This is a genomic window from Niveibacterium sp. (genome assembly GCF_041909475.1).
Taxonomy (GTDB): Bacteria; Pseudomonadota; Gammaproteobacteria; order Burkholderiales; family Rhodocyclaceae; genus Niveibacterium.
In genome coordinates, this window is sequence record NZ_JAYRDJ010000001.1 from 341,311 (window position 1) to 397,925 (window position 56,615).

General features: G+C 60.7%; 50 protein-coding genes and 1 tRNA gene. 32 read left to right on the forward strand and 19 right to left on the reverse strand.

Features of this window, described 5'->3' with window-relative positions:
- The first annotated feature begins 81 nt into the window (after positions 1 to 81).
- Positions 82 to 1,632, forward strand: a complete 1,551-nt coding sequence (gene purF / locus ACE3P0_RS01570) for an amidophosphoribosyltransferase (protein ID WP_374399127.1) — start codon at positions 82 to 84, stop codon at positions 1,630 to 1,632.
- 90 nt (positions 1,633 to 1,722) lie between these two features.
- On the opposite strand, the gene ACE3P0_RS01575 is transcribed toward purF, so the two are convergent.
- From ACE3P0_RS01575 to ACE3P0_RS01600, 6 genes are read right to left on the reverse strand one after another with little or no spacing between them, the layout of a single operon-like run.
- Positions 1,723 to 2,085: a response regulator gene (locus ACE3P0_RS01575; RefSeq protein ID WP_374399129.1), complete on the reverse strand. Its 363-nt coding sequence runs from the start codon at positions 2,083 to 2,085 to the stop codon at positions 1,723 to 1,725.
- Positions 2,085 to 2,804, reverse strand: coding sequence for a UDP-2,3-diacylglucosamine diphosphatase (locus tag ACE3P0_RS01580; protein ID WP_374399131.1), 720 nt, complete (start codon positions 2,802 to 2,804; stop codon positions 2,085 to 2,087). The genes ACE3P0_RS01575 and ACE3P0_RS01580 overlap by 1 nt, the downstream gene beginning before the upstream one ends.
- A gap of 18 nt (positions 2,805 to 2,822) precedes the next feature.
- Complete coding sequence (locus ACE3P0_RS01585; protein ID WP_374399133.1) at positions 2,823 to 3,314, reverse strand: peptidylprolyl isomerase; 492 nt, start codon at positions 3,312 to 3,314, stop codon at positions 2,823 to 2,825.
- 35 nt (positions 3,315 to 3,349) lie between these two features.
- Positions 3,350 to 3,952 carry a peptidylprolyl isomerase gene (locus tag ACE3P0_RS01590; RefSeq protein WP_374399134.1) on the reverse strand — a complete coding sequence of 201 codons (603 nt, stop codon included), beginning with the start codon at positions 3,950 to 3,952 and terminating at the stop codon, positions 3,350 to 3,352.
- Positions 3,949 to 5,148: a murein L,D-transpeptidase family protein gene (locus ACE3P0_RS01595; RefSeq protein WP_374399135.1), complete on the reverse strand. Its 1,200-nt coding sequence runs from the start codon at positions 5,146 to 5,148 to the stop codon at positions 3,949 to 3,951. The genes ACE3P0_RS01590 and ACE3P0_RS01595 overlap by 4 nt, the downstream gene beginning before the upstream one ends.
- Positions 5,148 to 6,269: a tetratricopeptide repeat protein gene (locus ACE3P0_RS01600; RefSeq protein ID WP_374399136.1), complete on the reverse strand. Its 1,122-nt coding sequence runs from the start codon at positions 6,267 to 6,269 to the stop codon at positions 5,148 to 5,150. The genes ACE3P0_RS01595 and ACE3P0_RS01600 overlap by 1 nt, the downstream gene beginning before the upstream one ends.
- Positions 6,270 to 6,394: 125 nt before the next feature.
- Here ACE3P0_RS01600 and cysS point away from each other — a divergent pair, with 125 nt between their 5' ends.
- Complete coding sequence (gene cysS, locus ACE3P0_RS01605) at positions 6,395 to 7,774, forward strand: cysteine--tRNA ligase (protein WP_374399138.1); 1,380 nt, start codon at positions 6,395 to 6,397, stop codon at positions 7,772 to 7,774.
- Between the two features lie 57 nt (positions 7,775 to 7,831).
- Here cysS and ACE3P0_RS01610 read toward each other — a convergent pair whose 3' ends face one another.
- From ACE3P0_RS01610 to grpE, 7 genes are all read right to left on the reverse strand, one after another.
- Positions 7,832 to 8,947 (reverse strand): beta-ketoacyl-ACP synthase III, encoded by a 1,116-nt coding sequence (locus ACE3P0_RS01610; RefSeq protein ID WP_374399140.1) that lies wholly within the window; start codon positions 8,945 to 8,947, stop codon positions 7,832 to 7,834.
- 106 nt (positions 8,948 to 9,053) lie between these two features.
- On the reverse strand, positions 9,054 to 11,552 hold the full coding sequence (locus ACE3P0_RS01615; protein ID WP_374399142.1) for an alkaline phosphatase: 2,499 nt from the start codon (positions 11,550 to 11,552) through the stop codon (positions 9,054 to 9,056).
- Between the two features lie 175 nt (positions 11,553 to 11,727).
- Positions 11,728 to 12,852, reverse strand: a complete 1,125-nt coding sequence (locus tag ACE3P0_RS01620; protein ID WP_374399144.1) for an ABC transporter substrate-binding protein — start codon at positions 12,850 to 12,852, stop codon at positions 11,728 to 11,730.
- Positions 12,853 to 12,877: 25 nt separating this feature from the next.
- Positions 12,878 to 14,143 carry an ABC transporter substrate-binding protein gene (locus ACE3P0_RS01625; RefSeq protein WP_374399146.1) on the reverse strand — a complete coding sequence of 422 codons (1,266 nt, stop codon included), beginning with the start codon at positions 14,141 to 14,143 and terminating at the stop codon, positions 12,878 to 12,880.
- A 491-nt stretch (positions 14,144 to 14,634) separates the two neighbouring features.
- Complete coding sequence (dnaJ, locus tag ACE3P0_RS01630) at positions 14,635 to 15,780, reverse strand: molecular chaperone DnaJ (RefSeq protein ID WP_374399148.1); 1,146 nt, start codon at positions 15,778 to 15,780, stop codon at positions 14,635 to 14,637.
- A gap of 80 nt (positions 15,781 to 15,860) precedes the next feature.
- Positions 15,861 to 17,786 (reverse strand): molecular chaperone DnaK, encoded by a 1,926-nt coding sequence (dnaK, locus tag ACE3P0_RS01635; protein WP_374399150.1) that lies wholly within the window; start codon positions 17,784 to 17,786, stop codon positions 15,861 to 15,863.
- A 118-nt stretch (positions 17,787 to 17,904) separates the two neighbouring features.
- Entirely contained in the window at positions 17,905 to 18,477 is a 573-nt protein-coding gene (gene grpE, locus ACE3P0_RS01640; protein ID WP_374399152.1) for a nucleotide exchange factor GrpE, read from the reverse strand.
- A 119-nt stretch (positions 18,478 to 18,596) separates the two neighbouring features.
- Here grpE and ACE3P0_RS01645 point away from each other — a divergent pair, with 119 nt between their 5' ends.
- Positions 18,597 to 19,964 carry a protein kinase gene (locus ACE3P0_RS01645; RefSeq protein ID WP_172198962.1) on the forward strand — a complete coding sequence of 456 codons (1,368 nt, stop codon included), beginning with the start codon at positions 18,597 to 18,599 and terminating at the stop codon, positions 19,962 to 19,964.
- A gap of 23 nt (positions 19,965 to 19,987) precedes the next feature.
- On the opposite strand, the gene ACE3P0_RS01650 is transcribed toward ACE3P0_RS01645, so the two are convergent.
- Positions 19,988 to 21,124 carry a hypothetical protein gene (locus ACE3P0_RS01650; RefSeq protein WP_374399154.1) on the reverse strand — a complete coding sequence of 379 codons (1,137 nt, stop codon included), beginning with the start codon at positions 21,122 to 21,124 and terminating at the stop codon, positions 19,988 to 19,990.
- A gap of 246 nt (positions 21,125 to 21,370) precedes the next feature.
- Here ACE3P0_RS01650 and ACE3P0_RS01655 point away from each other — a divergent pair, with 246 nt between their 5' ends.
- Complete coding sequence (locus tag ACE3P0_RS01655; protein ID WP_374399156.1) at positions 21,371 to 21,865, forward strand: AP2 domain-containing protein; 495 nt, start codon at positions 21,371 to 21,373, stop codon at positions 21,863 to 21,865.
- Positions 21,866 to 21,934: 69 nt separating this feature from the next.
- Here ACE3P0_RS01655 and ACE3P0_RS01660 read toward each other — a convergent pair whose 3' ends face one another.
- From ACE3P0_RS01660 to hrcA, 3 genes are read right to left on the reverse strand one after another with little or no spacing between them, the layout of a single operon-like run.
- The gene (locus ACE3P0_RS01660; protein ID WP_374399158.1) at positions 21,935 to 22,285 is read right to left on the reverse strand and encodes a phage holin family protein; all 351 of its coding nucleotides are present in this window, start codon (positions 22,283 to 22,285) and stop codon (positions 21,935 to 21,937) included.
- A complete protein-coding gene (gene hemH, locus ACE3P0_RS01665) occupies positions 22,285 to 23,382 on the reverse strand; it encodes a ferrochelatase (RefSeq protein WP_374399160.1) in 1,098 nt (365 codons plus the stop codon). Before hemH ends, ACE3P0_RS01660 begins: the two co-directional genes overlap by 1 nt.
- A gap of 8 nt (positions 23,383 to 23,390) precedes the next feature.
- Positions 23,391 to 24,440: a heat-inducible transcriptional repressor HrcA gene (gene hrcA, locus ACE3P0_RS01670; protein WP_374399162.1), complete on the reverse strand. Its 1,050-nt coding sequence runs from the start codon at positions 24,438 to 24,440 to the stop codon at positions 23,391 to 23,393.
- 110 nt (positions 24,441 to 24,550) lie between these two features.
- Here hrcA and ACE3P0_RS01675 point away from each other — a divergent pair, with 110 nt between their 5' ends.
- Both ACE3P0_RS01675 and recN read left to right on the forward strand, forming a co-directional pair.
- A complete protein-coding gene (locus ACE3P0_RS01675; RefSeq protein WP_374399370.1) occupies positions 24,551 to 25,435 on the forward strand; it encodes an NAD kinase in 885 nt (294 codons plus the stop codon).
- Between the two features lie 10 nt (positions 25,436 to 25,445).
- On the forward strand, positions 25,446 to 27,113 hold the full coding sequence (gene recN, locus ACE3P0_RS01680) for a DNA repair protein RecN (RefSeq protein ID WP_374399164.1): 1,668 nt from the start codon (positions 25,446 to 25,448) through the stop codon (positions 27,111 to 27,113).
- A 53-nt stretch (positions 27,114 to 27,166) separates the two neighbouring features.
- Here the strand turns inward: recN and fur are convergent, their stop codons facing one another.
- Entirely contained in the window at positions 27,167 to 27,628 is a 462-nt protein-coding gene (gene fur / locus ACE3P0_RS01685; protein WP_374399166.1) for a ferric iron uptake transcriptional regulator, read from the reverse strand.
- 195 nt (positions 27,629 to 27,823) lie between these two features.
- Between fur and ACE3P0_RS01690 the strand changes: the two genes are divergently transcribed.
- The 7 genes from ACE3P0_RS01690 to ACE3P0_RS01720 all read left to right on the forward strand — a co-directional run bounded on the left by ACE3P0_RS01690 (position 27,824) and on the right by ACE3P0_RS01720 (position 37,491).
- Positions 27,824 to 28,108 carry an outer membrane protein assembly factor BamE gene (locus tag ACE3P0_RS01690; RefSeq protein ID WP_374399168.1) on the forward strand — a complete coding sequence of 95 codons (285 nt, stop codon included), beginning with the start codon at positions 27,824 to 27,826 and terminating at the stop codon, positions 28,106 to 28,108.
- A 51-nt stretch (positions 28,109 to 28,159) separates the two neighbouring features.
- Positions 28,160 to 28,963 (forward strand): 4-hydroxy-tetrahydrodipicolinate reductase, encoded by an 804-nt coding sequence (gene dapB / locus ACE3P0_RS01695; protein ID WP_374399170.1) that lies wholly within the window; start codon positions 28,160 to 28,162, stop codon positions 28,961 to 28,963.
- A 268-nt stretch (positions 28,964 to 29,231) separates the two neighbouring features.
- Positions 29,232 to 31,940 carry a response regulator gene (locus ACE3P0_RS01700; protein ID WP_374399172.1) on the forward strand — a complete coding sequence of 903 codons (2,709 nt, stop codon included), beginning with the start codon at positions 29,232 to 29,234 and terminating at the stop codon, positions 31,938 to 31,940.
- A gap of 176 nt (positions 31,941 to 32,116) precedes the next feature.
- A complete protein-coding gene (gene carA / locus ACE3P0_RS01705) occupies positions 32,117 to 33,262 on the forward strand; it encodes a glutamine-hydrolyzing carbamoyl-phosphate synthase small subunit (RefSeq protein WP_374399174.1) in 1,146 nt (381 codons plus the stop codon).
- Positions 33,263 to 33,315: 53 nt separating this feature from the next.
- Positions 33,316 to 36,534, forward strand: coding sequence for a carbamoyl-phosphate synthase large subunit (carB, locus tag ACE3P0_RS01710; protein WP_374399176.1), 3,219 nt, complete (start codon positions 33,316 to 33,318; stop codon positions 36,532 to 36,534).
- Between the two features lie 12 nt (positions 36,535 to 36,546).
- The gene (greA, locus tag ACE3P0_RS01715) at positions 36,547 to 37,023 is read left to right on the forward strand and encodes a transcription elongation factor GreA (RefSeq protein ID WP_374399178.1); all 477 of its coding nucleotides are present in this window, start codon (positions 36,547 to 36,549) and stop codon (positions 37,021 to 37,023) included.
- A gap of 3 nt (positions 37,024 to 37,026) precedes the next feature.
- Positions 37,027 to 37,491, forward strand: coding sequence for a DUF4149 domain-containing protein (locus ACE3P0_RS01720; protein WP_374399180.1), 465 nt, complete (start codon positions 37,027 to 37,029; stop codon positions 37,489 to 37,491).
- Between the two features lie 29 nt (positions 37,492 to 37,520).
- Here ACE3P0_RS01720 and ACE3P0_RS01725 read toward each other — a convergent pair whose 3' ends face one another.
- Positions 37,521 to 37,997, reverse strand: coding sequence for a YhbY family RNA-binding protein (locus ACE3P0_RS01725; protein WP_374399182.1), 477 nt, complete (start codon positions 37,995 to 37,997; stop codon positions 37,521 to 37,523).
- 35 nt (positions 37,998 to 38,032) lie between these two features.
- Here ACE3P0_RS01725 and ACE3P0_RS01730 point away from each other — a divergent pair, with 35 nt between their 5' ends.
- The 19 genes from ACE3P0_RS01730 to ACE3P0_RS01820 all read left to right on the forward strand — a co-directional run bounded on the left by ACE3P0_RS01730 (position 38,033) and on the right by ACE3P0_RS01820 (position 56,588).
- A complete protein-coding gene (locus ACE3P0_RS01730; RefSeq protein ID WP_374399184.1) occupies positions 38,033 to 38,653 on the forward strand; it encodes an RlmE family RNA methyltransferase in 621 nt (206 codons plus the stop codon).
- 106 nt (positions 38,654 to 38,759) lie between these two features.
- Entirely contained in the window at positions 38,760 to 40,646 is a 1,887-nt protein-coding gene (gene ftsH / locus ACE3P0_RS01735) for an ATP-dependent zinc metalloprotease FtsH (RefSeq protein WP_374399186.1), read from the forward strand.
- 102 nt (positions 40,647 to 40,748) lie between these two features.
- The gene (gene folP / locus ACE3P0_RS01740) at positions 40,749 to 41,528 is read left to right on the forward strand and encodes a dihydropteroate synthase (RefSeq protein WP_374399188.1); all 780 of its coding nucleotides are present in this window, start codon (positions 40,749 to 40,751) and stop codon (positions 41,526 to 41,528) included.
- A 42-nt stretch (positions 41,529 to 41,570) separates the two neighbouring features.
- On the forward strand, positions 41,571 to 42,926 hold the full coding sequence (glmM, locus tag ACE3P0_RS01745; RefSeq protein WP_374399190.1) for a phosphoglucosamine mutase: 1,356 nt from the start codon (positions 41,571 to 41,573) through the stop codon (positions 42,924 to 42,926).
- A 113-nt stretch (positions 42,927 to 43,039) separates the two neighbouring features.
- Positions 43,040 to 43,393: a preprotein translocase subunit SecG gene (gene secG, locus ACE3P0_RS01750; protein WP_374399192.1), complete on the forward strand. Its 354-nt coding sequence runs from the start codon at positions 43,040 to 43,042 to the stop codon at positions 43,391 to 43,393.
- Between the two features lie 56 nt (positions 43,394 to 43,449).
- Positions 43,450 to 43,534, forward strand: a tRNA-Leu gene (locus ACE3P0_RS01755).
- A 64-nt stretch (positions 43,535 to 43,598) separates the two neighbouring features.
- The gene (gene ndhC / locus ACE3P0_RS01760; protein ID WP_374399194.1) at positions 43,599 to 43,973 is read left to right on the forward strand and encodes an NADH-quinone oxidoreductase subunit A; all 375 of its coding nucleotides are present in this window, start codon (positions 43,599 to 43,601) and stop codon (positions 43,971 to 43,973) included.
- 39 nt (positions 43,974 to 44,012) lie between these two features.
- Positions 44,013 to 44,489 carry an NADH-quinone oxidoreductase subunit B family protein gene (locus ACE3P0_RS01765; protein WP_172199023.1) on the forward strand — a complete coding sequence of 159 codons (477 nt, stop codon included), beginning with the start codon at positions 44,013 to 44,015 and terminating at the stop codon, positions 44,487 to 44,489.
- A 14-nt stretch (positions 44,490 to 44,503) separates the two neighbouring features.
- Entirely contained in the window at positions 44,504 to 45,109 is a 606-nt protein-coding gene (locus ACE3P0_RS01770; protein WP_374399196.1) for an NADH-quinone oxidoreductase subunit C, read from the forward strand.
- Positions 45,102 to 46,355 carry an NADH-quinone oxidoreductase subunit D gene (locus ACE3P0_RS01775; RefSeq protein WP_374399198.1) on the forward strand — a complete coding sequence of 418 codons (1,254 nt, stop codon included), beginning with the start codon at positions 45,102 to 45,104 and terminating at the stop codon, positions 46,353 to 46,355. The genes ACE3P0_RS01770 and ACE3P0_RS01775 overlap by 8 nt, the downstream gene beginning before the upstream one ends.
- A gap of 36 nt (positions 46,356 to 46,391) precedes the next feature.
- On the forward strand, positions 46,392 to 46,868 hold the full coding sequence (gene nuoE / locus ACE3P0_RS01780) for an NADH-quinone oxidoreductase subunit NuoE (RefSeq protein ID WP_374399200.1): 477 nt from the start codon (positions 46,392 to 46,394) through the stop codon (positions 46,866 to 46,868).
- Positions 46,865 to 48,175, forward strand: a complete 1,311-nt coding sequence (gene nuoF, locus ACE3P0_RS01785) for an NADH-quinone oxidoreductase subunit NuoF (protein WP_374399202.1) — start codon at positions 46,865 to 46,867, stop codon at positions 48,173 to 48,175. The genes nuoE and nuoF overlap by 4 nt, the downstream gene beginning before the upstream one ends.
- A 2-nt stretch (positions 48,176 to 48,177) precedes the next feature.
- Complete coding sequence (gene nuoG, locus ACE3P0_RS01790; protein WP_374399204.1) at positions 48,178 to 50,499, forward strand: NADH-quinone oxidoreductase subunit NuoG; 2,322 nt, start codon at positions 48,178 to 48,180, stop codon at positions 50,497 to 50,499.
- On the forward strand, positions 50,499 to 51,548 hold the full coding sequence (gene nuoH, locus ACE3P0_RS01795) for an NADH-quinone oxidoreductase subunit NuoH (RefSeq protein WP_374399205.1): 1,050 nt from the start codon (positions 50,499 to 50,501) through the stop codon (positions 51,546 to 51,548). Before nuoG ends, nuoH begins: the two co-directional genes overlap by 1 nt.
- Before the next feature lie 6 nt (positions 51,549 to 51,554).
- Positions 51,555 to 52,043, forward strand: coding sequence for an NADH-quinone oxidoreductase subunit NuoI (nuoI, locus tag ACE3P0_RS01800; RefSeq protein ID WP_374399207.1), 489 nt, complete (start codon positions 51,555 to 51,557; stop codon positions 52,041 to 52,043).
- Between the two features lie 29 nt (positions 52,044 to 52,072).
- Positions 52,073 to 52,678, forward strand: coding sequence for an NADH-quinone oxidoreductase subunit J (locus tag ACE3P0_RS01805; protein WP_374399209.1), 606 nt, complete (start codon positions 52,073 to 52,075; stop codon positions 52,676 to 52,678).
- A 32-nt stretch (positions 52,679 to 52,710) separates the two neighbouring features.
- Complete coding sequence (gene nuoK / locus ACE3P0_RS01810; RefSeq protein ID WP_172199050.1) at positions 52,711 to 53,016, forward strand: NADH-quinone oxidoreductase subunit NuoK; 306 nt, start codon at positions 52,711 to 52,713, stop codon at positions 53,014 to 53,016.
- An 11-nt stretch (positions 53,017 to 53,027) separates the two neighbouring features.
- Complete coding sequence (nuoL, locus tag ACE3P0_RS01815; protein ID WP_374399211.1) at positions 53,028 to 55,040, forward strand: NADH-quinone oxidoreductase subunit L; 2,013 nt, start codon at positions 53,028 to 53,030, stop codon at positions 55,038 to 55,040.
- 66 nt (positions 55,041 to 55,106) lie between these two features.
- Positions 55,107 to 56,588: an NADH-quinone oxidoreductase subunit M gene (locus ACE3P0_RS01820; RefSeq protein WP_374399213.1), complete on the forward strand. Its 1,482-nt coding sequence runs from the start codon at positions 55,107 to 55,109 to the stop codon at positions 56,586 to 56,588.
- The last annotated feature ends 27 nt before the right edge of the window (positions 56,589 to 56,615 follow it).

The window sequence follows — 56,615 nt, forward strand, 5'->3', positions numbered from 1 at the left end:
TTGAGGCGGCGGTGCTGGCGGTGGCGCCGTGGATGTCGGCGCCACTCGCAAAACGGATTCAATTCAGATAGGTGATCGACGATGTGCGGGATTCTAGGTGTAGTAGCGACTACGCCGGTCAACCAGCTGTTGTATGACGGGCTTCAGGTGTTGCAACACCGCGGGCAGGACGCAGCGGGCATTGCGACGGCGCAAGCGGGCAAGTTTCACATGCACAAGGGCTCGGGGCTGGTGCGCGATGTCTTCCGCACGCGCAACATGCGTAACCTCACCGGTAACTGGGGGATTGGCCATTGCCGCTATCCCACAGCCGGTTCGGCCTATAACCCGGCCGAAGCGCAGCCGTTTTATGTGAATTCGCCGTTCGGTCTGATGCTTGCGCACAACGGCAACCTGACCAACGCCGATGAGCTCAAGCGCGAGATGTTCCTCGCCGACCTCCGACACATCAACACCAACTCGGACTCCGAGGTGCTGCTGAACGTGCTGGCGCATGAGTTGCAGGAGCACGCCAAGGGGCCACGGCTGGAGTCCGAACAGATTTTCAAGGCTGTTTCGGGCGTCATGCGGCGCGTCAAGGGGGCTTACGCTGCGGTCGTGATGATCGCGGGCTATGGCCTGCTTGCCTTTCGTGATCCGCACGGCATTCGCCCGCTCGTGATCGGCAGCAATGAAGCGCTGGGCGGCACCGAGTACATGGTCGCTTCGGAAAGCGTCGCGGTCGACGTGCTTGGCTTCAAGCTTTTGCGGGACATCGCTCCGGGCGAGGCAGTGCTCATCAACACCCAGGGCCACCTGGAAAGCCGCCAGTGCGTGTCCGGGCTACCGCACGCGCCTTGCATGTTCGAGTTCGTTTACCTTGCGCGCCCGGATTCGCTGATTGACGGCATTTCGGTGTACGACAGCCGCGTCAAGATGGGTGAGTACCTCGCTGAACGCATCCTCAAAAAGTATCCGGATCTGAAGATCGACGTTGTCGTGCCGATTCCCGATTCCAGCCGCCCGGCGGCGATGGAGCTGTCGAATCGTCTCGGCGTTCCGTATCGCGAAGGCTTCGTGAAGAACCGCTACATTGGCCGGACCTTTATCATGCCGGGGCAGGCGGTACGCCGTAAGTCGGTGCGTCAGAAGCTCAACGCGATTCATCAGGAATTTGCGGGCAAGAACGTGTTGCTGGTCGATGACTCGATCGTTCGTGGTACGACGAGCCGCGAGATCATCAATATGGCGCGCGAAGCGGGCGCTACGCAGGTATTTATGGCCTCTGCGGCGCCGCCGGTGCGTTTTGCCAACGTCTACGGCATCGATATGCCGAGCCGTAACGAGCTGATCGGCGCTTTCCGTTCTGAGGACGAGATTGCCAATGAGATCGGGGCTGACGCGCTGATCTATCAGGGTCTCGACGATCTCAAGAAGGCGGTCAAGGAGCTCAATCCGACGATCGAGGTGTTCGAGACGTCTTGCTTCGACGGTTTCTATGTGACTGGCGACATCACGGCCGCTTATCTGAATGAGATTGAAGACGCCCGCAATACGGATGTGCCGGCCTCAAATAGCCGTGACGATGAAGGTGATGACGACGGCGATGGTGGGCAGATGGATCTGAATCTCGTCTCGCACGAGGATCGCTGACCGGTAGACCGGGGGCGTCGCCGCCCCCCATCAAGCAAAAAAAGAAACGCCGCGAAGTAGTTCGCGGCGTTTTTTGTTTGTGCGCTTTGTCTAGCGCTCGGATGGCGGTAGGGCTTGGAGGAGACTCTTGCGCGTGATGGGCTTGGTCAGCACAGCGTCGAACGGGCTGCCCTGTGTGATTTGCGCGATGTGGTCTGGGCTCTCGCCGGTGTAGGCGACGATCCAGGTGTCGGGCTGAGCGCCGCTCTCACGCAGCCGGCGACAGACTTCATCGCCGCGCAGATCCGGCAGGTGGAGATCGAGCAGGATGCAGTCAAAGTGGTCGAGGCGCGCGACGTCAAGCGCCGAACCACCGTCGGCGACTTCTGTCGTCGCCCAGCCGAGCTGGCCCAGAATCAGCGCAGGGAGCCGACGGTTCGGCTCGCTGTCGTCAACGATGAGCGCTTTGTTCATCAGCAGGAGCGGAACGCGAACCCGCCTTCCGGCGACCACTCCAGCCATTCGGCCTTGTCGCGCCAGTCGTGCAGCACCCAGCGTTTGCACGCCTTACCGTCCACGATGTGCGTGTGGCAAGCAGGGCGGTGGGTGTGGCCGTGAATCAGGTCCGCGTGTTCCGCGTCGCGAATTGCCGCTTCTACCGCACCGATGTTCACGTCCATGATCTCGGTGTCTTTGTCCTGCTTCGCGTGCTCGCTCTTCATGCGGATCTCTGCTGCCAGCGCGAGCCGTTCCTGCAGGGTCTTTGCCAGCACGGCGGCTCGCCACTGCGGGTTTCGCACCATCGTGCGGAAGTGCTGGTAGGCGACGTCGTCGGTGCACAAGGCGTCACCGTGCATCAGCACGTGGCGCGCTTCGCCAAGCGACAGGGCGTAGGGTTCTTCTATCAAACTCGCGCCAGCTGCCGCAGCGAAGCCGCGATCGAGCATGAAGTCGCGGTTGCCTTGCATGATGAAGATCTTCGTTCCGTTTGCCGACAGGGCGGCAAGCGCATCGGCGATGCCGCGCGCGGCCGGGTCGACCAGTGCGTCGTCGCCCGGCCAGGCATCAAACAGATCGCCAAGGATGTAGAGCGCTTCAATGCCACGCGCCGGGCCGCCGATATAGCGCAAAAAGGCGGCTGCCACCTGAGGGTGCTTCGGACTCAGGTGGAGGTCGGAGATGAAATGGATCATGCAGGCAACCGCTCGCGCTCAGACGACTTCAGCGCGTTCGATGATGACGTCTTCGTTCGGCACATCCTGGAAGAAGCCACGGCGACCAGTCTTGACCGTACGGATCTTGTCGACGACATCCATGCCTTCGACAACCTTTCCGAAGACGCAGTAGCCCCAGCCTTGCAGGTCGGGCGAGCGATAGTTGAGGAACTCGTTATCCGCGACGTTGATGAAGAACTGTGCGGACGCCGAATGGGGTGCCTGAGTGCGCGCCATCGCGATGGTGCCGCGTTCGTTCTTCAGGCCATTGTTCGCTTCGTTTTCGATCGTGTCGCGCGTCGGCTTCTGCTGCATATCGGGTGTCATGCCGCCGCCTTGCACCATGAAGCCATCGATCACGCGATGGAAGATCGTGCCGTTGTAGTGACCGGACTCGACGTACTCGATGAAGTTCTTGACGGTCTTCGGTGCCTTCTCGGCGTCGAGTTCAAGCGTGATGACGCCGAGCGAGGTGTGCAGTTTGATCATGTTGGATTTCCTGTTGAGCCGGTCTTCGGACCGGGTTACTGCTTGGCCGCAGCGGGCGTGACGCGGCGAGCCGATTTGAGGACAACGGGTTTGAGCGGTACGTCGCGTTGTCCTGCAACGATGCCTGTCTCAACCGCCTCCATTTTTCTGACGGTGTCCATGCCTTCAACGACCTTGCCGAACACCGCATAGCCCCAGCTGTCGAACGACGGATAGTCGAGCGACGCGTTGTGTTTGAGGTTGATGTAGAACTGCGAGGTCGCGGAGTTGGGGTCTTGCGTGCGGGCCATCGCCAGCGTCGCGGTCTCGTTTTTCAGGCCGTTCTTTGCTTCGTTCTCGATCGGCGCTCGCGTCGGTTTCTCTCGCATGTCCGCAGTGACGCCGCCGCCTTGCACGACAAAGCCGCGGATGATGCGGTGGAAGATCGTGTTGTCGTAGTGGCCGGAATCCACGTAACTGAGGAAGTTCGCCACCGACTTCGGGGCTTTGGCGGGGTAAAGCTCAACGACGAAGGCGCCGACGCTGGTCTCGATCCGTACTTTCGGATCACCGCTATCGGCGCTTGCCGGTTGAACAACCACGCCAAGCGATAGCCCGGCGAGCAGGGTCGCCGTCAGCGCGCGTCGGACGATGTTCATGCCTGCCCCTCGTACACGATTTTCCATTTTCCGTTCTCTTTGAGCCAGTACTGGCGCTTGCTCGCCTGCTGTTTGAGGTTGTTGCTGCGGTAGTCCTGATCGAAGGTCACAACGACCATGTCTTCCTTGCCCGGGCTGCGGAACATGCTGATGTTCTTAAGTCGCACCTGAACCCAGGTTTTGTCCTTGGCGATTGCGCGCTTGCGTGCAGACCACTGCGTGCGGGTCGCGTCATCACTCGCAAATTTCTCTGCGTAGTGCTGCAGGTAGCGTTCGGTGTCGCCGCTTTCCCAGTCGCGCCGCCAGGTCTCGATCTGCTTTTGCAGGGCCGTGCGCTCCTGTTGCCAGTCGTCGAGGCTCAGCCATTCCACGTCGTTGCTGATGATCACTGGCGTCAGGCCCAGCTGCAGGCGCGACGCAACGGCCTGCAGGTCGGCGTTGGCGAGCACCACACAACCGTCGGATGCTTTGGGCGGGCGCGACAAGGTATCGCTTGGCACGCCGTGTAGCCAGATACCGTGGCCCGCGCGGCCTTGCAGGCGGTCGTACTCGTTCGGGTAATTGATCGGGAAGGCTGCCGAGCCATAGAAATCGGTCAGGCGCTTCTTCGGCACTTCCGACACGACGTGATAGACGCCCAGAGGCGTGCGCTTGTCACCTTCGCGCGCTTTTTGCGCACCTTCCTTGCCATGCGTGATGTAGTAATCCGCCACGAAACGCGGCCGGCCACCCTCGTTGGCATAGAGATAAAGACGCGATTTCTGGGTGTCGACGACGATCGCGTACTTCTGATCCGGCCGCATCTGCAACAGGTAACGCGGCACGTAATTGCTGGGCGGCCGGTTGCGATACGCCTTCAGCCGTGCGATGGCCTCTTCGCGCAATTCGCTGACCTTCTCCGGCGGTGCGGATGGTGCGTTGCCAAAACCCGCGATCGGGCGACTGCGGGCGAGCAACAGATCGCCGCGGATCAGGTGTGCGAGGCGGAAATTCGGATACACCCGAAGCAGGGACTCGGTGCGCTCCAGCGCGCTGTCGAGCTTGCGGTGCTCGATGTCGTCAAATACCTTCGCCAGCGATGCTTCGGGGCCGCTATCCGAGATCGGGCCCTTCATCGGCTGGGCAGCCGACAGGCCCGCACAGCAGGCGCCAACGACCAGCGCAATCCGCGCCGCGTGGCGGAATACCTTAAGCATCAGCCGCCGACCCGTTCCTGCTGGATTTGCCAGCGGCCATCGCGGTGCACCAGCACCAGCGTCTTGGTGGCGGCGGACTTCAGATTCGCCGAGTCGTACGACTGGCGGAATCTGACGGTGGCTTCGTCGTCGGACAGGCGGATCACAAGGTTGTCGGCGCTGACGCTGATCGGGCCCGGTTTGGTCAGGCGCGATTCGCGTTCGCTTTCCCAAGCCTTGCGCGGCACACCACCGGGCGTCTTGAAGTCGCGCGCGTAGTGGCTGAGATAGGCTTTCACGTCCTTACGCGACCACGCGCTCGCCCAGCCGTTCACCATCTTCTTGATGTCTGCTTCAGCCTTGTCGTTGGCCGCGGGTTTCTTCGCTGCAGCGGGCTCCGCCTTGGCGACCGCAACCGGCGCTGGTGTGGCGGCCGGTTTTGTCGGCTCAGCCTTCGCAACCGGCGCCGGCTTCGCAGGGGCCTCTGCCGGCTTGGCTGCGGGCTCGGGTGCTTTCGTGACAGGGGGCACCGGTTTCGCCGGAGCGGGAGCCGGCGCCGGGGTGGCCGCAGCAATCTGCACCGGCTTGGTCGTTGAGGGTGCAGTACGCGCGTTACGTGTGGTGCCGCCCATCAGGTCCCGAATCATTGCGAGCTTCGTCTGCGCCTGCGTGTTGGCGGAATCGAGCTGCAGCGCCTTGTCATAGGCCTGGCTTGCGAGCTTGGCATACACATCGCCGAGGTTCTCGTGCGCAGTGGCGTAGGCTGGGTGAGTGCGGATCGCAAGCTCCAGCGCGGCCTTGGCCTTCTCGTACTGGCGCTGCGACGCATAGATGACGGCGAGGTTGTTGTACGGCTCCGGCAGCTCGGGGTAGTCCTCCGAGAGCTTTTGGTACACGACCGCGGCGTCGTTGAGACGGTTCATCTCCGTCAGGATGACGCCTTTGGTGAAGCGCGCCTGAGCGTCCTTGGGGCGCACAGCGAGGATCTGGTCGACCTTTTCCAGCGCGGCCGGCAATTGGCCTTGTTTCATGTGCGCCTGGACCTCCGTGAGCGTCGGCTCCGCGGCGGCGGGCATGGCGCACGCCAGCAGCATCGCAGCTGCCAGGGCGTTCAAGGTGGTGCGAAAAGGGCGAAAAGTCATTGTGCTAACATCCTGCGAGCAAGGCGCGACGCGCCTGTTCTAGCCCACCATTCTATCAACAAGCCCCGCAACGCGGGGGCCGCGGCGACCGCCCCACTCGGGCGGTGCATGCACGGACATCATTCATGCTCACGATCTACAACTCGCTCACCCGCCAGAAGCAGCAATTTACCCCGATCGAACCCGGCAAGGTCCGCATGTATGTCTGCGGCATGACCGTGTACGACCTGTGTCACTTGGGGCACGCCCGCTGCTTCCTCGGGTTTGACGTGGTGCAGCGCTGGCTGCGGGCGTCGGGCTACGAGCTGACGTACGTTCGCAACATTACGGATATCGACGACAAAATCATCCGCCGCGCACAGGAAAACGGCGAGCCGATCGCGGCGCTGACCGCGCGCATGGTTGCGGAGATGAACGCCGACTTCGGTGCGCTGGGCATCGAGCGTCCGGATATCGAGCCGCGCGCAACGGATTACGTGCCGCAGATGCTGGAGATCATCGATACGCTGGAATCGAAGGGCCTGGCGTATCAGGCCGAGGATGGCGACGTGAACTTCGCGGTGCGCAAGTTCCCAGGCTACGGCAAGCTCTCCGGCAAGTCGATTGACGATCTGCGCGCTGGTGAGCGTGTGGCCGTGGATTCGTCGAAGCGTGATCCGCTGGACTTTGTCCTCTGGAAGGCCGCCAAAGAGACCGAACCCGCCGACACCAAGTGGACCTCCCGCTGGGGCAAGGGGCGGCCCGGTTGGCACATCGAATGCTCGGCGATGAGCAGTGCCATTCTCGGCAAGACGCTGGACATCCATGGCGGCGGGCCCGACCTGCCGTTCCCGCACCACGAAAACGAAATCGCGCAGAGCGAAGGCGCCCACAGCTGCACGCTGGCCAACGTCTGGATGCATGCAGGTGCCTTGCGCGTCGATAACGAGAAAATGTCCAAATCGCTGGGCAACTTCTTCACGATCCGCGAAGCGCTGAAGCAGTACGACGGCGAAGTGATCCGCTTCCTTGTGGTGCGTTCGCACTACCGCAGCCAGATCAACTACTCGCCGGATCTGCTGGCGGACGCGAAGCATGCGCTCACAAGGCTCTATACCGCCTTGCGCGACGTGCCGGCGGCCGAGGTCGCGATTGACTGGGCGGAAGCCTTGCCGGCCCGCTTCAAAGCGGCAATGGACGACGACTTCAACACATCCGAAGCGGTGGCGGTGCTGTTTGAGCTTGCCGGTGAGGTGCAGCGCGGGCGCGATCCGAAAGTAGCCGGGTTGCTGAAGGCGCTGGCTGGCGTGCTGGGCCTGTTGCAGCGTGACCCGGTGGCGTTCCTGCAGGGCGGCGCGTCGAGTGATGGACTCGGCGCTGAAGCGATCGAGCAGTTGATTGCGGACCGCGCTGCGGCCAAGAAGGCCCGGAATTTCGCTGAGTCGGACCGGATTCGCGACGAGCTGAAGGCTGCTGGCGTGGTGCTCGAGGATTCTGCTCAGGGTACGACCTGGCGGCGCGCCTGATCCGGGCGATCGATAAAAAAAGGGCGGCCATGGCCGCCCTTTTTGTTTTCGCTGCGTTCAGCGGCGCAGGATCACCACGCTGCCGATCGAATAGCCGGCGCCGAACGAGCAGATCACGCCGAGGTCGCCCTGCGTCAGATCTTCGTGATGCAGGTGGAAGGCGATGATCGAACCGGCCGAAGCGGTATTCGCATATTGGTCGAGGATCACCGGCGCTTCGTCGAAGGTGGCGTCGCGTTCGAGCAGGCGACGCGCGATGAGCTGGTTCATCGACAGATTGGCTTGATGCAGCCAGAAGCGACGCACGCCGGCCGGTGCGTGCCCCAGGGCCGACAGATGGCTGTCGATATGCTCGGCCGCCATCGGGCAGACTTCCTTGAACACCTTGCGGCCCTCCTGGCGGAAGAGCTTGTCCCGTGCATCGGGATCGGTGTCTTCGCAGCGGTTCAGGAAGCCGGCGTTGTTGCGGATATTGTTCGAGAAACTGGTTGCAAGCTTGGTGCCGAGGATCGCCCAGCCGCCGTCGCCCATGTCGGCACGCTCGACCAGGATAGCGGTGGCAACGTCACCGAAGATGAAGTGACAGTCGCGATCGCGCCATTCCAGGTGCGCCGAGCAGATCTCGGGATTGACCACCAGTACTGAGCGGGCGCTGCCGGAGCGCACCGCATTGGCGGCTTGCTCGATGCCAAAGGTGGCGGACGAGCAGGCAACGTTCATGTCGAACGCAAAGCCCTTGATACCCAGCGCGTGCTGGATCTCGACCGCCATGGCGGGGTAGGGGCGTTGCATGTTCGAAGCTGCGCAGATCACCGCGTCGACGTCGGCCGCATCGCGGCCGGCGCGTGCAAGCGCGTCCCGCGCGGCGGCAACGCCAATCTCGGCTTCCAGCGACAAGGCGTCGTCCGGCCGCGGTGCGAAGCGCGGATACATGCGCGCGGGGTCGAGCACGCCGGCTTTGTCGAGCACGAAGCGCTGCTTGATGCCGGAGGCCTTCTCGATGAACTCGGCGCTCGACTCGGTGAGTGGGGCGACTTCACCGGCGGCGATACCCGCTGCGTGCTGGGCGTTGTAGTTCGCGACGTAGGTGTTGAAGGCAGCAACGAGTTCCTCGTTGCTGATGGATTGCGACGGCGTGAACAGCCCGGTCGCGCGGATGACGACGTCGGTCATGAAGCTACCTTTACCGAAAAGTTGCGGGAAGGTAGCACATTCGCAGGCGTATGGTCCTGTCGCCGGGCAAGGCAACGCCCTTGCCCGGCGAGGTGCTGAGTGCCGGTCAGCTCACGCGCGTTACGGCGGCAACATCACGTGCCACGGCAAACTGCAGCGTGTTGGCAATCGGCGCGCTCGGCGCAGTGCTGCCAACGAGCGGGTTGAGTTGCCGGAAGCTGCAGCGCAAACCTTCCGGTTTGAGCGACACCACGGCATAGCCCTGCGCATCGCTGACCATGTGCCGGATCCACGGATTGCTGTTGAGGCTCGCGAGCTGCGTTGCGAGACCGAGCAGCGTGCCGGCGAATGCAGGCGTCGCTTTCAACGCGGACAGCACGGCGGCGGTGGTGGCATCCAGCGCCGCTTCGCTGACGCCCTTTGCGCCAAGCGCGCGGCGCACTGGCAGGCGGACCTGCTCGGCGAGCTCATCGAGCGTCGGCGCAGCGCGCTGCAGCGTGAAGTCGAACAGGTTGAAGCGCAGGTCAAGCGTGCCAACGCCGTCGACCGGCACCGAGATCGGCGAGAACACGAGGTTCGACAGCAGCGAACCGGTGGTGGCATCGGCGAAGTAGGTGAACCACGAATCGGAGCTGATGCCGGCGGTGACGAAATCGACCATCACCGGTGTGCCGGCGCCTGTCGCGTCGTAGTTGTCATTGACGGTGCCAGCGTGGAAGGAGTGCAGATCGCCGGTCAGCGCGACGACGTTGCGGATCGCGTTGTCCTTCAGGTGTGCCATCAGGTGTTTGCGTTCGGCGTTGTAGCCGTCCCACTGGTCGCAGTTAAGCAGGAAACGGGTGAAGTAGGGCGCCAGCAGCGTGGCCAGACCGCCGACGAAGCTCGACGCTGCACCCTTGGCGATGATGTCGGGCTTGATGTAGCCGAAGGCAATGACCTGAGCGCCAACGGCCGCTTGCGCGGTCGCACCGGTTGCTGATGTGGCGGCGCGATAGGCCGTGCTGGCGAGTGTTGCCTGCGTGGTGTTGAGCCCTTGGGCGACACCGGCGGCAACCGGGTCGGCCGACGTGGCGAGCGCCGTAGCAATCGCCGCAGCGGCGGCTCCGGCCTTGGACTGATCCGCTCCGGCGGTGACGGCGGCCACCACGGCGGCAGCCGCCGCGACGTTGCCGCCCGTGGAGCCGGCTGCGGTGGTGATGTTGCCCGCGATCGTGTTGACCGATTGCAGCGCGAGCAGGGTGGCGACCGCCGCCGTGCCATCCAGACCCATCCGCAGCAGCGAGACTTCGTTGCACCACAGCTTCCATGTTGCGGTGGAAGCGCTCATCGTGTGCTTCCACCAATCGCGTTGCGTGGTGCCGAGGATGGAGGCCGGCGCCAGTGCATCGCTGCCGGCCGATACGGCGTTCATTTTAGCGGCCTCGATGGCGTCACGCTTGTCGGCCGGTACGAAGTAGCGCGAACCGACAGAGCCGAGTGCTGCGCCCGACGCGGGATTGGGGGCGGCTTCCGGGATGATGTGGTCGGCGCGGTAGAGGCGCTCGTCGGTCACGACGAAGTGGGCGAGCTTGCCGAAGGGCAGATCGCGGTAGATGCGCACGTTCTGGAAGCTGGCCGTGGTGCTGTCATAGCTGACATCGGCTGGCATGAATTCAAACCATGCCTGGTTGGCGCCACGGCGGCGCGTGCTTTGATGGGTGTTGTCGCCGATGCCGGTATTGGCGTCGTAGCTGCCGTTGTCGTAGGTCTCGGCGTCCTGCCAGCAATCGTCGGAGAACTCGTGGTCGTCCCAGGTTGCAATGAAGGGCAGGCGCTCATGCAGGGCCTGCAGGCGCGGGTCGGTTCGGTACTTCTTGTAGAGGTAGCGGTAGTCGGCGAGCGTGGTGGCGTACTTTGCGCCGCTGTTGCCGGACTTGTAGCTGCCATCCGGTAGCACCAGCGGGTCGTGGCGTGACTCGACGGCGCCGCTCTGGAAGGCTTCGCCGACCGTCTCGTAGATGTAGTCGCCGAGGTGCACGACGAAGTCGATGTCCTCTTGTGCAAGGCTCTCTAAGCCCGCCCAGTGGTTCACGCTCCAGTCCTGGCAGGAAATGAACGCGAATTTCAATTCGGCGACGTCGGCATCGCGCGTCGGGGCCGTCTTGAAGCGCCCGACACGGGATCGCACGTCGCCTGCCACGAACTGATAGAAATAGACGGTGCCAGGCTGCAAACCGCTGAGCTTGTTGCGCACCGTATGGTCGTAGCGGGCGTACACCGGAATGCTGTTGTCGACGACCGGTGTGCCTGCCAGCGCGTCGGCGGTGCCAAGGCGGCTGCTGTTGTCGGCCGCGGTGACGACGATGCGGATCGAGAAATCGCCGGCATCGGGTGCGCTTGCCACGGCATCCGCACTCGCCGGTACCACGCGGGTCCAGAGCATCACGCCATCTGCGCGCGGGTCGCCCGAGGCAACGCTCTGCGGGAATTTCCAGTTGCTGCCCGTGGCTTTGGCGGGTGCCGATACGGGCGCCGTTGCGCTGTCACTGCCGCAAGCGCTGAGCCCGCCGGCCGCGATCGAGGCGGTCCAGAAGCCGGTATTGCGCAGGAATGCGCGTCGATTCATCGTCATACGTTCCCCATACCAGGTCGTTTGGCGCGCATGCCGGCGCGCCGGAAAATACGCCAGCGTATGGTGGGGACGTTACCTGCCGATGACTTGTGAGAAGGCGACAGCGCGTTTGTGCGCGGAACCCAGGAGAGGAAAGGGCGGCCGGCTTTGGCCAGGCCGCCCCAAGGTGCTAGCGGATGACGCGACCCTGGCGGTCGATCACCGCCATTTCGGCGAACTCAACACCGGTGCGGCGCGTGCCGGTAAAGCTCACGTTGATGCCGCCGAGGTCAAAGCGGTCGATTCCCGCCATCGCGGCTGGCAGCTTGGCGCGGGTGCCACCGGCGCGGCGCAGGCCTTCGAACAGCGTACGTGCGGCGACGTAGGATTCCATCATCGCCTGGGTGGGTTCGACGTCGTTCGGGCCGTACTTCTTGTAGGTGGCGCGGAATTCGCGCACCAGAGGCACCGACTCATTCAGCGTGTTCGGCGCGGCTTCCAGTACCGCGACGCCGTGCGAGGCCTTCTTGCCGATGATGCGGGCGAGGTGGCTGCCCTCCACATAAGACAGTGTTGCAAGCTGCGCGGTGCCGCCTTGGGCGCGGTAGCGCTGGATGAATGCCGCGGCGCCCGCCGTCTGCGATGCCAGCACGATGGCTTGCGGGCCGCTCGCCAGCATTTTCGTTACCGCCTGGTCGACCTGAGCCGAACCGGCAAGGTAACTGACGCCGTTGAGCTTGATGCCAAGAATGCCGGCCTCGCTCGATGCAGCGGTCCAGGCCTCGCGGCCGAATCCGTTGTCCTCGTACACGACCCCAACGTTTTTCATGCCGCTGGTGGAGAGGTGCTTGAGCACCCGTGCAACCTCGAAGGTAAAGCTCGGGCGTGTCAGGAACAGCAGCTTGGAGCCGCTCGCGAGGCTGGATGCGCCGACGCGCGGGCCGACCAGCGCAAGGCCGTTGTCTTCAAGCAGGCGGCTGTCGAGCAACTGTTGAACGCTGTCTTCCCCCATCAACCCGAGCAGCGCGGCGGGCGCGTTCTTGTCGATCAAGGGGCGCAACTGCTTGCTGACGTCGCCCGGCTCCTGGCTGGCCGTCACGAGCTTTACCTTCTGGCCGGCGATACCGCCGCGTGCGTTGAGGTCGGCCACGGCTACCTGTGCGCCGACCTGCATATGCCAGCCAATCCCGCCGTAGGGGCCGGTGAGCGGAGCCATCTGCAGCACGGTGATGTCTGCCGACGCGAAGGGGGCGGCTGCACTGACGAGCAGCGCGGCGAACGCCTTGAACAGGCGCGAATGAGCAAATGTGTTCATGTCTGTAGTCCTTGAGGGCGACAACTCAGCGCTGCGCGTTGCCGGCCGCAACGGCTTGCACAAGGCGCGCCTGGGCGTCGCGTGTGCTCATGCCGGCATCGTTGAAATAGGCGGAGACGGTGGCTTGCATGGCGGCCTGAACTGCTTCAGGTGCGGCCATGCGGTGCGCAACAGATGGCACGAGGCCGCCGCTCTGCGCCGTGGCACGGAAGGCTTCGGCCGAGCGCTTGGCGCAGTCGTCAAAACGATCCATGCGCGCGTTGGTGCGTGCCGGAATCGAGCCCTTGGCAAGATTGAAGTTCTCTTGGAACTCCGCGCCCATCAACGCATTCGCGAGGTCGGCCTGTGCCTTGCGCGCATCGTCGTGGCGCTGGCGGAAGAAGGCGAAGCTGTCGATGTTGTAGGTGTAGGCCTTTTCGGTACCGGGCGCCGCCAGGCACAGATAGTCGCGGCCGGGTTGCTTGCCGGCGCGGGCGAATTCACCCTTTGCCCAGTCACCCATGAACTGTACCGCAGCCTTGCCGTTGATCACCATCGCCGTCGCCGCACTCCACTCGCGGTTGGGTGCGCCTGCGTCGATCAGCTTGCGCAGCGCCTTGAAGGTGTCCAGTGTCTTGGTCATTGTTGCGCCCTGCAGCGTGGCGCTGTCGAGCGAAACAAAAGCCTTCTTGTAGAAATCGGCACCACCGACGCCCAGCGCGACCGATTCGAACAGCGTGAAGTCCTGCCAGGGCTGGCCGCCATGGGCGATCGGCGTGAAGCCGGCCTTGCGGATGCTGTCCGCGGAGGCGATCAGTGCATCCCAACTGGTGGGCACTTCTACGCCGGCTTTCTTCAGTACTTCGGGGTTGATCCACATCCAGTTAACGCGGTGGACGTTCACCGGCGCCGCGACGTAGCGACCTTCGTACTTCATTGCGTTCGCAACCACTGCAGGCAGCGTGGCGTCCCAGTTGCCGGCGCTGGCGACGTCGCCAATATCGGCGAGCAGACCGTCTTCCGCCCATTCGCGGATCTCCGGTCCTTTGATCTGCGCAGCCATCGGAGGGTAGCCGGAGACGACGCGGGTCTTCAGCAGCAGCATCGCGTTGTCACCGCCGCCGCCTGCAACCGAAAAGTCGCGCCAGCGGTGGCCGCTTGCCTCAAGCTTCTTCGTCAGTTCGGCCAAGGCGCGCGCCTCGCCGCCCGAAGTCCACCAGTGCAGGACCTCGATATCGGCGGCGTGGCTAGCGGCTACGCCGAGCACCAAGCCGAGCGCCAGCATTGTCTTCGTCGTGTGGATGGGATTCATGATTGTGCGTTTGTCCTTCAGTGTCCGGCAGTGGCGGCGCGCGACAGCGCATCGCGCCGAGGCTTCTGCTGATTGAAGCCGATGCGCCGGTAACAGAGTTGATCGGATCTCAGTGGCGACCTGGTGTGGTGCCGTGTGGCGGCCTAAGGTCGGTGCCGCGCCGCGAGGGGCGGGTGGTGAAACGGACGGATACGGGCCGCGCGTGGCCGTTCAAGATACTTTTCGGCACTCACCGAAATCTCCTTTGTTGTCTCTGTGCTGCCGGTCGCTTGTAGGGTGCGCCGTGCTTGTTTTTTGTGCTAAGGGAAAACCCCGAGCGGGTTAACCCTAAATCTTTGCGCGGGGCTTGGCAATCGTTCCGCGCAGCAATCAATGTCAATTTTGATCAAGCAAAAATAAAAAGAGCTCCGATTGGAGCTCTTTTGTGTGGGCCGCGACTCGGCGCCGGCAGGGCCGGCAAGGAGGCGACGTGTGCCGCGCGTTCTGGTTGCTCAGTCGCTGAAGAACTCGCGCACCTTGTCCATCCAGCCCTTCGCACGGGGCGTCTGCTTCGCCGCATCCTTCTGTGCCAGTTCCTCAAACTCACGCAGCAGTTCCTTCTGGCGTTCATTCAGGTTCACCGGTGTCTCGACGACGACGTGGCACAGCAGGTCGCCCGGGTGGCCCGAACGCACGTTGCGGATACCCTTGCCACGCAGGCGGAACACCTTGCCGCTCTGTGTTTCGGCCGGAATCTTCAGGTTGGCCGCACCATCCAGTGTCGGAATTGCTATTTCGCCGCCCAACGCTGCGGTGGCGAAGCCGATCGGCATTTCGCAATGCAGATCATCGTGATCGCGCTGGAAGACCTGGTGTTCGCGAACGTGGATTTCCACGTACAGATCGCCCGGCGGCCCGCCATTGACGCCCGGTTCGCCGTAGCCGGCGTGGCGCAGGCGCATGCCGTCGTCGATACCGGCGGGGATCTTCACTTCCAGCGTCTTCTGCTTCTTCACGCGGCCGGCGCCATGGCAGCTGCCGCAGGGGTCCGAGATGTGGCGGCCGGAACCGTGACACTTCGGGCAGGTTTGCTGGATCGAGAAGAAGCCTTGCTGCATACGCACCTGGCCCGCGCCACCGCAGGTGGGGCAGGTCTTGGGCTGCGTGCCGGCCTTGGCGCCCGAGCCGTGACAGACGTCGCATTCCTCCATCAGCGGAATGCGGATCGTCTTCTCCGCGCCGCGCGCCGCTTCTTCCAGCGTGATTTCCAGGTTGTAGCGCAGGTCGGCACCGCGATAGACGTTCGAACGCCCGCCGCCGCCACCGCCGCGGCCGCCACCGAAAATCTCGTCGAAGATGCCGCCGAAGGCGTCCGAGAAGCCTTCGAAACCCGCGCCGCCGCCAAAGCCGCCGGGCCCGCCCGCGGCGGACGGGTCCACGCCGGCGTGCCCATAGCGGTCGTACGCTGCACGCTTGTTGCTGTCGGAGAGCACCTCGTAGGCCTCTTTGGCCTCCTTGAACTTCTCTTCAGCGCCCTTGTCGTCGGGGTTGCGGTCCGGGTGAAACTTCATCGCGAGCTTGCGATAGGACTTCTTGATGTCCTCGTCGCTGGCGTCGCGATTGACCCCCAGTACCTCGTAGTAATCCCTTTTGGCCATCTGCTCTTTTCCTCTAACGCAAAGGCGCAAAGGACGCGATGCGATCCTTTGCGCCCTTCACGCCTTCGCGTTGTTTCGGCTTACTTCTTGTCCTTGACCTCGGTGAACTCGGCATCGACGACGTTGTCGTCAGCCGGCTTGGCGCTTGCGCCGGCACCTGCGCCGGCGCCCGCATCGGCACCGGCAGTCTGCGAGTACATCTTCTCACCCAGCGTCTGGCTGGCGAGCGCCAGGGCCTGCGCCTTGGCTTCGATGTCTTCCTTGTCGGTGCCCTTGATCGCTTCCTCGGCTTCCTTGATCGCGGTTTCGATCTTGGCCTTTTCGTCGGCCGAAACCTTGTCACCGTGTTCCTGGATCGCCTTCTTCGCGGTGTGGATCAGCGCGTCGCACTGGTTGCGGGCGTCGATCAGTTCGCGAGCCTTGCGGTCGTCTTCGGCGTGGGCTTCGGCGTCGTTTACCATCTTCTGGATTTCGTCGTCCGACAGGCCGGAATTCGCCTTGATGGTGATCTTGGCTTCCTTGTTGGTCGCCTTGTCCTTGGCCGAGACATGCAGGATGCCGTTGGCGTCGATATCGAAGGTCACTTCGATCTGCGGCATGCCGCGCGGCGCCGGCGGAATGTCCGACAGGTTGAACTGGCCGAGGCTCTTGTTGGCCGAGGCCATTTCGCGCTCGCCTTGCAGCACATGGATCGTCACTGCGGTCTGGTTGTCGTCTGCGGTCGAGAAGACCTGCTGAGCCTTGGTCGGGATCGTGGTGTTGCGCTTGATCAGCGGGGTCATCACGCCGCCGAGGGTTTCGATGCCGAGGGTGAGCGGGCAGACGTCGAGCAGCAGCACGTCCTTCACTTCACCTTGCAGCACGCCACCCTGGATCGCGGCGCCAACGGCCACAGCTTCGTCCGGGTTCACGTCGCGGCGGGCTTCCTTGCCGAAGAACTCGCGCACCTTTTCTTGCACCTTCGGCATGCGGGTCTGGCCGCCGACGAGGATCACGTCGTCGATATCGGTGACTTTGAGGCCGGCATCCTTCAGCGCCTTGCGGCAGGGCTCGATGGTGGCTTCGACCAGCTCTTCGACCAGCGACTCGAACTTGGCGCGGGTGATCTTCATCGCGAGGTGGCACGGCGCGCCGTTGGCCATCGTGATGTACGGTTCGTTGATTTCGGTCTGCTGGCTCGACGACAACTCGATCTTGGCGCGCTCGGCTGCGGCCTTGATGCGCTGCAGCGCGATCGCGTCCTTCGACAGGTCGATGCCGTTCTGCTTCTTGAACTCTTCGACGATGTAGTCGATCACGCGCTGGTCGAAGTCTTCGCCACCGAGGAAGGTGTCGCCGTTGGTCGCCAGCACTTCAAACTGCTTGTCGCCGTCCACATCCGCGATCTCGATGATCGAGATGTCGAAGGTGCCGCCGCCGAGGTCATACACGGCGATTTTCTTGTCCTTGCCGGCAACCTTGTCCATGCCGAAGGCCAGCGCGGCCGCGGTCGGCTCGTTGATGATGCGCTTGACTTCGAGGCCGGCGATGCGGCCCGCGTCCTTGGTCGCTTGGCGCTGGCTGTCGTTGAAGTAGGCCGGCACGGTGATGACCGCTTCGGTCACTTCTTCGCCAAGGTAGTCCTCGGCCGTCTTCTTCATCTTGCGCAGCACTTCGGCGGAAATCTGCGGCGGGGCCATCTTCTTGCCGCGCACTTCCACCCATGCGTCGCCGTTGTCGGCCTTGCTGATGGCGTAGGGCATCAGCGAGATGTCCTTCTGGACTTCCTTTTCCTCGAAACGGCGGCCGATCAGGCGCTTCACCGCGTAGAGGGTGTTCTTCGCATTGGTCACGGCCTGGCGCTTGGCGGGCGCGCCGCACAGGATCTCGCCATCATCCATGTAAGCGATGATGGACGGCGTGGTGCGCGCGCCTTCGGAGTTCTCGATGACCTTCGGCGTGCCGCCTTCCATGATGGCGACGCAGCTGTTGGTGGTGCCGAGGTCGATACCGATGATCTTGCCCATGTTTGTGTTGTCCTTTCCGAATTCTGTGGTGAAGCAAACCTGTTACCGAAGTGGGGTCTTGTCACAGGCTTTCAAGAGCCTGGGGCGCTGTGGCCGCAAGACCCGCCACGCGGCGTTGTCAGTCCTTGGTCTTCGACACAGCGACCAGCGCCGGGCGCACGACACGACCCTCGATCAGGTAGCCCTTCTGGAAGACCTGGACGACGGTGTTCGCGGGTTGGTCCGATTCGACCATGCTCATCGCCTGATGCTGATGCGGGTCGAACTTCGCACCGACTGGGTCGAGTTCCGTCAGGTTGCCGCGCTCGAAAGCGCGCGCAAGGTTGCGCAAGGTTAGCTCGACGCCTTCGCGGATCGATTCGAGCGTCGGGTTCGCGACGGCAAGCGTCTGTTCGAGGCTGTCTTTGACTGGCAGAAGCTCCGTGGCGAACTTTTCGATCGCGAACTTGGATGCCTTCTGAATGTCTTCAGCAGCACGACGGCGCACGTTTTCGGTCTCAGCCTTGGCACGCAACCAGGCGTCGTAGTGCTCGGCGCCTTTCAATTCAGCCTGGCGCAACTGCTCTTCGAGGCTGGGCAGGGTGTCGACCGATGCGTTGTCGGGGGCTTCGGCGCTGGCGGCTTCCGGCGAGGCGTCTGCGGCCGAGCTCAGCTCGACCTCAGGCTGCGGACTGGACTGATTTTCCTGCATGAAAATGAACTCCCTGATGGCAACTTTGCTTCCATCTGGGGCGGGTTGCGGGAATTTCAAGCCCTGTTTGTGGCAAAAGCGCGCGAGCGCTAACATGCCGTCTGTTAACGGGGGATTACATGGCTGCGCAGCCGGAGAGAATCGGGAAGTACCGCATCATCCGCGAGATCGGGCGGGGGGCCACGGCCATCGTCTATCTGGCGGAAAACCCGTTCTATCCGGAGCCGATCGCCCTCAAGCACATCAGCTTCAATGACAAGGCGAAGGATCAGGCGAAGTGGAACCGGCGCCTGCTCAAGCTCTTGCGCGCCGAAGAAGCTGTCTCCAAACGCCTCAACCACCCGAATATCATCCGCATCTTCGAGACGGTGATCGAGGCAGACCAGGCCTACGTTGTGATGGAGTATTTCGAGGGCTATTCCCTTGAACGCTACTGCACCTTCGAGAACCTGCTGCCGATCCATCGTGTGGTCAGCATCATCTTCAAGTGCTGCATGGCGCTGGACTATGCCTACAAGAACGGCATCATCCACCGCGATATCAAGCCGGCGAACATCCTGATCGACGATCAGGATAATGTGAAGATCACTGACTTCGGGCTCGCGCTCAACATCAAGAAGCAGAGCGACGAGGATTCGACCTTCATTATGGGCGTCGGCTCGCCGGCCTACATGTCGCCGGAGCAGGTGAAGTCCTACCCGCTGAACCAGAAGACCGATCTGTACTCGCTCGGCGTCGTGCTGTTCCACATGCTGACCGGGCGGCTGCCATTCCGTGCCAAGAACCCGGCGCAGCTGGTCTATCGCATCATCAATGCCGATCCGCCGTCGGTGGTTCTGCTCAACCCGGCGGTGCCGGAGACGATGGACCCGGTGATCCGCAAGGCGCTCGAAAAGGATCTCTACTCCCGCTACAAGAATGGCGCGGAGTTTGCGAAAGACCTGTCGGCGGTCCGATACAAGATCTACGACGAGAACGAGCACCTCGAAGACAACTCGCACTTCGGCCAGCTGCGGCGTTTGCCATTCTTCACCGAGTTCGACGACGTCGAGGTGTGGGAAGCCTTCCGCATCGGCAAATGGCGCCAGTGTGGCGAGCTGACGACGCTGATCAAGGAAGGCAGCAGCGATGCGCGCTTCTGCATCCTGATCGAGGGGCGGGTTGAGGTCTCGCTGGATGGCCGCAAGGTCGCCGAATATGGCCCGGGCGAGGTGTTTGGCGAGAGCGCCTTCCTCGACGAGCAGGAGCGCAAGCAGTTCGCCACGGTGGTGACGCTGACGCCGGTGAGCTACCTCGAAATCAACCCGGCTGCCCTGGTGCTGGCGTCCGAGGAATGCACCGACCACTTCCGTTCGCGCTTATCCACCGTTGCGATGCGGCGTTTGTCGGCAGCATTGCGCGTCTGTGCAAAGTCCGGCGAGCCGGCGACCCGGGGCAACGATGGCGCGCCAAGCGGCGGCCTCGAACTGCAGCTCGTCAATAGCTGAGCACCAGGCCACCGTCGCGGCAATCAGACGGCGACGTCGATCTGCTGCATCGCACCGGCTTCGCCGCTTTCCTTCAGATAGATTCCGCTCGCGCGCACGGCGCCAAGATTCGCGTTCTGGCTGTCCTTCAGCGTGAAGGGCGTGTCGACACGGCCGAGGTAGAGCGCCCCAACCCCCGCACTCGCGATCGACGTCAATGTGCCCGCACCGTCGCTCGCCGGCCGCCATAGTTTGAGACTCGCAAAGGCGGGGTCGGACTCGTCAATCCAGCCGTTGCTGTCGGCGTCGAGCTTCGCAAGTTCCGCATAGCCGTCACCACTCTGCGGCCCGAACAGCTCGGTGCCGTTGTCGATACGGCCGTTGCCGTTCTTGTCCAGCGCCAGGTAGCCCGCGCCGCGCAGCAGTGGCAGTTTCTCCGAGGTGCCTTGGGCGCTCAGATCGAAGCGGATCGTGTCGCCGGTGGTCGAAACTGCGTTGCCGTCCAGGTTGATGACCAGCGGATCTTTCAACAAGGCGTCGCCGGCGCGGATCGACACGCTGGTTTCTTCCCGTTGGTAGCGTTCCATCGACAAACTCAGCGAGAAGCTGATTTTTCTGCCGTCTGCCGTCGTTGCCGACCCGCTCGCCGAGAAGCTGGTTCGCTCGTATTCCTCGCGTACTTCGCGTGAGTCGAATTCCAGCCCCCACCCGGCGCGCTGTGGCGCCTGGCTGCCGTCGGCCTGGGCGTTCCCGGAAGCCGGGGCGGAGGCAGTGTCCTGCGCAGCGGTGTCCGTGCCTTGTAGCTGGCCGGCTGTCACGAAGCGAACTTCGCGGCCAGTCAGCGCTTCGACGATGTCCTTCAGCAACTGCAGCCGCGCGGGCAGCCCGCCCTCGTTTTTCGCCTCGTCAGTGCTTGGGCTGGCTTCAGTGTCGGCGACCTGTTGCTGAGGTGCCTCGGTGCGCGATGCCGGATGCTCGTTGCGCTGGCTGAATGCCAGCTGCGCCCGTGCGGCTTCCGAGAATTCGACGCGGCTGTGCTGGTTGAACTCCAGCCCGAAACCGGGCGCGTTGCGCCCGCCCGCATTGGCATCGGCCCATGCCCGCATCCGAGTGTCGGTTTCCTGCGCGCGCCAAGCTTCGTGGGATGAGGCCAGGGCCACATCCGATGATGTGATCTTCATTTGTCGCTCCTTCCGTCAGGTCCGGCTGCCCGGCCAGGCTGTGTCGCCCAGATGTAGTAGCGGCAAGTCCTTGTTTTTCCTTGAAGGCCAGACGGGGGGACGACGCCCGGCGAGGTGCGGGCAGATACATGTTGACACGCTAAAGTTTTTTGAAACTAGGCCGAAAATGCTCTTATCGCCGCCGTAGTAGATGCAACCCAATGGAGGAATGTCGTGGCCCGAAGCAGCGTTTATGGGATCAGCCGGGTGGACAACGAGGTCAGCCGCACCCATGGCTGGCTGGTGACCATCCAGCGGCGAGGGGTGATCTACCGCAAGCACTTCAGCGATGGCGTGCATGGCGGCAAGACCAAGTCCTTCAATGCCGCAAAGGCGTATCGCGACGAGGTGATCGCCAAACACCCGCCGTTCTCGATGCGTGAATACTCAAACATCGTCAAGAAAAACAACCGCTCGGGCGTGGTCGGCGTCTGTCGATACTGCGCCTCGGAAACGCGTGATATGCCGGAAGAAAAGCAACGCTGGTTCTGGGTGGCCTCCTGGCCACTGCCGGACGGGCGTCGCAAACGGGTGAAGTTCTCCGTCAAGAAATACGGCGAAGAAGGTGCTTTCAAAATGGCGTTGAAAGCACGTAAGGATGCACTGAAGAAGCTTGAAGGGGAGTTCGACCCCGGTGCCGTTCGGCGTAAGCCAGCGCGCCGCCGCGCCGCAGCGAGTGAAGGTGCCCGACGCAGCGCCTGATTCAGTCGCAGTTCTTGCCAAAAAAGAACGCCCGCATCTGCGGGCGTTCTTTTTACCGTGGCTCAAGCGTTAGCGGCGTGGTTCTGAAACCGCCATGCTGACGAACGTGCACAGCACGCTGTAGAGCAACGCCCCCCAGAACGCCGACCAGAAAGTCGGCACTACGATGCCACCAATCAACCCTGCTACCGCCCAGAACGCCAGCGCGTTGATCACCAGAGCGAAGATACCCAGGCTCAGAACGCTGATCGGCAAGGTGATCAGCAGCAGCAGAGGTTTGATCGAAGCATTGACCAGGCCCAGCAGCAACGCGAAGAGCAGGGCGGCCGTCCAGCTGCTGACGGTAATGCTCGTCACCACCTCTGGCACGAGCATCAGCGCGACGGTGTTCAAGGCCCAGATCGCCAGTCGGTTCAGCATCAGTTTTGTGCTCCAAGTTTGGCGGCGCGCTGTGCAGCGATCGCCAGTTGGGTAGGGTCTGGGGCTGGGGCAGCCAGCCAGTCGCCTGCTTGCCGCTCAACCAGGCCGACCAGCGCACGAATCCAGTCGTCCCGCTCGTTGAGGCAGGGGATGTAGCCGAACTCCTTGCCGCCTGCTGCAATGAAGGCGTGCTTGCACTCCATTGCGATCTCTTCAAGCGTTTCGAGGCAGTCGGAGACAAAACCCGGGCAGATCACATCGATCTTCGTGATACCGGACTTCGCCAGCGCTTGCAGCGTGGGCTCGGTGTAGGGCTGCAACCATTCGGAACGGCCGAAGCGCGACTGGAATGTCAGCACGTAGTCGTCCGGCCCGAGGTCGAGGGCTTCCGCGAGGCGCCGTGCCGTTTTATGGCATTCGCAGTGATACGGGTCGCCACGATCGAGCGTATAACGCGGTACGCCATGAAAGCTCATGACCAGCCGTTCGGCGCGGCCATTGCGCTGCCAGTGCTCCCGCACGCTGGCGGCCAGTGCGGCGATGTAGGCGCCGTCATCCGCAAAGGCGCGAACGAGCCTCAGCTCCGGCAGGTTGCGACAGCGTTGCATCCAGCCCGCCAACGCGTCAGCAACCGATCCGGTCGTGCTGCCGGCATATTGCGGGTAGAGCGGCACGACGAGGATTCGGGTGCAGCCGGCAGCGCGCATTGCATCCAGTTGGGCTGGCATGGACGGGTTGCCGTAGCGCATGGCGTGCATGACTTCGATCGGCTGCTGCCGGTTCTGTCCGAGGTAGCCGCGCAGCAACTTCGCCTGTCGTTGTGTGTGCACCTCCAGTGGTGAGCCGTCGCGGTCCCACACGCTGGCGTACTTCAGCGCGGACTTCTTCGGCCGTGTGTTCAGGATGATGCCGTTGAGAATCGGCCACCAGACTAGGCGCGGAATCTCGACCACACGCGGGTCCGACAGGAATTCCTTCAGGTAACGGCGCAGCGCGCTGGGTGTTGGCGCGTCCGGCGTGCCGAGATTGACCAGCAGCACGCCAACCTTCGGGGCGCTTCCATGCCGGAAGGGCGGTTCGGGCTTGAAACGGGGCATCGATCAGCTCAGTTCTGGGGAGTCAGTGCGCTGGAGAGCAGGCGCGCGGTGATGTCGACGATGGGGATCACGCGCTCGTATGCCATGCGGGTCGGGCCGATCACGCCGAGCGAGCCGACCACCTGTCCATCGACTTTGTAAGGGGCGGTCACGACCGTGCAATCGTCGAGCGAGGCGATGCCTGACTCGCCGCCGATGAAGATCTGTACGCCCTGGGCGTCACGTGACACTTCAAGCAACTGCAGCAACCCCGTCTTGTGTTCGAAGAGCCGGAACAGGTCGCGCAGACGTGCCATGTTGGAGGACAGGTCCTCGACTTCGAGCAGGTTCCGTTCGCCACTCAGCACGTACGATGAGGCGCTCGTTTCCGAAATCGCATCCTGCCCGGCGGTGATCGCGGCGGACATCAGCTCCGACATGTCTTCACGGAGCTGGACAAGTTCGGCGCGCACGCGCTCGCGGATTTCGTCGAACTCCAGACCGGCGAAGTTCTGATTGAGGAAGTTCGTCGCCCGCACCAGTTCGTCGCCGGTGTAGGGGCGTTGCGTCAGCAGGATGCGGTTCTGCACGTCGCCGTTCTGCGTCACGATGATCAGCAGGATGCGACGTTCCGAAAGGCCCACGAACTCCAGTTGCCGGATGCGCGTCGCTTCCTTGCGGGCGGTCACGACCACGCCAGCGAAACGGGTCAGTTCGGACAGCAAATGCGACGCGGCGCTGATCACGCGTTGCGGCTGGTCCGGCTGCAGATGGTGTTCCAGCTCCATCAACTGCGCTTGCTGGAGCGGCTGCACCGTCAGCAGGCTGTCGACGAAAAGCCGGTATCCCTTTGCGGTCGGCACCCGGCCGGCCGACGTATGCGGCGATGTAACAAGGCCGAACTCTTCCAGGTCGGCCATGACGTTGCGGATCGTGGCCGGCGAGAGCTCAAGCCCCGACGAGCGGGAAAGGGCGCGCGAGCCAACGGGCTGACCGTCTGCGATATACCGCTCGACCAGCGTCTTCAACAGGATCTGCGCACGTTGGTCGAGTGGCTGGTTGGCTGGGCGTGATTCCATGTCGGCCATTCTAGGGAAAAAAACCGCAATCGCAACGCGTTGAGGGATTCGACCCGAAGGCGCGCCGTGCTTGCGGCAGCGGTGTCACGCCTTGTGGTTAAATGGGTGCCATGCAGAATGGTTTCAAGACGATCGCGCTGATTGGAAAATACCAGAGCCCGGAAGTGTCGGATGCGGTGCTCCGGCTTGCGCTTTTTCTGCGCGAGCGCGCCTGCGAAGTGCTGATCGAGCAAGGCACCGCAAGTGCCACCGGCATCGGCGGCGAGTTCCGCGTCGCGGCTTTCGACGAGATCGGTGCCAAGGCTGATCTGGCAATCGTGCTGGGCGGCGACGGCACGCTGCTGACCGCGGCGCGGCGGCTTGCCAGTCATGCGGTACCGCTGGTCGGTGTGAACCAAGGGCGGCTGGGCTTCCTGACTGACATCCCGCGTGAGGACATGTTCGAGCACGTCGGCGCGATCCTCGCCGGCCGCGCGCGCCACGACACCCGGATGTTGCTGGAGGCTGAAGTCGTTCGGGCGGGCGACCGAGTCTTCCACACGATGGCGCTCAACGACGCGGTCGTCAGCAAAGGCGAGATCGGCCGCATGATCGAGTTCGAGCTGCACCTGGACGGCGAGTTCGTTTATCACCAACGCTCCGACGGCATCATCGTCTGTACGCCAACGGGCTCTACGGCCTATGCGATGTCAGCGAATGGCCCGATTCTTCATCCGGGTGTTACCGGCATCGCACTGGTTCCCTTGTGCCCGCACGCGCTGACCCATCGCCCGATTACCGTGTCGGACGACTGCCGTATCGAAATCGTGGTGCAGCCGCCACACGATGCACGCGTACATTTCGACGGTCAGGCGCGTTTCGATGCGCGTGCCGGCGATCGCATCCGCATCTGGCGATCGGACCATGTCGTGACCTTGTTGCACCCGCCTGGTTACAGCTACTACTCCATCCTGCGCGAAAAGCTCCACTGGAGCGCAGCGCCGCGACTTCCCTGAAGGAATCACCGTGTTACGTCGTCTGACGATCCGAGACTTTGTCCTGGTCGATCAACTCGACCTCGAATTCGCGCCCGGTTTCGGTGTGCTGACGGGCGAGACCGGGGCCGGCAAGTCGATCCTGCTTGATGCCTTGTCGTTGCTGCTGGGTGACCGTGCGGACAGCGCCATGGTGCGTGCCGGCTGCGAGCGCGCGGAAATTTCCGGCGTGTTCGATTGCGAGGGGGAAGGCCCGGTCGCCGCATGGCTGGCTGCCAACGACCTTGAGGCTGACGTCGAAGTTCTGATTCGCCGCGTGGTCGATGCCGGCGGGCGCTCACGCTGCTATGTGAACGGGTCCCCGGTTACCGCAGCGCAGCTGAAATCGCTCGGCGAGCTGCTGGCTGATATTCACGGCCAGCATGCACACCACGCTTTGTTGCGCGGGGATGCACAGCGCGATCTGCTTGATACCCATGCAGGTGCCACTACGTTGGCGAAAGAGGTAGGGTTGGCTTGGCGTGCCTGGCAGGCCGCCCTGCGCGCGCTCGAAACTGCTGAAGCCGAGGGCGAGGCAAGCGCTCGCGAACGCGAGATGCTGGAGTGGCAGTTGAGCGAGGCGCGCACGCTCGCCTTTGCGCCAGCAGAGTGGCAGCAGACCAACGCAGACCATCAGCGCTTGTCGCACGCCGCAGGCCTGATTGAAGGCGCGGGGGCGGCGCTGGATGCGCTTGATGAGGCTGAGCCTGCGATTGCAACCGAAGTTGAACGTCTGGCCGTGCGGATGACTGAGCTGGCGCGCTTCGATGCGCAGCTGGCTCCGGTTTGCGAGTTGCTGGATGGTGCGGGCATCGCTCTTGGCGAGGCGGTCGCCGAACTACGTCGTTACCGTGATCGGATGGAGCTCGACCCTGAAGCGCTTGCTGAATGTGAGCGGAGGATTGGCGCCGTCACGCAGTTTGCGCGCAAGTACCGCGTCGCCCCCGAGGCGATTCCTGAGCTGGAGGCGGCGTGGAGTGAGCGACTTGCGTTGATTGAGCGTGCAAGCGATCTCGATGCGCTTACGTCGGCAGAGGCGGATGCGCGATCGGCATATCAGAAGTACGCGGCTGAGCTGAGTGAGCGCAGGCGTACGGCGGCCCAGGCGCTCGGGGCGCGCGTCACCGAAGCCATGCAGGATCTGGCAATGGCGGGTGGCCGGTTTGAGATCCGCCTTGTCGAAGTCCCGCAGGGTGGCGCGCATGGACGGGAAGCGGTTGAGTTCCTTGTCGCCGCCAATCCACACCAGGAGCCTCGACCGCTCGCCAAGGTCGCATCCGGCGGCGAGCTTTCGCGGATTGGCCTTGCGATCCAGGTGATCGCGAGCGAAGCGCAGGCGGTACCGACGCTTGTATTTGACGAAGTGGACGTCGGTATCGGTGGGCGTGTTGCCGAGGTGGTCGGCCGGCGCCTGGCTGAGCTTGGTCGGCGCTGCCAGGTGCTGTGCGTGACCCATCTGCCGCAGGTGGCCGCGCGAGCAGACTGGCAATGGCAGATTTCCAAGGAATCGCGCGACGGAGCAACCTATTCGCATGTGCAAGTGCTGGATGCAGCGGCACGCATAGACGAAATTGCCCGCATGCTCGGTGGCGAGCGCATCACCGACACGACTCGAAACCATGCAGCAGAAATGCTGGGGTTGGAAGCTGCGGCGGGGTGAGATCAGGAAGCTTTGTCTGGGCTGAAAAACGGCGCCGTGAGGCGCCGCTCTTTTTACTCGCTCGCGTTGAGCGGGAACGCGGGTGGCATGTTCCGCTTGTGCGGGCAGTCGTCCTTGAGGCAGTCGACATACAGGTGCAAGGCATGCTCGCGCACCTTGAAGCCGCGCTCACTCGCGATGCGATTCTGCTTCTCTTCAATGTCGGCATCGTAGAACTCTTCGACGCGACCGCATTGCATGCACACGAGGTGATCGTGATGCTGGCCGTGGTTCAGCTCGAAGACCGCCTTCGCCGACTCGAAGTGATGGCGTTCCAGCAGCCCCGCTTGTTCGAACTGCGTAAGCACGCGATACACCGTCGCCAGCCCTATATCCATGTTTTCGGCCATCAGCATGCGATAAACGTCCTCAGCCGTGAGGTGACGCTGATCGGTGCGCTGAAAGAGTTCTAGGATCTTGAGCCGGGGTAGGGTGGCTTTGAGACCCATGCTCTTGAGGCTTTGGGAATTGGTCATGGAGGCTTGGCACGGGGGTCGGTTCAGACCCTTATGATATAGTCTGACGCTCCATTTGAAAACGCGACTCGCTCCGTCGAATCCATGCCGCGCTTGAGTTTTCGCCCTGCAGTACTGCTTTCCCTTTTCTGCCTGATCCCTTTGACGAGCGGTTGTGATTGGCTGCGCCCTTACCGGGTTGACGTCCGCCAGGGCATGTCGATTACTGGTGAAATGGTTGGCCGTCTTAAGACCGGCATGACGCCGGAGCAGGTGCGCTTCATCCTTGGTACCCCGCTGCTGAACGATCCGTTTCACGCAGACCGCTGGGACTACCCTTACGAATTTCGCGCTGGCCGTAGTTCAACGGTGGATCGGAAAGTCTTCTCGGTGTTCTTCGTCGAGGGCAAGCTTGCGCGTTGGGAAGGTGACATTCAGCCCGCTCCGCCCAACGACGACGGTCAGAACCGTCTGATCGAAATCGAACCGCGCAAGAAGTAAGCCTATCGCCCCATCCGAATTCAGTAACGACCTGTCTTTGAAGGATTGAGCATGACCGTCAACGTCGCGATCGCCGGTGCGTCCGGGCGCATGGGCCGGATGCTGATTGAAGCCACGTTGCGCGATCCTGTGTGTTCGCTGGCGGCGGCGCTTGATTTGCCTGACAGCCCGTTTCTCGGGCGTGACGCGGGCGAACTCGTTGGTATCGGTCAGTCGGTTGCCATCAGCGCCGATGTGGCAGCGGCCTTCGAAGTGGCCGACTGTTTGATCGATTTCACGCGTCCTGAGGGCACGCTGCGGCACCTTGAGGCCGCGCGCGTTGCCGGCAAGGCCATGATTATTGGCACCACCGGCTTCGATGCTGCCGGCAAGGAGGCGATTGCCCGCGCGGCGGAGACGATTCCCGTGGTCTTCGCGCCGAACATGGCCGTGGGTGTCAACGCCGTGTTCCGTGTGCTGGACGTCGCTGCGCGCATCCTTGCGAGCGGTTACGACATCGAGATCATCGAAGCTCATCACCGGCACAAGATCGACGCGCCTTCCGGCACCGCGCTGCGTATGGGTGAAGTGGTAGCCAATGCAGTCGGGCGCGATCTTGAATCCTGTGCTGTGTACGGTCGCGAAGGAGTCACCGGTGAGCGCCCAGCGCAGCAGATCGGTTTCGCAACCGTTCGCGGCGGCGACATCGTGGGTGATCACACGGTGCTCTTCGCTGGGTTGGGGGAGCGCGTCGAGATCACGCACAAGGCCTCCAGTCGCATGCCGTACGCCTTGGGTGCACTGCGTGCTGCAGCCTTCCTCAAGGGGCGTTCGGCCGGTCTTTACGACATGCAGGATGTGCTCGGCCTGAAGTAATGCGTTTTGCCAACAGCTTGACCAAAGCTGTTGGCGATCTGACGGACGCTTCGGGTACGCTGTGCGGGTCATGCGATCCCTCTGGCCCTAGTCATTCTTCCGGTACGACCGAATGCAAGCCGCACAATCTGGCGATGATCGTGATTCAAACCCAGTAGAGCTTTCGGCCAGCGAATTGCTGGCCGATCAACTTAAGCGGGCGTTCGGAGTCGATTCACCTGCCGGTCTGCTGTCAGCCATCTCACGGCAGGTGGTGCGACCAGATCAGTTGGCTGTTGCTCTGGTCGATCTGCTCTCGATGGTTGGCGGGGCTTATCGCCACTACGAACAGCGCCTTGCGTCGCCAGTTCTTCCTTCGACGGATTCCGATTCGACCCTGAGGGCCGAAAACGCGCGCTTGCGGTCTCAGTGCGATGCGCAGCAGGCGGTGCTCGACGAGCTGCGCGATGCCCTGCATGAGCTTGGCGATGAGCGTGGCGTTGCCGCGCTGGAGCGCCTGGCTGCGGATGAACTCGCACAGTCCCTTTCGGCTGTCGTCAGCGAACGCCGCGAAAGCTCCTTGCTGCAGGGGGTGAGCGAAGAGCGTTTGAAGCTCGCGCTCGACAGTTCAGAAGACGGGATCTGGGACTGGGATGTCGGCACCGGCGTCGTGCACTTCAGCGTGCGCTGGGCGTCGATGCTCGGGCTCTCGCTCGACGAGGTGCCGCCCACGGTCGAGGGCTGGCAAGCGCTGGTCCACCCCGACGACCTGCCGCAGGTGCAAGCGCGGCTGGACGACAACGTCAGCGGCCTTGCCACCGACTACGATTGTGAATTCCGCATGCGCACGCAGCGCGGTGAGTGGAAGTGGATCCTCGCGCGCGGCAAGGTCGTCAAGCGTGATGCGCAGGGCCGTGCATTGCGGCTGGTCGGTACGCATCGCGATATCACCGAACGCAAGCGATTTGAGCTGGAGCTGCTGAACGCTAAAGAGGCGGCGGAGGCGGCTAACCGCGCGAAGAGCGACTTTCTGGCCAACATGAGCCACGAAATCCGCACGCCGATGAACGGCATCATCGGCATGACCGAGCTCGCGCTCGATACCGATCTGGATGATGAACAGCGCGGCTACCTTGAGACGGTCAAGTCTTCGGGCGAGGCGCTGCTGACGATCATTAACGACATCCTCGATTTCTCGAAGATCGAGGCGGGTCGAATGGATCTCGAACTGATCGACTACGCGCTGTTCAACACCGTGGCGGATTCGATCAAGGCGCTTGCGTTGCGTGCGCACCAGAAGGGCCTAGAACTCATCGCGAATATCGATGACAACGTGCCGGTCAGGCTCAAGGGCGATCCGGGGCGTGTGCGGCAGGTGCTGCTGAATCTGATGGGCAATGCGGTCAAGTTCACCGAGCGCGGTGAAGTTGAGGTGGGTGTACGCGTGCTTGAGCGTGACGGTGCATTCGCTCTGATCGAGTTCTCGGTGCGGGATACCGGCATCGGCATCCCTGCCGACAAGCACGGTGCAATCTTCGACGTCTTCTCGCAGGCTGACACCTCGACGACGCGCCGTTTTGGTGGCACCGGGCTCGGCCTGGCGATCTGCCGGCGCTTGGTCGAACTGATGGACGGGCGGATCTGGGTTGAAAGCGTTCCCGATCAAGGGAGTTGCTTCCGATTCACGCTGCGCGCCGAAGTGCTGGAAGACCCTGCGCCGCTCTCGTGCCGTGCCGAGTTTGCCGGTCGTCGCGCCTTGCTCGCGCTCGAGAACCGCACTTTGGCGCAGCGCATTCATGGCTGGCTCGGGGCCGCCGGATTGCCGGTGACCTGGGTTGATTCGGTTGAGTCCGCAGAGACTGCGCTCAAGGCGGCGGCAGATGCGGGCGGGTACTACGACCTGTTGCTGGTGGATGTCGGCCTCGCCGACCCCGGCGGGTTTGCCTTGCCCTCTCGCTTCTTCGATCTTGGCGCTTCTTGCGAACGGATCGTGATGCTGCTCAACACCCCAAATCAGCGCGAGGACGCCGACCGCTGTCGCCGGCTTGGTACGCGAGCGCATCTGGTCAAACCGTTTTCGCGTCGCGATCTGGTGGATGCGGCCTTGCTCGCATTTGGCGTGGATGCGGGTAGCGGATTCTCGCTCGCCGAGTTTGATCTCGTTGCTGCGAGAGCCGCCACCGAGGCGACTGCCGAGCCGCTAGATGTATTGCTGGTGGAGGACAACCCTGTTAACCAAGCCGTAGCGCAGAAGGTGCTTGAGCGCGCCGGGCACCGCGTGGTGCTGGCGAACAATGGCGCAGAGGCGGTGGAGTACTTCGATCGCGGCGGTCAATTCGACGTGATCCTGATGGATGTCCAGATGCCGGTGATGGGCGGGATCGAGGCAACCCGCGCGATCCGCGCGCGCGAAGCACGCCGCAGCTGGGCTGGTACCGGCCTGCTCGAATCGATCCCGATCATCGCGATGACCGCACACGCAATGCCGGCGGACCGCAACCGCTGCCTTGAAGCGGGCATGGATGACTATGTCGTCAAGCCGCTCAAGCCGGCGGAGTTGTTCGCCGCGATCAAGCGTGTCGTGCGTCAGGAGGCGGTGAGCGACGAGTACTATGACGGATCACGCACCGAGATCGAGGGGGATCCTTTCGTGACCAGTGGCGATGTCGCCGACCTTGATCAGACCCGCGATACGCTCGATGGCGATGAATCTGCCGTGCAGATGCTGATTGGCGTTTTTCTGCAGGACTATGGCCGTTCGCGCGCCGAGTTGTTGGGAGCGGCGGAGCGCTCGGACTGGGAGGCTTTGTCTCGCGGCGCGCATTCGCTCAAGGCGTCTGCAGGCATTTTTGGCGCAGCGGCAGCGGCTGACTGTGCCTTGAAGCTTGAGATTGCGGCGCGTAACACGAAGGGGCCTGAGGCGCTGGCCAGGCTGGCGGACCTGATCCCGGAACTGGATCGTCTGGCTAATTATCTGCGTCGTCAGCAGGCAAAATGATCTGATCTGGATTAGGGCGTGCAGGCGGGATTTGCCGTAAGCCGCGGTAATTGCTACAATTTCGTGATCTTGAAAGCGGGATGCGCCGTGTGGCGAATCCCGTTTTTCATGTCCGGCGCCGGTTCCGGCGTCCGCTCAGAATTCCGGAATTTAGCGATAGTTTCAGGGAGTCCGCTGTGACAGCATTTCCCCCAGCCTTGCTCGCGCTCGCCGATGGTACGGTGTTTCACGGCAAGGGGATCGGCGCCGCCGGCAAGTCCGTCGGTGAAGTGGTTTTTAATACCGCCATCACGGGGTATCAGGAAATCCTGACCGACCCTTCCTACACCCGCCAGATCGTGACTTTGACGCACCCGCATATCGGCAACACGGGTGCCAACAGTGAGGACTGCGAAGCGGGCCGCACCTATGCAGCCGGCCTGGTGGTGCGTGATCTGCCCTTACGTGTCTCCAGCTTCCGCGCCGAGCGCTCGCTCGACGTGTACCTCAAGGACGAAGGCGTTGTCGCTATCGCCGGCATCGATACCCGCAAGCTCACGCGAATCCTGCGCGAGAAGGGGGCTCAGTCGGGCTGCATCGTGACCGCTGCGGCCGGCGAGACGATCGACGTTGATGCGGCGATCGCGGCAGCGCGCGGTTTCGCAGGCCTTGCTGGCATGGACCTCGCCCAAGTCGTGACGACCGACAAGTCTTACGCTTGGACGAGTGGCGAGTGGCGCCTTGGCGAAGGTTTCCGCGAACAGTCTGCGGCGCGTTTCCATGTCGTTGCCTACGACTTCGGTGTCAAGCGCAACATCCTGCACATGCTGGCGGAACGCGGGTGCAAGCTGACCGTGGTGCCGGCCAAGACCCCGGCTGCCGAAGTACTGGCGCTCAATCCCGACGGCGTGTTTCTGTCCAACGGCCCGGGCGATCCGGAGCCCTGCGACTACGCGATCGCTGCGATCCGCGAATTCCTCGACCGCAAGATCCCGACCTTCGGCATCTGCCTCGGCCATCAGCTGATGGCGCTGGCCGCTGGTGCGAAGACCATGAAGATGAAGTTCGGCCATCATGGCGCGAACCATCCGGTCAAGGATCTGGATTCAGGCCGCGTGCTGATCACCAGCCAGAACCACGGTTTCGCAGCGGACCCGGCAAGTTTGCCGGCCAACGTCAAGGTGACCCACGTGTCGCTGTTCGACGGCAGCCTTCAAGGCATGGCCTGGACCGACCGCCCGGCGCTGTGCTTCCAGGGGCACCCGGAAGCGAGCCCCGGCCCGCATGACGTGGCCTACCTGTTCGACCGTTTCGTTGGCTTCCTCGAGCAAGCCAAGAAGTGATTATCCCGGCGCGCCGCCCTGAGCTGCGCGCCTCGCCCCGGTGGTGAAGAGACATGCCCAAGCGTACAGACATCCAGAGCATCCTGATGATCGGCGCTGGTCCGATCGTGATCGGCCAGGCCTGCGAATTCGACTATTCCGGCGCGCAAGCCTGTAAGGCGCTGCGTGACGAGGGTTACCGCGTCATCTTGGTTAACTCCAACCCAGCGACGATCATGACTGACCCGGAGATGGCCGATGTGACCTACATTGAGCCGATCACCTGGCAGGTGCTCGAGCGCATCATCGAAAAGGAGCGCCCCGACGCGGTGCTGCCGACGATGGGTGGCCAGACGGCGCTGAATTGCGCGCTGGATCTGTGGCACAACGGCGTGCTCGACAAGTACAAGGTCGAAATGATCGGCGCCAAGCCGGACGCGATCGACAAGGCCGAGGACCGCCAGAAGTTCAAGGAAGCAATGACCAAGATCGGGCTGGAGTCCGCCCGTTCTGGCGTTGCTCACTCGATGGAGGAGGCGTTGGCCGTGCAGGCCAAGGTCGGCTTCCCGGCGATCATTCGTCCGTCCTTCACGATGGGCGGCACGGGCGGTGGTATCGCCTACAACATCGAGGAGTTCGTCGAGATCTGCACCCGCGGCCTCGATCTCTCGCCGACCCGCGAGTTGCTGATCGAAGAATCGCTGCTTGGCTGGAAGGAATACGAGATGGAGGTCGTGCGCGACAAGCACGACAACTGCATCATCGTCTGCTCGATCGAGAACCTCGATCCCATGGGTGTGCACACCGGTGACTCGATCACGATCGCACCGGCGCAAACGCTGACCGATCGCGAGTACCAGATCATGCGTAATGCGTCGATCGCGGTGCTGCGCGAGATCGGTGTGGATACCGGTGGCTCGAACGTGCAGTTCTCGGTCAACCCGAAGGATGGCCGCCTTATCGTCATCGAGATGAACCCGCGCGTGTCGCGCTCGTCCGCGCTGGCCTCGAAGGCCACCGGCTTCCCGATCGCCAAGATCGCCGCGAAGCTGGCCGTCGGTTTCACGCTGGACGAACTCAAGAACGACATTACCGGCGGCGCCACCCCGGCCTCGTTTGAGCCGTCGATCGACTACATCGTCACCAAGATCCCGCGCTTCGCGTTCGAGAAGTTCCCCGCCGCGAATGACCGCCTGACGACGCAGATGAAGTCGGTGGGCGAGGTGATGGCGATGGGCCGCACCTTCCAGGAGTCTTTCCAGAAGGCGCTGCGTGGTCTGGAGACTGGAGCCTACGGGCTCGACGAGGTCGAATGCGATCGCGAGGAACTTGAGAGCGAGCTGGCGAACCCGGGTGCGCAGCGCATCTGGTACGTCGGCCAGGCCTTCCGTGAAGGCATGTCGCTGGATCAGGTTCATGCACTGACCAAGATCGACCCGTGGTTCCTGGCCCAGATCGAAGACATCGTGCTGACCGAGAAGTCACTCGTCGGCCGTTCGCTCAAGGCGCTCCAGGCGCCGGAACTGCGCGATCTGAAGCGCAAGGGCTTCTCCGATCGTCGTCTGTCCAAGCTGCTCGGTACGGACGAAACCAGCGTTCGCCTGCAGCGTCACACGCTGGGCGTGCGGCCGGTCTTCAAGCGCGTCGATACCTGTGCGGCCGAGTTCGCAACGGACACCGCCTACATGTACTCGGCGTATGAGGATGAGTGCGAGGCGCAGCCGAGCGATCGCAAGAAGATCATGGTGCTGGGTGGTGGGCCGAACCGGATCGGGCAGGGCATCGAGTTCGACTACTGCTGCGTCCATGCTGCCCTCGCGCTGCGCGAAGATGGCTACGAGACCATCATGGTCAACTGCAACCCGGAAACGGTCTCGACCGACTACGACACCTCCGACCGCTTGTACTTCGAACCGCTGACGCTGGAAGACATCCTCGAGATCGTCGCGGTCGAAAAGCCGGTTGGCGTGATCGTGCAGTTCGGTGGCCAGACGCCGCTCAAGCGGGCGCGTGAGCTCGAAGCCAACGGCGTGCCGATCATCGGCACCACCCCAGACATGATCGATGCAGCCGAAGATCGCGAACGCTTCCAGAAGCTGCTGAACGACCTCGGCCTCAAGCAGCCGCCCAACCGTACGGCGCGCGCGCCGGAAGAAGCGGTGCGTCTGGCCGCCGAAATCGGTTATCCGTTGGTGGTTCGCCCGTCTTATGTGCTGGGTGGCCGCGCGATGGAAATCGTGCACGAACAGAAAGACCTCGAACGCTACATGCGCGAGGCGGTGAAGGTTTCGAATGATTCGCCGGTGCTGCTCGATCGCTTCCTCAACGATGCCACCGAAGTCGACGTCGATGCGCTATCCGACGGCAAGCAAGTCATCATCGGCGGCATCATGGAGCACATCGAGCAGGCCGGCGTCCACTCCGGCGACTCGGCTTGCTCGCTGCCGCCCTACACGCTGTCCAAGGCGCTGCAGGACGAGCTGCGCCGCCAGACCGAGCTGATGGCACGTGGTCTCAACGTTTGTGGTCTGATGAACGTGCAGTTCGCGATCCAGGGCAAGGGCGATGCCGCCGTGGTGTATGTGCTCGAAGTCAATCCGCGCGCATCCCGCACGGTTCCGTTTGTCTCGAAGGCCTGTTCGCTCCCGCTCGCCAAGGTGGCGGCGCGTTGCATGGCGGGTCGTTCGCTGGTCGACCAAGGTGTCACCGGCGAAATCATTCCGCCGTATTTCTCCGTCAAGGAGGCCGTCTTCCCGTTTGCCAAGTTCCCGGGCGTGGATACGATCCTCGGGCCGGAAATGAAGTCGACCGGCGAAGTCATGGGCGTCGGTCGTACCTTCGCGGAAGCCTTCGTGAAGAGTCAGCTGGCTGCCGGCGTGCGTCTGCCCACCGGCGGTACCGCCTTCATCAGCGTCAAGATGGCGGACCGCCCGAAGGCGATCGAAGTGGCGCGCGAGCTCGTGGAGTTGGGCTTCAAGCTCGTTGCGACGCGCGGCACCTCTGCGGCGATCGAAGCTGCCGGCATCCCTGTGACACCGGTGAATAAGGTGACCGAAGGCCGCCCGCACATCGTTGACATGATCAAGAACAACGAGATCAGCCTCATCATCAACACCGTCGAAGAGAAGCGGCAGGCGATCGCGGATTCGCGTTCGATCCGCACCAGCGCGCTGGCCGCCAAGGTCACGATCCAGACGACCATCGAAGGCGCACGTGCAGCCTGCCTCGGTATTCGCCATCTGTCCGAACTGACGCCCTACGCGCTGCAGGCTCTGCACGCTGAACTGGCTTGACTGGCTAAGTAAATGAACAAGGTTCCATTGACCATTAACGGCGCGGAGATGCTCCGCGCCGAGTTGCAGCGTTTGAAGACGGTGGATCGTCCGGCCGTGATCGAGGCGATTGCCGAAGCGCGTTCCCATGGCGATCTCTCCGAAAACGCCGAATACGATGCCGCCAAGGAGCGCCAGGGCTTCATCGAAGGCCGCATCAAGGAAGTCGAAGGCAAGCTGTCTTCGGCGCAGATCATCGATCCGAAGCTGCTTGATGCGGATGGGCGCTGCGTGTTCGGCGCGACCGTCGATCTGGAGGATCTTGAGTCGGGTGATTCAGTGACTTACCAGATCGTCGGCGAGGACGAAGCCGATCTCAAGTGCGGCAAGATTTCGGTGTCGTCGCCGATTGCGCGTGCGCTGATCGGCAAGTACGCCGGCGACGTCGCAGAGGTTCAGGCTCCGGGTGGTGTGCGTGAGTACGAGATTCTCGAAGTCAAGTACATCTGATCCATGAATCAGATCGCGCGACCGCTTTACTTTCTCGCTTTGACACTGTGGGTCGGAGCGCTGTGGACGATTGGCGGCATCGTTGCGCCAACCCTGTTCTCGGCGCTGCAGGATCGCAGTGTGGCCGGCGCGGTCGCTGGCCGCTTGTTCAACATCGTCGCTTGGTTGGGCGTCGGCAGCGCCTGTTTCCTGATCGTCTTTCAGATCATCGACGCCGGGGGGCAGGCGTTCAAGCGTGCTTCTCTTTGGGTGATCGTGTTGATGTTGCTGCTTACGCTGGCCAGCCTGTTCGGCATTCAACCTTTGCTGGCGCAGCTCAAGGCAGAGGCAATGCCGCGAGAGGTGATGGAGAGCCTGGTGCGCGACCGCTTTGCCGCATGGCACGGTGTTTCCAGCATCCTTTACCTGATCCAATGTGCGCTCGGCGGTGCCTTGGTGGTGCTTGAGACCGTAAGCGGGCGTCGCTGAGGCGCGGAGCCTCAGCGAATTGCAGATGCTCAGCGTCCGCCGCCGGGTTTGCGGCCACCGCTTCGGGGGGCTGCAGCGCCGCGAGGTCCGGCAATGTTGCGCGCGATGGTGCCGCTCTTGAGCCGGGTCGCCGGGCGTGCGAGGCTGCGCGCGTCACCACGCGCCCCAGCGCGAGGCGTTGCGCGGGGGCTGATCGCTGGTGCCTTGGTCGCAGTTTTCGCCTTCTCGGCCAGTTCCGGCGATGGTCTGTAGACAACCAGCAGCTTGCCGATCATCTGTACTGCGGCACAGCCGAGTTCGCTGCAGATGGTGTCCATGTACTGCTGGCGCTCCTCGCGGTCATCGCCGTAAACGCGAATCTTGATTAGCTCGTGTGCGGTCAGCGAACGGTCGATTTCCTTAAGCACCGTGGGCGCGAGGCCTTTTTCGGCAATACTTACGACCGGGTCAAGCCCGTGCGCCTTGGCGCGAAGCTCGCGACGCTGTGCTGCGGTGAGTGTGTTCATGTGGAATTTCTTGTGCAAACTTGCATTTTAGTGCGATGAAGCGGACCAAGACCAGCAAACAATGGATGCAGGAGCATGTCAACGACCCTTGGGTGCAGCGCGCCAAGGCCGAAGGCTTCCGCTCCCGGGCGGCGTTCAAGCTGACCGAGATCGACCAGAAAGACCGCTTGCTCTCTCGCGGACAGGTCGTCGTTGAACTCGGCGCCGCGCCCGGTAGCTGGACGCAGGTTGTTGCGCGCAAGGTATTGCCGGGTGGTGCCGTGATCGCGCTTGACCTTCTGGACCTTGAACCGATCAATGGTGTGGACTTCATTCAGGGCGACTTCACCGAGGAGGCGATACTGGATGAACTCGTTCGTCGCCTTGATGGTCGGAGCGTGGACCTTGTGCTTTCCGACATGGCCCCCAATATCTCGGGTATTGCAACGATCGACCAGGGACGTTCTGTTTATCTCTGCGAGCTGGCGCTGGATTTCGCTGAACGCCACCTGGTGGCGGGCGGCAACATGTTGGTCAAGGTTTTTCAGGGCTCTGGCTTCGACGAGTACCGCAAGGCGATGGGATGTGTGTTTTCGCAAGTGCAGGTCCGCAAGCCCGCCGCGTCGCGTGATCGCAGTTCGGAAGTGTATTTGCTGGGTCTGACCAAGCGTTCCTGATTGCACGATCTGGCATGGGCGGCGTTGGCGTCGATTGTTGAACGGTCATAGAATGGTTTGGTCTACTGTGGGGAGCGGCCCCGTTCGGGCCTGAGAAGGAAGCGACTTGAACAATCTTTTCAAGAATCTAGCGATCTGGTTGGTCATCGGCATCGTGCTGATGACTGTGTTCAACCAGTTCAACAGCCGGCAGACCGCGCAAAGCCAGATGGAGTACTCCCAGTTCATGGAGGAGGCCAAGTCAGGGCGTATCGCGAAGGTCACCATTGAAGGCCGCACGCTGCGCGCGACGACCCAGGACAACAAGCAGATCACCGTATTCACGCCGGGTACCCAAGACCTCTGGATGGTCAGCGATCTGATGCGTTATGGCGTGAAGATCACTGCCAAGCCTGAAGAAGAGCAATCGCTGCTGATGAGCATCTTCGTCTCCTGGTTCCCGATGTTGCTTCTGATTGGTGTGTGGATTTTCTTCATGCGTCAGATGCAGGGCGGTGGTCGTGGCGGTGCGTTCTCGTTCGGCAAGAGCCGGGCGCGAATGCTAGACGAATCCACCAATTCGATTACGTTTGCGGATGTGGCCGGTTGCGACGAGGCGAAAGAGGAGGTGGCTGAACTGGTCGACTTCCTGCGTGATCCCTCGAAGTTCCAGAAGCTGGGCGGCCGTATTCCCAAAGGCGTCCTCATGGTGGGCTCGCCCGGTACCGGCAAGACGCTGCTCGCCAAGGCAATCGCTGGTGAGGCGAAGGTTCCGTTCTTCTCGATTTCGGGCTCCGACTTCGTCGAAATGTTCGTCGGTGTAGGCGCCGCTCGTGTTCGCGACATGTTCGAGAACGCGAAGAAGCAAGCGCCTTGCATTGTCTTCATCGACGAAATTGACGCTGTCGGCCGTCAACGAGGTGCCGGTCTCGGTGGTGGCAACGATGAGCGCGAGCAGACCTTGAACCAACTGCTCGTCGAGATGGATGGTTTCGAAGGCCAGACCGGCGTGATTGTGATCGCTGCGACGAACCGCCCTGATGTGCTGGACCCGGCCCTCCTGCGCCCAGGCCGTTTCGACCGTCAGGTGGTCGTGCCGCTGCCGGACATCCGCGGCCGCGAGCAGATCCTCAAGGTGCACATGCGCAAGGTGCCGGTGTCACCCGATGTCGATGCGAACATCCTTGCTCGCGGTACGCCGGGTATGTCCGGAGCGGATCTCGCGAATCTCGTGAACGAGGCTGCGTTGTTTGCCGCACGGGCGAACAAGCGTCTAGTCGACATGGACGATTTCGAGCGTGCCAAAGACAAGATTTTCATGGGCGCCGAGCGCAAATCCATGGTGATCCTGCCGGAAGAGAAGAAGAAGACGGCCTATCACGAGTCTGGTCACGCGATCATCGGGTCGGTGCTCCCGGGCTGCGATCCGGTGCACAAAGTAACGGTGATTCCTCGTGGACGTGCTTTGGGCGTGACTTGGTCGCTGCCTGAGATGGATCGTTTCAGCCTCTACCAAGACCAGATGCTGGCGCAGATCTGCATGCTGTTTGGTGGCCGCGTGGCTGAGGAGATTTTTGTCGGTAACGTGTCTACGGGCGCGTCGAATGACTTCGAGCGCGCAACCAGCATTGCCCGCGACATGGTTACCCGCTACGGTATGTCGGAAGCGCTCGGTCCGATGGTATATGCCGAGAATGAGGGAGAGGTATTTCTGGGCCGCTCAATCACGACCCACAAGAACCTGTCGGAAGCCACGCTGCAGAAGGTGGATACGGAAATCCGGCGGATCGTCGACGAGCAATATGCCCTCGCGCGGAAAATCCTTGAAGACAACCGTGATAAGGTCGAGGCGATGACTGCGGCGCTTCTCGAGTGGGAGACGATTGATGCCGATCAGATCGCCGATATCATGGCTGGCCGTCCGCCTCGCCCGCCTCATGCGAGCGGACAGCCGAAGTCATCGGTTTCAGATGGGCCGGCAGATCCCACGCCCAGCGCGACGGCGCCCGCCTGATGTAAATGCATCGATCCAAGGCCGGCTAAGCCGGCCTTTTCTTTTCTTATGACTTCAATCTGTTTAGGCGACTATCGTTTGCCGGCCGGGCGCCCTCTGGTCATGGCAATCATCAACACAACGCCCGATTCGTTCAGTGGTGATGGACTTGCCGGGCAACTTGACGCGGTCATCGATAGGGCCAAACGAGCGATCGATGCCGGTGCCGACCTGCTCGACATCGGCGGTGAGTCGTCTCGTCCCGGTTCCTCGGGGGTCTCGGTGGAAGAGGAACTCCGCCGAGTTGTACCGGCGGTTGAGGCATTGGCGGCGTTGGGCTGTCCGATCTCGGTGGATACTGTCAAGCCGCAGGTTATGCAGGCTGCGATCAGCGCCGGCGCATCCATGATCAACGACATCAACGCATTCCGAGAGCCCGGGGCGGTCGACGTGGTTGCGGACTCCAATTGCGCGGTATGTGTCATGCACATGCAAGGGGTGCCACGAAGTATGCAGGTCTCGCCCAGCTATGCGAACGTGGTTGCCGAGGTGAGCGCATTCTTGCAGGCCCGTCTTGAGGTGCTTGAGCGCGCCGGCATTGATCGAAATCGCATGTTGGTCGATCCCGGGTTTGGATTTGGCAAGACGCTGGATCACAATCGAGAACTTTTCCGGGCGCTACCGGTATTTGGGAAATTGGCGCCGGTTCTGGTCGGGGTGTCGCGAAAAACGATGCTTGGACAGATGACCGGTCTGTCAGTTGATCGGCGGATGGCGCCCAGTGTTGTCGCCGCCATCGCGGCAGCTGCTCGTGGTGCCGCAATTCTGCGCGTACATGATGTCGTTGAAACCGTTGCTGGTCTGAAGGTTTGGCGCGAACTCGGGATAGGCGACACGCTTTAGCACGCGTAGCAATCCCCACTTACAACAAATTCGGAGACAACAATGGCACGAAAGTATTTCGGGACGGATGGGGTTCGCGGGCGTGTGGGAAATTCGCCGATCACGCCGGACTTTGTCATGCGCTTGGGATACGCGGCCGGCCGTACATTGTGTGCGGAACAGCAGGGAACTCGCGGACATGAGCGCCCGACGGTCCTGATAGGCAAAGACACTCGCGTGTCAGGCTACATGCTTGAAGCGGCGCTTGAGGCTGGCTTTGCTGCTGCCGGCGTTGATGTAGTACTTGCGGGGCCGATTCCAACGCCAGCCGTGGCCTACCTGACGCGGGCGCTTCGGCTCGATGCGGGCGTTGTGATCTCCGCCTCCCATAACCCGTACTACGACAACGGTATTAAATTCTTCTCCGCACGAGGTGCCAAGCTCCCTGATGCGACAGAGACCGCGATCGAAGAGCGGTTGGATCAGCCGATTGGTTGCTCTGACTCCTCGGCGATGGGGCGTGCTCGGCGTATTGACGACGCAGCGGGTCGCTATATTGAGTTCTGCAAGAGCACGTTTCCGAACGACCTGGATCTGCGAGGCTTGAAGATTGCAGTGGACTGCGCGAACGGCGCTGCTTACCACATCGCGCCGAGGGTGTTTCACGAGTTGGGCGCGGAAGTGGTCGCGATTGGGAAAGAGCCGAACGGCTTCAACATCAACGACCAGGTCGGTGCTACCGTGCCTGAGGCGATTCGAGCCTTCACACTTGCGCAGGGCGCCGACATCGGCATATCACTTGATGGTGACGGCGACCGGCTGATGATGGTCGATCGCAACGGCCGCATTTACGACGGCGACATGCTGATCTACGTGATCGCCAGAAGGCAGAAGGCGCTGAATCGCCTTCCTGGCGTCGTTGGTACGTTGATGAGCAATCTTGGTTTTCAGCGTGCAATCGAAGCGCTTGGGGTGGAGTTTGTTCGGGCGAAAGTCGGGGATCGCTACGTGCTTGAATTGCTCGAACAGCGCGGCTGGAAGTTGGGTGGAGAAAATTCTGGCCACATTATTTGTCTTGATCGCCATTCCACCGGGGATGGAATCATTGCCGCCTTGCAGGTATTGGCGGCATTGCGCGACGCCAATGAATCGCTCGCCGATGCTTGCCAAGCGCTCACTTTCTTTCCCCAACGCCTAGTGAATGTGCGCACCGTCGGCGGTTTTGACTGGAAGTCCGACCGAAGCATTCAGGATGCAGTCGTGTCGGCCGAAGCAGTGCTCGGACAACGTGGCCGTGTGCTGCTGCGCACATCGGGGACCGAGCCGCTTTTGCGGGTCATGGTCGAGGGCGAAGATGCCGCTCAGGTTGATGAAGTCGTGCAACAGCTGGCGGCCACGGTACGTCAGGCCTTGGAATGAGCGTTGAGTGCGGCGAGCGATTGGGGGCTGCCACCAGCTGGCCGTCTCACTTGTGGGCGCAGCCGCGCTCGACTAAAATGCTAGGTTTTGTAGTATTTAAACTGGGGTAGCGCGTGAGCGGCATTTTCTTTGGCCTTGTCCTGACGGTTCATGTCTTGGTGGGCGTTGCGGTAATCGGCTTGGTGTTGGTTCAGCACGGCAAGGGTGCTGACATGGGTGCCTCGTTCGGTGGCGGCGCATCTGGTAGCCTCTTCGGTGCTTCGGGGTCGGCTAACTTTCTTAGTCGAACGACTGCGGTTTTGGCTACTGTCTTCTTCGTTACGAGCCTTGCCTTGACGTACTTGGCGAGCCACCGAGCAGGTCCGGCGAAGAGTGTCATGGAAGGTGCGCCTGTTGTTCAATCTCAGCCGGCTGCGCCGGCCAAGACGGATAGCGCCCCGGGCGCCGCTCAAGAGATTCCGAAGTAAAGAAATTCTTGGCAAGGCGGTATTGTTTATATATAATTCTTTTCTGTTGTAAGCGTGCCGACGTGGTGAAATTGGTAGACACGCCATCTTGAGGGGGTGGTGGCGCAAGCCGTGTGAGTTCGAGTCTCACCGTCGGCACCAATAATTCGAAACGCCCGCGTAAGCGGGCGTTTTTCCATCTGATGCAATTCCCGACTCTACGATCATGCTCGAGAACTATTTCCCGGTATTGATTTTCATCCTTGTCGGTATTGCGGTAGGCGGCGTCATGCTGCTCGCTGGGCGCGTTCTTGGGCGCCACAATCCCGAGCCCGAAAAGCTATCTCCGTATGAGTGCGGTTTCGAGGCGTTCGAGGATGCGCGCATCAAGTTCGATGTGCGCTATTACCTGATTGCAATTCTTTTCATCCTCTTTGATATCGAGGTTGCCTTTCTGATTCCTTGGGCGTCAATTCTCAAGGAAATTGCTGGCAACGAGTCGATTCGTCTATTTGGCTTCTTCGAGATGCTCGTTTTCTTGGGTGTCCTGATTGTGGGCTATATCTACGTGCGCAAGCGCGGCGCGCTGGACTGGGAATAACCGTACGTTTCGCTGTGATGCGGGGCGTTGGGGGACGCAATGAGTGTTGAGGGTGTATTCCGTGAGGGTTTTGTCACGACGACTCTGGATAGCGTTCTGAATTGGACGCGAACGGGTTCGTTGTGGCCGATGACTTTCGGCTTGGCTTGCTGTGCGGTTGAAATGATCCACGCGGGTTGTTCCCGTTACGACTTGGATCGTTTTGGAGTTGTTTTTCGGCCAAGCCCTCGCCAGTCCGATGTCATGATCGTGGCTGGTACGCTATGCAATAAGATGGCTCCGGCTCTTCGCAAGGTCTATGACCAGATGGCTGAGCCGCGCTGGGTAATCTCAATGGGTTCCTGTGCGAACGGCGGCGGTTACTATCACTACTCCTATTCGGTTGTCCGTGGATGTGATCGTATTGTTCCAGTAGACGTCTACGTGCCTGGTTGTCCGCCGACGGCGGAGGCGCTGCTGTATGGAATCATCCAGCTGCAGAACAAGATCAAGAGAACCAACACGATCGCTCGATAAGGCAAAGAGCCCTCATGAGTGCAAAGCTCGAAAAACTGCAGGATTCGCTGCGTGCTGTCCTTGGGGCGCAGATCCAGACGCTCGTCTGTGAGCGCGGCGAGGTGACGATCGAGGTTGCCGCCAAAGACTACTTGGCCGTGGCGTTTACGTTGCGGGACACCCCCGATCTCGGATTTGAGCAGCTGATTGATTTGTGCGGTGTCGATTACGCTACGCATTCGACGCGCGCGTCCTCCGTTGCTCGGTTTGCCAGCGTTGCTCATTTGCTGTCCGTGCGTAACAACTGGCGCCTGCGTTTGCGAGTGTTCGCCGAGTCGGCGGAGTTTCCGGTGGTTGCCTCGGTGGTAGGTGTGTGGCCAAGCGCCAACTGGTTCGAGCGTGAAGCGTTCGATCTTTTTGGTCTGATGTTTGATGGTCATCCGGACCTGCGCCGCATCCTGACCGACTATGGATTTGTCGGGCACCCGTTCCGAAAGGATTTCCCGATTTCAGGCTTCGTGGAAATGCGTTACGACGCCGAACAAGGGCGTGTGGTCTATCAGCCGGTGACGATTGAGCCGCGCGAAGTGACGCCACGAATCGTTCGTGAAGAAAACTACGGGCAGGTTGGGCATGGCTGAAATCCGCAATTACACAATCAATTTCGGGCCGCAGCACCCCGCCGCTCACGGCGTTTTGCGCCTTGTGCTTGAACTGGATGGCGAGGTTGTTGAGCGCGCCGATCCGCATATCGGTTTGTTGCATCGCGGCACTGAAAAGCTCGCCGAGACCCGCACTTGGATTCAGTCCGTTCCGTACATGGATCGACTGGATTATGTTTCGATGATGTGCAATGAGCACGCCTATTGCATGTCGATCGAGCGGTTGCTTGGTTTGGAAGTTCCGTTGCGCGCGCAGTATATCCGTGTGATGTTTGATGAAATCACACGTATTTTGAACCACCTTCTGAATATCGGCACCCACGCGCTGGATATCGGCGCGATGACGATGGTTCTCTATACGTTCCGTGAGCGTGAAGATCTGATGGACGCGTACGAGGCTGTTTCGGGCGCGCGGATGCATGCGGCTTACTATCGGCCAGGTGGAGTCTATCGAGACTTGCCGGATCAGATGCCGAAGTACGAGGTGTCGAAATACCGCAATGCTGCGACGGTTGCGCAGTTGAACGAGGCCCGTCAGGGCTCTTTGCTCGATTTCCTGGACGATTTCACGCGACGTTTTCCAGCATATATCGATGAGTATGAGACCTTACTGACCGATAACCGGATCTGGAAGCAGCGCACGGTTGGGATCGGCGTTGTTTCTCCAGAAGAGGCACTTGCCTACGGCTTCACCGGCGCGATGCTTCGCGGGTCTGGCGTGGAGTGGGATCTGCGCAAGAAGCAGCCTTATGAGGTTTACGACCGCGTTGATTTTGACGTGCCGGTTGGCGTAAACGGCGACTGCTACGACCGCTATCTCGTGCGAATGGAAGAGATGCGGCAGTCCAACCGAATCATTCGGCAGTGTATTGACTGGCTCCGCAGTAACCCCGGATCGGTTATCTGCGATAACCACAAGATTGCACCTCCCTCTCGTGCAGCGATGAAGGAGAACATGGAAGAGTTGATCCACCACTTCAAGCTCTTCACCGAAGGTATGCACGTTCCGGAAGGCGAGGCGTATGCGGCCGTGGAGCATCCCAAGGGTGAGTTTGGGGTGTATGCAATCTCGGACGGTGCAAACAAGCCGTATCGCGTGAAGCTTCGCGCTCCGGGGTTTGCGCATTTGGCCGCAATGGATGCTATTGCCCGTGGGCACATGATTGCGGACGTTGTCGCGATTATTGGCACGATGGATATCGTGTTTGGCGAGATCGACCGTTAACTGTAGTCCGACGTTCAGAAGAGAGATGAACGAGTCATGTTGAACTCGGAATCACTAGGCAAGATTGACCAGGAAGTTGCGAAATATCCCGCTGACCAGAAGCAGTCTGCGGTGATGGCGGCTTTGAGGATTGCTCAGCAGGAAAAAGGGTGGCTTGCCGCAGAAACGATCGAATTCGTGGCGAGTTATCTTGATATGCCTGCAATGGCGGCGTACGAGGTTGCCAGTTTCTACAACATGTACGACCTCCAGCCGGTCGGCAAGTTCAAGCTCACGGTTTGTACCAATTTGCCATGTGCGCTGTCGGGCGGTGCGGATGCTGGGGAATATCTCAAGCATAAGCTTGGGATTGAATTCAATCAGACAACCCCGGATGGTCAATTCACCCTGAAAGAGGGTGAATGCATGGGGGCTTGTGGCGACGCACCTGTTTTGCTTGTGAATAACCATCGGATGTGCTGCCGTATGACGGAGACGCAGATGGACCAACTCATCAGCGAGCTGCGCAAATGAGCGAAAAAGCGTTCCTTCTTGCCGGTCTCGACGGTGACAATACGTGGAGCCTTGCTGATTACGTCAAGCGCGGCGGCTACTCTGCGCTGAAAAAGATCATCGGTGAGGGCATTACGCCAGATGTTGTCATCGCGGAAGTAAAGAAGTCTGCACTCCGTGGCCGAGGCGGAGCTGGTTTTCCAACCGGCCTGAAATGGAGTTTCATGCCGCGCCAGTTTCCTGGTGCGAAGTATGTTTGTTGCAATTCGGATGAGGGTGAGCCCGGTACCTTCAAGGACCGTGATCTTCTTCGCTATAACCCGCACATGGTCATTGAGGGAATGATCATTGCCGGTTTCGCAATGGGTTGCGAGCGCGGATATAACTACATCCACGGTGAGATCTTTGAAGTCTACGAGCGTTTCGAGGCTGCACTGGCCGAAGCTCGGAAGGCTGGTTTTCTTGGCCAGAACATTCTCGGGTCGTCTTTCTCTTTTGACTTGTTTGCGCACCATGGTTATGGCGCGTACATCTGTGGGGAAGAAACCGCGCTGCTGGAGTCGATCGAAGGAAAGAAGGGGCAACCGCGATTCAAACCCCCGTTTCCTGCGAGTTTCGGTCTTTACGGCAAACCGACCACGATCAACAACACCGAGACGTTTGCGTCGATTCCCTACATCATCAATAACGGCGGCGACGCGTTCTTGGGCTTAGGAAAACCGAACAATGGCGGCACGAAGTTGTTTTCGGTCTCCGGGCATGTCAATCGGCCCGGAAATTATGAGGTACCGCTAGGTACGCCATTTTCAGAATTGCTTGAGATGGCCGGCGGCATGCGAGGCGGGCGTCGTCTGAAGGCGGTCATTCCGGGCGGGTCTTCGGCTCCCGTACTGCCTGCGTCGATCATGATGGACGCCACGATGGACTATGACTGTATTGCCAAGGCCGGCTCGATGCTGGGTTCTGGCGCGGTCATCGTCATGGACGAGAGCACATGCATGGTCAAGGCGCTGGAGCGGCTGTCTTATTTTTATCACGAAGAATCGTGCGGTCAGTGCACGCCGTGCCGGGAAGGCACCGGGTGGCTTTATCGGGTCGTCCACCGAATTGAGAACGGTCAGGGCCGACAAGAAGACATCGATTTGCTCGACAGCGTATCCGACAACATCATGGGTCGGACAATTTGCGCGCTCGGTGATGCTGCCGCTATGCCGGTCAAGAGTTTCATCAAGCATTTCCGTAGCGAGTTCCAGTACCACGTTGACAACAAGCACTGTCTGGTGCCGGTTGAGCTTCAGCGTGAAGGCAGCAAGATCTACGTAGGCTGAACATGCTAGAGATCGAAATCGACGGCAAAAAGGTTGAAGTGCCTGATGGCAGCACCGTAATGGATGCAGCCAACAAGGTTGGTACTTACATTCCCCATTTTTGTTATCACAAGAAACTGTCGATTGCGGCCAATTGCCGCATGTGCCTGGTTGACGTTGAGAAAGCGCCGAAGCCGCTTCCTGCTTGTGCGACGCCAGTGACGAACGGTATGAAGGTCACCACTCACTCTGAAAAGGCTGTTAAGGCCCAGAAGGGGGTGATGGAGTTCCTGCTGATCAATCACCCATTGGATTGTCCAATTTGTGATCAAGGCGGCGAGTGCCAGCTGCAAGATCTTGCTGTCGGATATGGCGGCAACGCCTCTCGATATCAGGAAGAGAAGCGCGTCGTTGTAAACAAGAACCTCGGTCCGCTGATTTCAACGGACATGACGCGTTGCATTCACTGCACGCGTTGTGTGCGTTTTGGTCAGGAGATTGCCGGGATCATGGAGCTCGGTGTCGCAAATCGCGGCGAGCGTTCCGAGATCATGGCGTTCGTGGACCGTACGGTCGATTCGGAGCTTTCAGGCAATTCGATTGATCTCTGCCCGGTGGGCGCATTGACGTCGAAGCCATTCCGTTTTGCGGCGCGGACGTGGGAAATGTCGCGTCGTCGTTCAGTGAGCCCGCACGATTCGCTGGGTTCGAACTTGGTAGTACAGGTCAAGCACGATCGGGTTATGCGTGTTCTGCCGCTCGAAAACGAGTCGATCAATGAATGCTGGCTATCAGACAAAGATCGGTTCTCGTACGAGGCGCTGAGTTCTGACGATCGCTTGACCAAGCCGATGGTCAAGCAGGGCGGGAAGTGGATTGAGATATCTTGGCAAGACGCTCTGGATTATGCGGCGAAGGCTGTGAAGGGCGTGGTTGCCGACCATGGGGTATCGGCGTTTGGCGCGTTTGTATCGCCCCATGCGACGCTGGAAGAAATGTTCCTGACGCAGCGGCTGGTTCGTGGCGTGGGATCTGACAGGATTGACTTCCGTCTTCGCCAGTCCGACTTTTCCGCCGACGGGGTGCGCGGCGGCACGCCTTGGCTTGGCATGTCGATCCGAGACGTCGCGGATTTGGATAGCGTGCTTGTGGTGGGTAGCGCACTTCGCAAAGATCACCCGTTGCTAGCTCAGCGACTGCGGCAGGCGGTTAAGCGCGGGGCAGCGGTATCGGTGATTGCCTCGGCGATCGATGATCCGCTCTTGAAGCTCGCGAACGCGGTCAAGGTTACTCCGCGTGAGATCGTGGCTGCGCTCGCCAATGTGGCGGCTGCGATCGCGCAGAAAATGGGAATTCCGCTGTCGGCGGCCGTCGAGTCATTTGTTGATTCGCGTGTCGATTGTGATGCCGTTGCTGTCGCTGAAAGCCTGTGTGGGGGCGAGCGTAAGGCGTTGTTCTTGGGCAATGCCGTCTCGCAAAACGCGGCTTTCGGGCTCATTTGGGCAATCGCAGACGAGATCAGCCGCTTGTCCGGTGCCAAGCTTGGCTTCTTCGGTGAGGCGGCAAATACCGTAGGCGGTTATTACGCGCACGCAGTCAGCCGCGCACACAATGCTGCGTCGATGCTCGCGGATCCGCTTAAGGCGGCGATTTTGGTTGGTGTTGAACCAGAGCTTGATTTTGCAGATGGCGCGTTGGCGAAGTCTGCACTGAAGAGCGCAGAGACCGTTATCGCGCTGACTGCTTTCCGATCGGCGGTGGAAGAGGTCGCAGATCTCATGCTGCCGATTGCACCGTTCTCTGAAACGGCTGGTACTTTCGCTAACTGCGAGGGTGTTGTGCAGAGTTTCAATGCAGTCGTGAAACCGCTTGCTGACGCTCGTCCGGGTTGGAAGGTCCTCCGTGTTTTGGGCGGATTGCTTGATCTCGACGGGTTTGACTATGAGAGCTCAGAGGCGGTTCGCGACGAAGCTTTGCGCAACACGGAGCCTCTCTCTAACGCTTTGACCGGAGTCCCAGTTGCGAATTCGATAGCTGTGTCAGGTCTCCAGCGGGTCTCGGATGTTCCAATATATTCGACTGATGTGCTTGTCCGGCGGGCCCCGTCCTTGCAGCGTACGCGTGATGCTTCAGCGCCAGCTGCGCGTATGTCGGCCGAAACGCTGGCGAAGCTCGGCCTTGTTGCGGGCGATGCGGTGAAGGTGTCGTCGTCCTCTGGTTCGGTTGTGCTTAATGCGCAGTGCGATGATGCTGTCGCCGACGGCTGCGTGCGGGTTGCCGCTGGCCGATCTGAAACTGTGGCGCTGGGCCCGATGTTTGGCGAACTTACTGTGGAGCGTGCCTGATGGAAGCGCTACTGCAACCCTTTGCCGCACTGTTTGGCCCGCTCTGGCCTGTTGTCTGGACGTTGGTCAAGATCGTCGCGATCGTTCTGCCGCTGATCCTCAGCGTCGCCTACCTCACTTTCGCTGAGCGGAAGATCATTGGATACATGCAGGTTCGGATTGGTCCGAACCGCGTCGGTCCGAAAGGCTGGCTGCAGCCTATTGCAGATGCGCTGAAGCTGATGTTCAAGGAAATCATCGTCCCGAGCAGTGCGAGTAGAGCACTGTTTGTGATCGGTCCGATGATGGTCATGGCGCCGGCCCTCGCTGCGTGGGCTGTCGTTCCATTTGCTCCGAACCTTGTATTGGCGAATATTGACGCTGGGATGCTTTATCTCATGTCAATCACATCGGTTGGGGTTTATGGCGTGATCATTGCGGGGTGGGCGTCCAACTCCAAGTACGCGTTCCTCGGCGGTATTCGCGCAACCGCTCAGATGGTTTCCTACGAGTTGGCGATGGGCTTCTCGCTCGTGGGCGTACTGATGGTTGCCGGTTCGCTAAATCTGTCGGATATCGTACTTGGGCAGGGTAAAGGTGTTTTCGCCAACTACGGCGTGGGCTTCTTGAGTTGGAACTGGTTGCCGCTCCTGCCGCTTTTCGTGGTCTATCTGATTTCGGGCATTGCGGAGACGAACCGCGCTCCGTTCGATGTTGTCGAGGGTGAATCCGAGATCGTTGCCGGGCACATGGTTGAGTACTCCGGCATGGCGTTTGCGTTGTTCTTCTTGGCTGAATACGCAAACATGATTTTGGTCTCCGCGCTGACGTCGGTGTTTTTCCTGGGTGGTTGGCTGTCCCCGGTGGGTTTCCTCCCCGATGGTTTTCCGTGGCTCGTGTTGAAGATCGGCTTCGTCCTCTTCTTGTTCCTCTGGTTCCGGGCTACCTTCCCGCGGTTTCGCTATGACCAGATTATGCGTCTTGGCTGGAAGGTCTTTATTCCGCTTACGCTCGTATGGATCCTCGTAGTTGGGATCTGGATGATGTCGCCTTGGTCGATCTGGAGGTAATTGGCGATGGGCGCCATTAAGGAATTGTTTGTCAGCCTGCTCCTCAAGGAGCTGGTAAAGGGCTTGTCGGTCACGGGCCGCCATTTCTTCCTTCGTAAGATTACGGTTCAGTATCCGGAGGAGCGGACGCCTCAGAGCGCGCGCTTTCGTGGCTTGCACGCGCTGCGACGGTATCCGAACGGGGAGGAGCGTTGCATTGCTTGCAAGCTTTGCGAGGCGGTTTGTCCGGCGATGGCGATTACCATCGAGTCCGATCAGCGGGATGATGGATCACGGCGTACAACACGTTACGACATTGATCTGACAAAGTGCATCTTCTGCGGTTTCTGTGAGGAAGCCTGTCCGGTTGATGCAATTGTCGAGACTCGTGTGTTCGACTATCACGGCGAGAAGCGCGGCGATCTTTACTACACGAAGCAGATGTTGCTGGCCGTGGGTGATCGCTATGAGTCCCAAATTGCGAAGGACCGCGCAGAGGAGGCTAAGTACCGCTAACTCGAATAGGGTCAGCGGGAAGCGAATTTATGGAATTTTCGACCTTTCTCTTTTACATGTTTGCGGCCGTAATGGTCGTTGCCGGTCTTCGCGTGATTACGTCGCGCAACCCGGTGCATGCTGCGCTCTATCTGGTACTTGCGTTTTTTAACGCGGCTGGAATCTGGATGGTTCTTCGCGCGGAGTTCCTCGCAATTGCACTGGTACTTGTTTACGTCGGTGCTGTGATGGTGCTATTCCTTTTTGTCGTGATGATGCTCGATATCAACCTTGAGCGGATACGGCAAGGTTTTTGGAGCTATCTACCGTTGGGGCTGATCATCGCAGCAGTGCTTGTGATCGAAATGGCGGTGGTTGTAGGTGGAAAGTGGTTTGGTGTTGATGCTATGCCGCTGCCGTCAGAGCCTGCCGGCCACTACAGCAATACGAAGTCGCTCGCATGGTTGATGTTCACCGATTTCGTGTACCCGTTTGAGTTGGCTTCCTTCATTCTGCTGGTCGCAATGATTGCGGCGATCTCGCTGACGTTGCGGAGCAGAAGCGGAAACAAGGCAATCGACCCAGCAAAGCAGATTGCGGTGAAGCGCGAGGATCGCATCCGCATCGTGTCGATGCCGGCGGATAAGAACGACTAAAGTAGCAAGATAGATTCGGCCCAGGGGAAACAATGCTTTCGCTGTCCCATGTACTTACGCTAAGTGCGGTGCTTTTTGCTATCAGCGTCGTCGGTATCTTTCTTAATCGGAAGAATCTGATTATTTTGCTGATGTCTATCGAACTGATGCTGCTCGCCGTGAATATGAACTTCATCGCGTTCTCCTCGTTTTTGGGCGACCGGTCCGGGCAGCTGTTCGTGTTTTTCATCCTGACGGTTGCTGCTGCAGAGGCGGCGATTGGTCTTGCAATTCTGGTGGCGATGTTCCGTAACATGCGCACGATTCATGTCGACGACCTCGACAGTCTGAAGGGTTGAGGCTCACAACAATGACGGACATGCAAAAGCTCTACCTACTCGTGCCGTTAGCGCCGCTCGCAGGGGCTGTTCTGGCCGGCCTCTTTGGCCGCGCGATAGGCAGAACCGCCTCGCATGTGGTGACCATTCTGGGGGTCGCTGTCGCCTTCGTCGCTTCGGTTTTGATTTTTGAGGACGTTCAGGCGGGGAATGTATTCGACGGTGCGCTCTACACTTGGGCCACTGCGGGTGAATTACGTTTTGAGGTCGGTTTTCTGATCGATAAGCTCACGGTCATGATGATGCTTGTCGTGACATTCGTGTCACTGATGGTGCACGTCTACACCATCGGCTACATGCACGACGATCCGGGCTATCAGCGCTTCTTTAGTTACATCTCGTTGTTCACGTTTTCAATGCTCATGCTTGTCATGAGCAATAACTTCGTACAGTTGTTTTTCGGTTGGGAGGCTGTCGGTCTCGTCTCCTATCTCCTGATTGGCTTCTGGTACACGAAGCCGACGGCGATTTATGCGAATTTGAAAGCGTTCTTGGTCAACCGCGTTGGTGACTTCGGTTTTCTGCTGGGCATCGGATTGATCGCTGCCTACACGGGTTCGCTCAATTATTCTGAAGTGTTCGCCAAAGTGCCGACGTTGGCGCCGCAGATGATCGAGCTTGTGCCGGGTAGCGCTTGGCTGTTGATGTCCGTTATCTGTATTTGCCTGTTTATCGGCGCAATGGGTAAATCCGCACAGGTGCCGCTGCACGTTTGGCTGCCTGACTCGATGGAGGGCCCGACGCCAATTTCAGCGCTTATTCACGCGGCGACAATGGTTACGGCGGGCATCTTCATGGTGACACGTATGTCGCCCTTGTTTGAGGTGTCCGAGACCGCGCGTGCGTTTGTCCTAGTAATTGGCGCAACGACTGCTTTGTTCATGGGTTTTCTGGGGATCATCCAGAACGACATCAAGCGTGTTGTTGCGTACTCCACGTTGTCGCAACTCGGTTACATGACTGTAGCGCTTGGTGTTTCTGCGTACTCCGCCGCCGTGTTCCACTTGATGACGCATGCGTTCTTCAAGGCGCTGCTCTTCTTGGCGGCGGGCTCGGTGATCATCGGCATGCACCATGACCAGGATATCCGCAACATGGGCGGTCTCTGGAAGCGGATGCCGATCACCTGGATTACTTCGCTGGTCGGTTCCTTGGCGTTGATTGGTTTTCCGTTCTTTGCTGGTTTTTATTCGAAGGACGCAATCATTGAAGCGGTGGCGGTGAGTCATACCCCTGGTGCCGGCTACGCGTACTTCTGCGTTATCGTTGGCGTCTTTGTTACCGCGTTCTACTCTTTCCGCATGTACTTCCTTGTCTTCCATGGCGCTGAGCGGTTTGGTGAGGCCCATGGGGGCCACGGTGCGGACGAACACCATCATGACGACGACCACGGCCACCACGGTCCCCTCGAACCGCATGAGTCACCTTGGGTTGTCTGGCTGCCGCTGGTGCTGCTTGCGATTCCGTCGGTGCTGATTGGCTTCTTCGCGATTGAACCGATGCTTTTCCGCGGATGGTTTGGGTCGGCTGTTGTGGTTAACGAGGCCAATGATGTGCTCGGTCACCTCGCGGAAGAGTTTCATGGAGCCGCAGCAATGGCGCAGCATGGCTTCATGTCCTTGCCGTTCCTGCTTGCCATCTCTGGCGTAGTTACTGCTGCAGTGTTCTACCTCTTCAAGCCCGAGATTCCAGCTTGGTTTGCCAGGACCTTCGCGCCGCTTTACCGGCTGCTTGACAATAAGTACTACTTCGACCGATTCAACGAGGTGGTGTTCGCCGGTGGCGCTCGCCTGCTTGGCCGCGGGCTCTGGAAGGGCGGGGATCAGATGCTGATCGATGGCGTTATGGTGAATGGCACCGCGGGTGCAGTTGGTGCCGTCGCTCGATTGACCAAGCTGTTGCAGACCGGACATATCTATCAGTATGCGTTCGTGATCATCATCGGCGTCGTCGTGCTTTTGACTTTCTGGGGTAGCCGCGGCTGACGCGGTGCGAGCTTGACAGAGCGTTTTGAAAACACGCCGAGCGGCGTGAACAACGGATAACAAGAGATGACGGGTGTACCTTATCTAAGCCTTGCGATCTGGGTGCCGATCGTTGGTGGCCTTTTGGCGCTGACGACTGGGTCAGACCGAAACGCACCGGTCGCGAGACTTATCGCGCTGGTCGCGGCGCTGGCCGGCTTCTTCGTGACGCTCCCGCTGTATGCGGGTTTTGACACGACGACCGCATCAATGCAATTTGTCGAGCGTGCGCCCTGGGTAACGCGTTTTTCGATTGAGTATTACCTCGGTGTCGATGGGATATCGATGCCGTTCGTTCTGTTGAATAGTTTCATCACCATCATCGTGGTGATCGCCGGTTGGGAGGTGGTGGATCGGAAGGTCGCACAGTACAACGCTGGCTTTCTGATCATGTCGGGGTTACTGAACGGGATCTTTTCGTCGCTTGATGGGATTCTGTTCTATGTTTTCTTCGAGGCAAGCCTGATTCCGCTCTACTTGATCATCGGTATCTGGGGTGGTCCGAATCGCGTATACGCGGCAATCAAGTTCTTCCTCTATACGCTGCTTGGTTCGCTGCTGATGTTGGTGGCCATCCTCTGGCTGTTTATGGAGGCCGGTGGCAGCTTTGATATCCTTGCCTGGCATAACCTGAAGATTGGTATGACGGCGCAATCGCTGATCTTCTTTGCGTTCCTTGCATCGTTTGCGGTGAAGGTGCCGATGTGGCCGGTCCACACCTGGTTGCCGGATGCGCACGTCGAAGCACCTACTGGCGGATCGGTGGTCCTTGCGGCCATCGCTCTGAAGCTGGGGGCCTACGGTTTCCTGCGGTTTTCCTTGCCGATCGTGCCCGATGCCGCGCACCAATACGCACCTTTGGTCCTGACGCTTTCGCTGATCGCCGTGGTCTACATCGGTTTTGTGGCGCTGGTGCAGGCAGACATGAAGAAGCTGGTCGCGTATTCGTCCATCTCGCATATGGGATTCGTGACGTTGGGTTTCTTCATGTTCAACGCGGTTGCGATCGAGGGCGCGTTGGTTCAGATGATTTCGCATGGTTTCGTTTCTGGTGCCATGTTCCTCTGCATCGGCGTGCTCTATGACCGTGTCCATAGCCGCCAGATCGCCGATTACGGTGGTGTGGTGAACACGATGCCGAAATTTGCCGCCTTCTTCCTGTTGTTCGCGATGGCAAATGCCGGGCTCCCGGCTACTTCGGGCTTCGTCGGGGAATTCATGGTGGTCCTCGGTGCCGTCAAGTTTAATTTCTGGGTTGCCTTCATTGCTGCGACGACCTTGATTCTCGGCGCTGCATATACCCTTTGGATGTACAAGCGTGTTGTTTTCGGCGAAGTGGCGAATGAGCATGTCAAGTCGCTCTCCGACATCAATCGACGCGAGTTCTTCTTCCTGGCCGTACTGGCGGCCTGTGTGCTGGTGATGGGTATTTATCCGCAGCCAGTTACCGAAGTAATGCACGCCAGCGTGAATGGCCTGCTTCAGCACATCGCTGTGAGCAAGCTCTAACGGATAACCAGAAAGCATCCAGGATCA

What these genes read in the sequence shown, in the direction of transcription:
- ACE3P0_RS01725 (WP_374399182.1), bottom strand. Translation starts at nt 37,997, where the DNA reads ATGAACACACTCACCGCAGCACAGCGTCGCGAGCTTCGCGCCAAGGCG.
- ACE3P0_RS01580 (WP_374399131.1), bottom strand. Translation starts at nt 2,804, where the DNA reads ATGATCCATTTCATCTCCGACCTCCACCTGAGTCCGAAGCACCCTCAG.
- ACE3P0_RS01805 (WP_374399209.1), top strand. Translation starts at nt 52,073, where the DNA reads ATGGAATTTTCGACCTTTCTCTTTTACATGTTTGCGGCCGTAATGGTC.
- ACE3P0_RS01620 (WP_374399144.1), bottom strand. Translation starts at nt 12,852, where the DNA reads ATGAACACATTTGCTCATTCGCGCCTGTTCAAGGCGTTCGCCGCGCTG.
- ACE3P0_RS01615 (WP_374399142.1), bottom strand. Translation starts at nt 11,552, where the DNA reads ATGAATCGACGCGCATTCCTGCGCAATACCGGCTTCTGGACCGCCTCG.
- ACE3P0_RS01720 (WP_374399180.1), top strand. Translation starts at nt 37,027, where the DNA reads ATGAATCAGATCGCGCGACCGCTTTACTTTCTCGCTTTGACACTGTGG.
- dnaK (WP_374399150.1), bottom strand. Translation starts at nt 17,786, where the DNA reads ATGGGCAAGATCATCGGTATCGACCTCGGCACCACCAACAGCTGCGTC.
- ACE3P0_RS01675 (WP_374399370.1), top strand. Translation starts at nt 24,551, where the DNA reads ATGCAGAATGGTTTCAAGACGATCGCGCTGATTGGAAAATACCAGAGC.
- ACE3P0_RS01625 (WP_374399146.1), bottom strand. Translation starts at nt 14,143, where the DNA reads ATGAATCCCATCCACACGACGAAGACAATGCTGGCGCTCGGCTTGGTG.
- folP (WP_374399188.1), top strand. Translation starts at nt 40,749, where the DNA reads ATGGCAATCATCAACACAACGCCCGATTCGTTCAGTGGTGATGGACTT.
- dapB (WP_374399170.1), top strand. Translation starts at nt 28,160, where the DNA reads ATGACCGTCAACGTCGCGATCGCCGGTGCGTCCGGGCGCATGGGCCGG.
- ACE3P0_RS01775 (WP_374399198.1), top strand. Translation starts at nt 45,102, where the DNA reads ATGGCTGAAATCCGCAATTACACAATCAATTTCGGGCCGCAGCACCCC.
- ACE3P0_RS01600 (WP_374399136.1), bottom strand. Translation starts at nt 6,269, where the DNA reads ATGACTTTTCGCCCTTTTCGCACCACCTTGAACGCCCTGGCAGCTGCG.
- ACE3P0_RS01690 (WP_374399168.1), top strand. Translation starts at nt 27,824, where the DNA reads ATGTCGATTACTGGTGAAATGGTTGGCCGTCTTAAGACCGGCATGACG.
- greA (WP_374399178.1), top strand. Translation starts at nt 36,547, where the DNA reads ATGAACAAGGTTCCATTGACCATTAACGGCGCGGAGATGCTCCGCGCC.
- ndhC (WP_374399194.1), top strand. Translation starts at nt 43,599, where the DNA reads ATGCTCGAGAACTATTTCCCGGTATTGATTTTCATCCTTGTCGGTATT.
- ACE3P0_RS01610 (WP_374399140.1), bottom strand. Translation starts at nt 8,947, where the DNA reads ATGACCGACGTCGTCATCCGCGCGACCGGGCTGTTCACGCCGTCGCAA.
- ACE3P0_RS01660 (WP_374399158.1), bottom strand. Translation starts at nt 22,285, where the DNA reads ATGCTGAACCGACTGGCGATCTGGGCCTTGAACACCGTCGCGCTGATG.
- ACE3P0_RS01730 (WP_374399184.1), top strand. Translation starts at nt 38,033, where the DNA reads ATGAAGCGGACCAAGACCAGCAAACAATGGATGCAGGAGCATGTCAAC.
- nuoG (WP_374399204.1), top strand. Translation starts at nt 48,178, where the DNA reads ATGCTAGAGATCGAAATCGACGGCAAAAAGGTTGAAGTGCCTGATGGC.
- nuoE (WP_374399200.1), top strand. Translation starts at nt 46,392, where the DNA reads ATGTTGAACTCGGAATCACTAGGCAAGATTGACCAGGAAGTTGCGAAA.
- ACE3P0_RS01595 (WP_374399135.1), bottom strand. Translation starts at nt 5,148, where the DNA reads ATGCTTAAGGTATTCCGCCACGCGGCGCGGATTGCGCTGGTCGTTGGC.
- grpE (WP_374399152.1), bottom strand. Translation starts at nt 18,477, where the DNA reads ATGCAGGAAAATCAGTCCAGTCCGCAGCCTGAGGTCGAGCTGAGCTCG.
- ACE3P0_RS01770 (WP_374399196.1), top strand. Translation starts at nt 44,504, where the DNA reads ATGAGTGCAAAGCTCGAAAAACTGCAGGATTCGCTGCGTGCTGTCCTT.
- nuoF (WP_374399202.1), top strand. Translation starts at nt 46,865, where the DNA reads ATGAGCGAAAAAGCGTTCCTTCTTGCCGGTCTCGACGGTGACAATACG.
- ACE3P0_RS01650 (WP_374399154.1), bottom strand. Translation starts at nt 21,124, where the DNA reads ATGAAGATCACATCATCGGATGTGGCCCTGGCCTCATCCCACGAAGCT.
- ACE3P0_RS01820 (WP_374399213.1), top strand. Translation starts at nt 55,107, where the DNA reads ATGACGGGTGTACCTTATCTAAGCCTTGCGATCTGGGTGCCGATCGTT.
- nuoH (WP_374399205.1), top strand. Translation starts at nt 50,499, where the DNA reads ATGGAAGCGCTACTGCAACCCTTTGCCGCACTGTTTGGCCCGCTCTGG.
- ACE3P0_RS01585 (WP_374399133.1), bottom strand. Translation starts at nt 3,314, where the DNA reads ATGATCAAACTGCACACCTCGCTCGGCGTCATCACGCTTGAACTCGAC.
- purF (WP_374399127.1), top strand. Translation starts at nt 82, where the DNA reads ATGTGCGGGATTCTAGGTGTAGTAGCGACTACGCCGGTCAACCAGCTG.
- glmM (WP_374399190.1), top strand. Translation starts at nt 41,571, where the DNA reads ATGGCACGAAAGTATTTCGGGACGGATGGGGTTCGCGGGCGTGTGGGA.
- nuoK (WP_172199050.1), top strand. Translation starts at nt 52,711, where the DNA reads ATGCTTTCGCTGTCCCATGTACTTACGCTAAGTGCGGTGCTTTTTGCT.
- ACE3P0_RS01590 (WP_374399134.1), bottom strand. Translation starts at nt 3,952, where the DNA reads ATGAACATCGTCCGACGCGCGCTGACGGCGACCCTGCTCGCCGGGCTA.
- hrcA (WP_374399162.1), bottom strand. Translation starts at nt 24,440, where the DNA reads ATGGAATCACGCCCAGCCAACCAGCCACTCGACCAACGTGCGCAGATC.
- ACE3P0_RS01645 (WP_172198962.1), top strand. Translation starts at nt 18,597, where the DNA reads ATGGCTGCGCAGCCGGAGAGAATCGGGAAGTACCGCATCATCCGCGAG.
- carB (WP_374399176.1), top strand. Translation starts at nt 33,316, where the DNA reads ATGCCCAAGCGTACAGACATCCAGAGCATCCTGATGATCGGCGCTGGT.
- nuoI (WP_374399207.1), top strand. Translation starts at nt 51,555, where the DNA reads ATGGGCGCCATTAAGGAATTGTTTGTCAGCCTGCTCCTCAAGGAGCTG.
- nuoL (WP_374399211.1), top strand. Translation starts at nt 53,028, where the DNA reads ATGACGGACATGCAAAAGCTCTACCTACTCGTGCCGTTAGCGCCGCTC.
- dnaJ (WP_374399148.1), bottom strand. Translation starts at nt 15,780, where the DNA reads ATGGCCAAAAGGGATTACTACGAGGTACTGGGGGTCAATCGCGACGCC.
- ACE3P0_RS01765 (WP_172199023.1), top strand. Translation starts at nt 44,013, where the DNA reads ATGAGTGTTGAGGGTGTATTCCGTGAGGGTTTTGTCACGACGACTCTG.
- fur (WP_374399166.1), bottom strand. Translation starts at nt 27,628, where the DNA reads ATGACCAATTCCCAAAGCCTCAAGAGCATGGGTCTCAAAGCCACCCTA.
- ACE3P0_RS01575 (WP_374399129.1), bottom strand. Translation starts at nt 2,085, where the DNA reads ATGAACAAAGCGCTCATCGTTGACGACAGCGAGCCGAACCGTCGGCTC.
- cysS (WP_374399138.1), top strand. Translation starts at nt 6,395, where the DNA reads ATGCTCACGATCTACAACTCGCTCACCCGCCAGAAGCAGCAATTTACC.
- hemH (WP_374399160.1), bottom strand. Translation starts at nt 23,382, where the DNA reads ATGCCCCGTTTCAAGCCCGAACCGCCCTTCCGGCATGGAAGCGCCCCG.